Origin of the sequence: Bacillus sp. FSL W7-1346, assembly GCF_038593335.1 — a bacterium.
Lineage (GTDB): Bacteria > Bacillota > Bacilli > Bacillales > Bacillaceae > Bacillus > Bacillus altitudinis.
In genome coordinates this window covers 2997771-3055441 of the sequence record NZ_CP151988.1, presented here as the reverse complement: position 1 = coordinate 3055441, position 57671 = coordinate 2997771, and the positions used below count along the sequence as shown (strand labels likewise).

The following is a 57671-nucleotide window of genomic DNA, read 5'->3' as shown; positions in this document are numbered from 1 at the left end:
TAACAAAGAAGACGGTAAATATCATTTATCAGGCGAAGGTGTTGTGAAAACATCTGCTGAAATGGTTGACTGGTATGAAGATATGGTATCGAAATACCCAATCATCTCAATCGAAGACGGTCTTGATGAAAACGACTGGGAAGGTCACAAACTATTAACTGAGCGTCTTGGTAGCAAGGTTCAGCTAGTAGGAGACGACTTGTTCGTAACAAATACGAAGAAGCTTTCTGAAGGAATCAAAAACGGCGTTGGTAACTCAATCCTCATCAAAGTAAACCAAATCGGTACATTAACTGAAACATTTGATGCAATCGAAATGGCGAAACGTGCAGGCTATACAGCTGTTATCTCTCACCGTTCTGGTGAAACAGAAGACAGCACAATTGCAGACATTGCAGTTGCAACAAACGCTGGACAAATCAAAACAGGTGCTCCGTCTCGTACGGACCGTGTGGCGAAATACAACCAATTACTTCGCATCGAAGATCAATTGGCTGAAACAGCTCAATACCACGGCATTGCTACATTCTACAACTTGAATAAGTAATGTAAAGTAACGCGCTGCGTGCGCTCTTTTGAAAAGAGCGTATCGCAGCGCTTTTTTTATGTTGAAATAAAGACGCAAAGCTGGCTCAAGCGAATAGGCTCTGCTTCCTTTGTCATATCCTATTTTTGTAAAAAATCATCCTTCAGTCAGAGGCGAAACGATGAGCTTGACGATTTATAAGCATTAAATCATGAAAACTCTTCTAAAAATATGATCTGAATTGAACTTATGCTATTTGCAAGGGGGTGGTATCATTTTACATATATTAGGGGGTGATGAGATGCTGAATCCTTTTAGCCTTCGTTTTCCAGTAGGTGTGTACATGTATGTCCTTCACCTACTGGCGGCATATGATGAAAGGAAGCAACGAATTCTAACTTCTAAGAACGTACAGAAAAATGCATTTTGGATTTATGTCCTTGCCGCTATCTTAGGCATTGTGACAGCTGCCGCTTTGATTTGGGCATGCAAAACATTTGGAAAAGGCTCGAAATTTTTAGGAGAGTTCAAGTTTTTAGGCCTGTATATTAAAATCAAATGCGGCTTCTAACAAATGGTGAGAACAGATGCGGGGTCATCTGTTCTATCTGAAATAAATGGAGGGACATGATGCTGACATTACACTTAACAGAAAAAACGTATAGCCGCACCTTTTCTCTCCGCGATATTCAGTTAAATGTAGAGAAAGGACGTATGCTTCTGCTTTTGGGGCATAATGGGGCAGGAAAAACCACGATGATTCAGTCTATGTTTGGCCTGACACCATTTACGGGTGTTGTCTCTTTAGATGGTAAACAGCTGAATTTTCAATCCTCAGCACATATCTCCTTTTTGAAAGAACATGTTTCCTATATTCCTGATGATCATGCTTTGTTTGATTATTTAACGCCGAGAGAATATTTTCATTTACTCCAGCTTCCAGACAAACGAAATGGACCTCGAGAAGAGGCCTTCGTCGATCTGTTTGAGCTGAGACCTTATATGGATCAGCCAATTGCCCAGCTGTCTCATGGCAATCAAAAGAAAACCCAAATCATTTCACAGCTCCTTAGGTCTTGTGATTATTATGTATTCGACGAGCCTACAAATGGACTTGATCCAGATATGATGATCATCTTAAAAAAGGTGCTCATGAAGCTGAGAGATCAAGGCGCAGGCATTCTCATTTCTACCCATCATTTGGGCTTTGGTGAGACATTGTATGATCACCTCATGATCTTAAGAAACGGTGATATCAAGCTGGATATGTCACGTCAAGAAACAAACAAAACATTCCCTCATCAAGCACTTGAGGATATTTATAAAGAAGTGAATCAAGATTACTATATGCAGGTGGAGAGGTTGCTCAATGACTTGGACACGACACGTTCTTCATAAAATAGAATGGGGCATGCTCACAACGAAAATCAAGCAGCTCGGCAAAAAATATCCTTTGCAGCTTCTCGCCGCAGCCGTTTTTTTATTGCTGATCTACGCCATATACGTTGTCATGAGCCTGCGTTTTTTTATGCAAGTAGGGGAGAGCGAACCAGTTGCTTTATACCTTCAATTTGTGAAAATGACCCTGCTGCTTTTGGGAGCAGGTATTGTCTTTTCCCGTCATAAAATGAAGCGTCAAGAGTATCAGTTTTTCTTTTTGAATAGTGCGATGCAAAGTGTCTCATTTGTCCTTTGTGTGTATTTCTTTCCAGTGCTGTTTTGTTTCATCATGCTTGGTCTGCTTTTTTTACCCATCCTATTAGGACTGATCATTAGCGGCGTTACACTATCTTTGTATTGGATCATTGTGGTAGGGATCACTTGCTTTGGATTGGCGCTCTATACGCTTGTTTCTTGGATGCTGATACGCATTGGTGTGAGCCATTTTATATCAAAAACAAAAGAGCATTTACTGCTGCAAACGCTCGGATTTGTGACGCTTGGTGCTTTCGTGTTTCTCCTTTTTCAAAAAGCGGTTGAGATGATTCACGTATGGCCGTCTATCTATCTTGTATTTCTGGTGATCTTTCTATGTGCAGGGTGGTTTTGGCTGAAGGGCTTGGCGGCTTGTTATGTCAATCGGATGTTTTTGCAGCTAAAGGTAGAGGTGAAGTCGTTTTCTTACCAAAAAATCAGATCGGATTCTTCATTTTTCACACATCTGCGGCAGGAGCTTGTTTATTTTAGCCGATCAGCTGTGTTTAAAGAACAAGGTATTTTGTTCCTGTTTCTTGTCTGTTTCACGATAGGTCTCCCATTCATCTTTACTCCGGAAGAGATTGGCTGGCTGTTTGCTTTTATTGTGCAGTTTGCCTTAAAGGAGATCCTTATTATGCTTCCTCTGATGATTGGCAGGGAATATCATCTCCATCAGCGAGCCATTTTTATGTTAAATACATCAAAGGGTGCCTATTTATTATCAAGAATTTTATTTTATTACACAATGAATATATTGATTTATTTTGTCTATATCGGGCTTGCTTATTTCATGATTGGGGTTGAAAGTGAAGGGCACGGTTTGGCAAGTTTGTCCATTTTATTGATCACTGTCATGGCGGCATGTGTCGGGTTTGTCGTGAAGATTAGTGATTTTAATAAACTGTTTGTGATCGTGATGATGATTGCTGTGTTCAGTATGTTGGATATGCTTTTAGTCCAGTGGCTTTCAGCAAATATCCAGCTGCTCTCAACTGCCTATATGGCTTGTTCAGCCGCATTCTTCATCTTCATATATGCTGCCATGCTAAAGAGGCCGATTGTGCGATGATGACGCTTTTATTTTGCTTAATAGCCGTTGTGCTCATTCATGAACTCGGACATATCCTGATGGTGATGGTGTGCAACAAAATCGAAAAAAAACCCATCTTTGATTATGTGGTGATGATCGATTGGAAGCACGTGTCGATTGTCCATGAGAAATTTTCACGGCCGGGTTTTAATATGATGGTCGCACTTGCAGGTCCTGTGTTTCCAGTGATCTGCTCGGGTGTGCTTTTCTTCATATGGAGGCATCCATTGACGCATCCATTGCTGCTTTTTTCTTTATTAAATACAGTGATGCTGCATCCAGCTTGCCCAGACGGGAAAAATATCATCGCCAGTTTAAAAGAGATGAAAGGAGAGAACTAAATGGTTAAAGTATTTCATTCGTTTTCTAGCGGTTTAACGCTTGCGATGCTTTATGTGTTTGCTGTGTTTATGACGCCAGTATTTTTAATGCTGCTAGAGGTTCATCATGTTGAATCAAGTCCAACTCTATTTGGTATGCCATTTTATATCATGAAAATTGAACAGTATCAATTCAGCTCAGAGGCAACGCTCTTTGGGTGCGTGGTCTGTTTTTTAGCGGGTGCCGCTCTCTACTTCTTGATTCAATATGTGATTCATGCAGTGAAAAAGAGCAGAACATAAAAAAAGCAGGCTGAATGAAGTCAGTCTGCTTGAAGAACGAGTGACAACCGCACCATATCCATACATTGAATACCGTTCTCATAAATCGGTTCATCATAGTGCTTCAGAAAGAAATCGTGGTCGATAGACGCCATACGAAAACCGCATTTTTGATAAAGGGCGAGCTGCTGAATACTAGAGTTGCCTGTGCCGATTTCAATTGTATGAAAGCCAGCTGCCTTGGCTTCTGAAATAGCATGGCGGATCAGCTGCTTCCCAATTCCTCTACCTTGCCATGACTCCTTCACGGCGACATTCATGATTTCCACTGTCTGCTGAGACAGAGGCGTCAGAACATACACACCAATCATGTCCTGTTTATGAAAAGCAACATAACAAGAACCAGATTGTACATAGGCAAGGACTTTTTCAGTTGAAGGGTCAGCTAATAGTAAAAGATCCATAGGGACAGATTGATCATGAGACAATGGCCGAATCTGTATCAAATCATTTCATCCTCTCTATTCTTTGATATACCCTTGTTTAACACCCCAATCATATTGATCCTGCACCCATTGAGAAGGAGGATGATGGGTGACATTTGGGTCTTTCTTAACAGTTGTTTTCCTAGTCGTTTGTGCTGCCTGCTTATTCGCTTGAGCCGTTGCTTTCGCTGATGCCAGTTCTTTTTGAAGCTGATCTATTTTTAACTCAAGCGCTTTACGCTGTTTGGTTTCTTTTTGATGCGCCTTCTTTTCTTTCTTCAGCTTGTTTGTGACGGTGGACAATTCCTTTTTTTGACCATCCATTTCATCTTTCATATCCGTTCCTTCTGACTTTAATTGTGTCAGCTGCTCATCATTCTTTCTCATTTCTTGCTGGTGTTTTTTCTCTGCCGCGGTGAGCGACTGCTGCTGCCACACAATCCAGCCAGTTGCACCTAGGATGATCACAGACAGGACAATGATCGTGATGTTTTTTTTCATGTTCTATTCCCCTTTCGTTAAACCTCTATTATCATCGGTTAAAACAAACCAGGTTTTAACAGAACAAGGGAATATTCGCATCAGATTAGCAGACACTATGAAAAAAGGAGGGTGTCTGTTGATTTCCTTTATGATTCATGTCATTGTGTCATTATTTGCTGTCTCAAATCCCATTGGAAACGTGCCTCTTTTCATCACTTTAACAGAAGGCTACTCAGAAAAAGAACGCGCCCAGACGGCCAAAAAAGCGATTGTTGTGTCTTTTATGATTTTGATTGCCTTTCTTTTGGCAGGCAGGCTCATTTTCAAATTGTTTGGCATTGATATCCATGCACTCCGTATCGCCGGAGGTATTTTTATTTTTGGTATCGCTTACAATTTGCTGAATGCAAAAGAATCACATGTTCAAAACCCTCATTCGGATGAAAAGGCAGAGAGCAAAGAGAAGGCCGATGTTTCGGTGACCCCGCTCGCCATTCCGATCATTGCCGGACCTGGTACAATTGCGACTGTCATGAGCTTAACGCCAGGAAGCCACCAAGTAACGCTTCATCTGCTTGCGATTCTTATTGGCATTGTGGTTGTACTTGCCATGACCTATTATGCATTTCATTATTCAAGTTTCATTATGCGAAAAATGGGGAAAACAGAGATGAATGTCGTGACACGATTAATGGGATTGATTCTAGCTGTTGTGGCAGTAGAGATGATTGGCGCAGGGATCAAAGGGATGTTCCCAATGCTAATGTCATAAGTGTATATAAAAAAGCTGTTTTCTTCTACAAAATTGTAAAATAAAACAGCTTTTTTTAAGGTTTTGGCACATGTTGAAATACTTCTTCACTTTCAAAGAACTCAATTAACCGGCTAATCCAGTCATAATAATCGAGACTTTCCTTGATTTCTGAAAGAAGAAGATTGATTTTATCTACTGTTTCTTCTGGCAGGTCATCTTGTTCAAGCAGCTCCAGCAATTCCTTGCATGTCTTCTTATGTGCCTTGCGATTTTTGCTGACAACACGTGACCAATTGGCTGCAAACAATGAAATAAAGGTTTGATATTGATCTTGCTCAACGTCATATAAATCTTTGCGTATTCCTTTTTCATAAACCTTTTCAGCAATATTCAGATCAAGCATTTCTCGAACGACTTGACTCATTCTTGTTTTGCTCATGCCGGTCGCCTCTGAGAGCTCACCGAGCGTCATTGGTTTACGGTTCATATGAATGATACCAAGCACTCTACCCACTGTGGCAGAAAGACCAAAGGCATTCATGTTCTCGGCAGCTTTTTCAATATAATGATCCTGTGCTTTTTGAATGGCGCCTAACGCTTGCTTGTCCATTCCCCGCTTCATCCCTTCACGACTGACAATTTGTAACACAATATATCATATACCTGTTTGTTCATGAAAACAATAAATATTGAGTATTTGCTCGTAAGTTGGAGAAAAAAGGAGGGATCGGTACATATCAGGCCGTTAACTGAAAATTTTAAATAAATCTTATGCAATACAAACACATCGTAAACTTTTTATTTTATAAAGTTTGCACTATAATAAATAAGGTGTAAATTTTCTGAAAATATATATCCGACTAATTGGAGGTGTCTCATTTGCTGAAACTAGAGAATGTATCTAAGACGTATAAAGGCGGAAAAAAAGCTGTCAAAAATATTGATTTAGAAATAGCAAAAGGAGAATTTATTTGTTTTATTGGACCGAGTGGCTGTGGTAAAACGACAACCATGAAGATGATTAACCGACTGATTGAACCTTCCTCAGGAAACATATTGATCGAGGGAGAAAACATTATGAAAAAAGATCCAGTCCAATTAAGAAGAGAAATTGGTTATGTGATTCAGCAAATTGGACTTTTCCCTCATATGACCATCGCACAAAACATTTCCCTTGTGCCGAAGCTGCTGAAGTGGCCGGAAGAAAAACGAAAAGAACGAGCGCGTGAATTGCTCAAACTCGTCGATATGGGGCCGGAATACTTAGAGCGTTACCCGCATGAACTCAGTGGAGGACAGCAGCAGCGTATCGGCGTTCTTCGCGCACTCGCAGCAGAACCCCCTTTAATCCTGATGGATGAACCATTTGGAGCACTTGACCCGATCACAAGAGATTCATTGCAGGAAGAATTTAAGAAACTGCAAAAAACGTTAAATAAAACAATCGTATTCGTCACACATGACATGGATGAAGCGATCAAACTTGCAGACCGCATTGTCATTTTAAAAGATGGAGAGATTGTCCAAGTGGGCACACCAGATGACATTTTACGTAACCCTGTGAACGAATTCGTAGAAGAATTCATCGGGAAAGAACGTCTACTTCAGTCAAACCCGAATATGGAACGTGTGGAACAAATGATGAACACGTCTCCAGTCACAATTACCGTCGAAAAAACATTGACAGATGCCATCTTTATTATGAGAGAAAAGCGGGTTGATTCCCTGCTTGTCGTTGATGAAAATCATGTGCTGAAAGGCTATATCGATATTGAAACCATCGATGCAAACCGCAGAAAAGCAGCCTTCGTTGGCGATATTTTAAATACAGAATTTTATACAGTACAAGAAGGTGCGCTTCTTAGAGATACTGTCCGAAAGATCTTAATACGCGGCATTAAATATGTACCGGTTGTCGATGCAAAAGGGCACTTAAAAGGTATCGTCACACGTGCAAGTCTTGTAGATGTCGTATATGACTCTATTTGGGGAGAAGATACCCCGGAGGCTGTCACTGAAATGAACTAAGGGAGGTGTACACATGGATCAAATCATCGATTTTCTTGAGAAAAATGGTGGGGAACTCCTCACAAAAATGTGGGAGCATTTATACATTTCTTTAATTGCCGTTGTGTTAGGCATTATCGTGGCCGTTCCTTTAGGCGTCATTCTTACACGAATGAAAAGAGGCGCCGGTTTTGTCATCGGCGTCGTGAATATCTTTCAAACACTCCCTAGTTTAGCGATTCTTGCATTTTTTATTCCTATTTTGGGAGTTGGAAAAATACCTGCGATCGTTGCGCTATTTTTCTATTCCGTTTTGCCTATTTTAAGAAATACGTATGCCGGTGTTCAAGGTGTGAACAAAAACTTGCTTGAATCTGGTAAAGGGATTGGCATGACGACATGGGAACAAATTCGTCTTGTGGAACTGCCGCTTGCTGTTCCGGTCATTATGGCAGGGGTTAGAACCTCAACGATTTATTTAATTGGGTGGACAACACTTGCTGCTTTTATCGGTGGAGGCGGTCTTGGTGACTACATTTTAATTGGGCTTCAGCTTTACCAGCCGGAATACATTATTGCGGGTGCAATCCCTGTCACTATTTTAGCGGTCATCATTGACCTTATATTGATGAAGCTTGAGAAAAAAGTAACACCAGAAGGCTTAAAAGGATTGAAGGAAGTTTCATAAGGAGTTGGCTCATGTGAAGAATAGAAAAACAAAATGGATCAGTGCACTGCTTGCCGGATGCTTGCTATTCATAAGTGGCTGTTCACTTCCTGGACTAGCCGGCTCTTCAGGGAGCACGCTGCGAATCGGTGCACAAAACTTTACAGAATCAGAAATTATGGCCTATATGGTGGGAGACATCATTGAGCATTACACAGATAAAAAGACAACCATTGTGAAGAATTTAGGCTCAAATACCGTACAGCAAAAAGCAATGGAAAACGGGGATGTCGACATTTCGGCAACACGATATACAGGCACGGATTTAACAAGTACGCTAGGAATGGATGCAGAAAAAGATCCAAAGCGTGCAATGGAAATCGTCCAGAAAGAATTCAAAAAACGCTATGATTACAAATGGTTTGATTCCTATGGGTTTGATAATACGTATGCCTTTGCTGTGACGCAGAAGATGGCGAAGGAAAACAACCTAGAAACAGTCTCTGATTTAAAAAAGAATGCCAAAAATTATCGCTTCGGTGTGGATAATATTTGGCTGAAAAAGAAAGGTGACGGTTACGAAGGGTTTGTGAAAACATACGGAATTGAATTTGGAAGCACTTTTCCGATGCAGATCGGTCTAGTCTATGACGCATTGAAAAATGAAAAAATGGATATTGTGCTTGCCTATTCAACAGATGGCCGGATCAAAGCGTATAATCTCAAAATCTTAAAAGATGATAAACGATTCTTCCCACCATACGATGCATCACCAGTTGTCCCTGAGAAGGTATTAAAAGATAATCCAGGACTGGACAAGGTGATCAATAGGTTGATTGGAAAAATCGATACCGAACAAATGCAAGAGCTCAATTATCAAGTCGATGGAGAACTAAAAGAACCAGCGACTGTTGCGAGAGATTTTCTAAAGAAACACAATTACTTTGAGTAAGATTGGGAGGTGTCAGAGCTGATGGACACACTGCAGCAATTATGGGCGTATTATCAACAGAACGGTTCATATGTGTTAGAAGAATTTTACCGGCATTTCCTCATGTCAGCGTATGGGGTATTGTTTGCGGCAATTGTCGGAATACCAGTCGGCATCTTTGTGGCGCATTATCGCAAACTGAGCAATTGGGTGTTCGCAATAACCAATGTCATTCAAACCATTCCAGCGTTAGCGATGCTTTCTGTGTTGATGCTTGTATTAGGACTTGGCGCAAATACAGTCATCTTATCACTCTTTTTGTATTCGCTTCTGCCGATTATCCGTAACACGTACACAGGTATTGTCAGCATTGAGCATGCCTATTTAGAATCGGGGAAAGCGATGGGTATGACGAAATGGCAAGTGCTGAGAATGGTTGAATTACCGCTTGCTTTATCTGTCATTATGGCTGGTTTAAGAACCGCACTTGTGATCGCAATCGGTATTACAGCGATTGGGACATTTGTTGGTGCTGGAGGACTTGGTGATATCATCATCAGAGGATCAAACGCGACAAACGGAACAGCCATTATTTTAGCAGGTGCTATTCCAACTGCGCTCATGGCCATTATTGCCGACCTTGTCATGGGCTGGCTTGAACGCTATTTAAGCCCAACCAACAAGAAAAAAGAAAGCAAGGCGTTAGCTGAAAAAAACATGACATCCGCATAAATGCTTGAAAAGACAAAACCTCCTCTACATCTGTAGGGGAGGTTTTTTTATCATGATTAGGCGGCTCACATCAGGAGACATTTATGATTCAAGTGTGATCCATTCAGAGGACCACTTCGCAATTTCCTCAAAAACGGGTGCAAGTGAGCGCCCCATATCAGTTAATGAATACTCAATACGCACGGGTGTTTCAGCAAAAACCTCCCGTTTTACAATGCCTGCTGCTTCCAGCTCTTTTAATCTCTCAGATAAAACCCTTCCGCTTAAGTTGGTCAGAGCTGCTTCGATTTCACTAAAGCGCTGTGAACCTGAGAGAAGCTGAAAAACAATCAGTGCCACCCAGCGTTTACTTAATAACTCAACTGCTTTTTCAAACCGCGGGCACATATCAGATTGATTCATCTTTCTTCACTCCAATCTGAACCCATTATACCGTAATTCTGTCAAAAATCGGCGCAAAAAGCTTGTCAATGATCAAAACATTTTACGATGACGAACGGCTGTTTAGTAGAAATAACAAATAGCGGTTTAAATCCTCTATCTCATGTTTAGAAAGGGTGGACCATATGTCCCCATTAAATATTTCAAGATCATCAAGTTCATATTGCTCTGCTGCTTCTTTTATTTGGGTAAAAGCCGTTTCTTCTTCCTTTATGACATGGGCAGAAGATGCTTCTTCAATATACCCTGCAGCCTGCATCATGTCCTCATAAGGTACTTTTAATGCACCTGCTAGTTTTTTAATTGTAGGAGGTTTCGGAATGCCACGCTTCCCGTTTTCAATCCGAGAAATACCAGCAGCGCTGACCTCTGAATACATCGCTAATTGGTTCACCGATAGTTTCCTTTTCTCACGTAATGCTCTTAAATATGCACCGAAGTTCATCAACTCAAAACCTCACATGGTTAAAGATTAGTTATCTCTAGTGTACCTGATTTGTTGACTATTGGCAATAAGTGCACCATGAAAATATTGACATTAGTTAATGGTGGATGTATCTTAAGTTTATGCCCCGCTATTTGTTCGCCTTTTTTTGGTTAATGAGCGTGAGAAAGTATTGATTCAGCTGGATGATGTCTTGTGCGGTGAGTGTTTCCCATTGGTCTCCATCGAAAATAGGGAGATGTTCTACATCCTTTTGAAGCGCCGTTTGATAGATTTTTAATATGGACTCATATTTCGGTTTCATTTCATGCACTTTTTCCTGTTCAATATAACCGGCAAGCAGCATTAAATCCTCATAAGGCACCTTCAAAGCGCGTGCTAATTTTTTTATGGTTAAAGGCTTTGGCACACCACGCTTTCCATTCTCAATCCGAGAAATACCGGCAGCGCTTACGCCTGAATACATGGCGAGTTGATTGACAGACATCTTTCTATTCTCTCTTAAAATGCGTAATTGTTCACCAAAGTGATTCATGTCATCGAACCTCACATTTCAGTATATGACTTATTTTAGTATGATCATTGACCAAAGGAAATAGAAAGGGCGTAAAAGTGTTGACATAAGTTAATGAATCCAGGAGATATGAGAGTCCTACATGTTGTACATATTGATCCTATAGGGAGGTTGTAATGATGGTCGAAAAGATTCAGATCAGGCGGGCTTTTGTGATGCAGTATATGATTGAAAACGATATGTCTTTAAATCAGCTCGCAGATGAAATTGGCATTTCTCCTGCCACACTCAGCAGGGTATTGAATGGTCACCGGAAACCAGGGCAGCTTGTCATTGGCAAAATGATTCATTACTTTGATAAAAAATTTGAAGATTTATTTTACTATGAAGATGTTGACAAAAGTCAATGAATGAAATCATCTTATGATCATAAAGGAGGCGGCTTCATTGAAAAGAACTGGAATGGTAAGACACATTGATTCGCTTGGCAGAATTGTTCTGCCTTCAGAAATGCGGAAGGTGCTCAATATAAAAGAAGAGCAGCTGTTAGAAATTTTCATCGAAGATCAAACCATTATGCTGAAAAAATATGATGCAGATAAGAGCTGCTTATTAACTGGTCAAATAACGAAATACAACAAAAGCTATGGAAATGGTAACGTCGTGCTGAGTCCTGAAGGAGCTGAACGGCTGTTAGTAGAATTAAAACAGCTCTTAAAAGAAGAAGCAACTCGCTAAAAACGTTTTTTAACCTCAAAAATTGCATATAAAAAATGCTGCATACAATCCATTGGAGCGAAATTGAATCAAAATGACAAATAAAGTCGACAATATATAGGAAATCTTTATTTTGATGTTTCGTGACATGCACCTTGTTTTCATGTAAAATAAAGTTATGTGTACCAGTTTGTCTGGAGGTGTTTTCATGCACGCATTTGTTATCACATTACTCGTAATTGTCAGTATCGCACTTATCATCGTTGTATTATTACAATCAAGTAAAAGTGCAGGACTGTCAGGCGCTATTTCAGGTGGAGCCGAGCAGCTTTTCGGTAAGCAAAAAGCGAGAGGTCTTGACTTGATTCTTCACCGATTAACTGTCATTTTGTCAGTGCTTTTCTTCATCTTAACACTTGCATTGGCATATTTAGGCGTGTAGGCGCGAGTAACAGAAGGTCTGATCTTTTTTCAGACCTTTTTTTATTATCAGCACTCTTTTGTGTTTGTTTCATACATACAAGTGGAAAATATACACCATATCAGAAGGAAAGGAAGTCACATCATGAAAGTTGTTACACCAAAACCATTTACGTTTAAAGGTGGAGAAAAGGCGGTGCTTCTTCTTCACGGTTTTACTGGGAATACAGCCGATGTTCGTATGCTTGGGCGTTATTTGAATGAAAGAGGCTATACATGCCATGCACCTCAATACAAAGGACACGGTGTACCGCCAGAGGAGCTTGTTCATACAGGTCCTACAGATTGGTGGAAAGATGTAGAAGAAGGCTATCAATTTTTAAAAGACGAAGGTTATGAGGAAATTGCGGTCTGCGGACTATCCCTCGGAGGAGTTTTTTCATTAAAATTAGGTTACACTGTACCTGTAAAGGGAATTGTACCTATGTGTGCACCTATGTACATAAAAAGTGAAGAAGTCATGTACCAGGGTGTACTAGATTATGCCCGTAACTATAAAAAATTCGAGGGTAAGTCAGAGGATCAAATTGAGCAAGAGATGGAAGAGTTCAAGAAAACACCAATGGGTACACTCAAGGCTCTTCAAGAACTCATTGCAGATGTCAGAAACAATGTTGACATGATTTATTCACCTACTTTTGTTGTTCAGGCACGTCATGATCATATGATTAATACAGACAGTGCAAACATTATTTATAACGAAGTAGAGACAGATGAAAAACATTTAAAGTGGTATGAAGAATCGGGCCATGTCATCACGCTTGATAAAGAGCGGGAGAAGGTTCATCAGGATGTATATGCATTCTTAGAATCACTCGATTGGTCAATTTAAATATATAGGGGGTTAGAGTGTGCAAAAAGAAGAATTTATGGATGAATTACTTGCGTTTATGCAAGAAGAGGCTTACAAACCATTAACGGTACAAGAATTAGAAGTCATGATGGAAATTACCAATCCAGATGATTATAAAGAGCTCGTCAAAGCACTTGTGATATTAGAGGATCAGGGACTTATCGTCCGAACCCGCAGCGACCGCTATGGTGTACCGGAAAAAATGAACTTGGTCAAAGGAAAGCTGTCTGCGCATGCAAAAGGATTTGCATTTGTGACACCAGAAGAGTTTGGACAGGATGATATTTTCATTCCGCCAAATGAGCTAGGCACAGCAATGAATGGCGACACCGTCATGGTTCGTGTCAGCCACAAATCAAATGGCACCAAAAAAGAAGGAACGGTCATCCGCATTCTGGAGCGTAATACTCAGACGGTTGTCGGTACCTATACAGAAACGAAAAGTTTTGGTTTTGTCATTCCTGATGATAAAAAAATCACAAACGATATCTTCATTCCAAAATCCGCTAAAAACGGAGCGGTCGAAGGTCATAAAGTCGTTGTGACGCTGACAAGCTACCCTGAAGGAAGAATGAGTGCAGAGGGTGAAGTGACGGAAATCCTTGGTCACAAAAATGACCCTGGCATCGATATTTTGTCGATTATTCATAAACACGGTCTACCAGGTGAGTTTCCGGAAGAAGCGCTCCAGCAGGCAGCAGACACACCTGAAACGATCGATGAAAAAGACTTAGAAGGCAGACGTGATCTGCGCAATGAAACGATCGTGACGATTGACGGTGCAGATGCAAAGGACTTGGATGATGCGGTTACTGTGCAAAAGTTGGATGATGGTAAATACAAACTGGGTGTGCATATTGCGGATGTCTCTCATTATGTAACGGAAAACTCTCCGATTGATCAGGAAGCCTATGAGCGTGGAACGAGTGTGTATCTTGTCGACCGCGTCATTCCAATGATTCCTCATCGCCTGTCAAATGGCATTTGCTCGTTGAATCCGAAGGTAGATCGTCTTACACTCTCTTGTGAAATGATCATTGATCGAAGTGGGAAAGTCGTCAAACACGAAATTTTCCAAAGTGTGATCAAAACGACGGAAAGAATGACCTATTCCGATGTGAATAAGATTTTAGTTGATCAAGATGAAGAGCTTTTAGACAAATACGAGCCGTTAGTACCAATGTTCCAAGAGATGGAGAAGCTTGCAGAAATTCTGCGTGACAAGCGAATGGAGCGCGGAGCAGTCGACTTTGATTTCAAGGAAGCAAAAGTGCTTGTAGATGATGAAGGCGCAGCAAAAGACGTAGTCATTCGTGAACGTTCTGTTGCCGAAAAACTAATTGAAGAATTCATGCTGGTGGCAAACGAAACAGTTGCCGAGCATTTCCACTGGATGAATGTTCCGTTCATTTACCGAATTCACGAAGAACCAAATCCTGAGAAGCTTCAGCGCTTTTTAGAGTTCGTGACGACGTTTGGTTACATCGTCAAAGGGACGTCAACGAACATTCACCCGCGCGCACTTCAAAGTGTACTTGATGCCGTCCGTGATCAACCAGAAGAAGTCGTCATTCAAACTGTGATGCTTCGCTCTATGAAACAGGCGAAGTATGATCCAGAAAGCATTGGCCATTTTGGATTATCAACGGAATTCTATACACACTTCACATCGCCGATCCGCCGTTACCCGGATTTAATCGTGCATAGGCTGATCAGAACCTATTTAATAGAGAAAAAGACAGACGAAGCGACCCTTGAAAAGTGGGGCCAACTGCTGCCAGAAATCGCAGATCATGCATCTACAATGGAGCGCCGCTCTGTTGATGCTGAGCGCGAAACAGATGACCTGAAAAAGGCAGAGTTTATGCTTGATAAAATCGGTGAAGAGTTTGATGGTATGATTAGTTCTGTCACGAATTTCGGACTATTCGTTGAACTGCCGAATACGATAGAAGGCCTTGTCCATGTGAGCTACATGACAGACGATTACTATCGTTTTGATGAACAGCACTTTGCCATGATCGGTGAGCGGACAGGGAATGTCTACCGTATCGGTGACGAAATCACTGTCAAAGTGGTGAGTGTGAATAAAGATGAGCATTCCATTGATTTTGAAATCGTCGGGATGAAAGGCACTCGCCGTAAATCACCAAAAGACTTCAAGTTCAAAAAACGGACAGATCCACCAGCCAAAAAAGGACGCGGAGGTCAAAAGGCCTCTGGAGAAAAAGGCAAAGAGGATAAAGGCGGCGACTGGTTTACTGGTCGTAAAAAGAAGAAAAAGAAAAAACGCGTATTTGATAACGCACCGAAACAAAAGCGCAAAAAGAAAAAGTAACGTGACAAAAAGCAAATAGGGCATCACGCTCTATTTGCTTTTTGACCACGTGGCAGCAGCATTGTCGAAAGCTGGATTGTTTGATAAAATAATCCGTACGATTTGGACCGTGTCTGTGTCAAAAGGAGGGTGTACGCCAATGCCAAAGGGAGAGGGAAAGGTTGTTTCCCAAAACAAAAAAGCCAACCATGATTATTTTATAGAAGAAACATATGAAGCCGGCCTTGTATTACAAGGAACTGAAATCAAATCCATTCGAGCAGGAAAAGTGAATTTAAAAGATTCCTTTGCCAAAATCGAACGAGGAGAAGTGTTTCTTCACAATATGCACGTGAGCCCATACGAGCAGGGGAACCGTTATAACCATGATCCGCTCAGAACGAGAAAGCTGCTGCTCCACCGCAAACAAATCAGTAAATTGATTGGTGCGACAAAGGAAGAAGGCTACTCACTTGTTCCCATTAAACTCTATTTGAAAAATGGCTTTGCCAAAGTGCTAATTGGAGTCGGTAAAGGGAAGAAGAAATATGATAAACGTGAAGATCTGAAGAAAAAAGATGCGAAACGTGAAATCGAGCGAGCTTTCCGTGATCGTCAAAAGCAATTCTAGCCTGATGCAGATGGCTTGCTGAGAGCGGAAGCATTATGCTACAATATGTTATGCAGTAAACAATCATCGTCGTTTTTTTACAGAAACCACCAGTTGTTTCGAGCGATGAGATTGTTATAATAGTCATATACGGAAGCAGTTAAGCGAAAGAACGTTTCCATCCCGTATATCCCTTTTACAAGGGGACGTTACGGATTCGACAGGGATGGTTCGAGCTTAGGCTGCGAGCCGAGAGGCGATCTCGTTAACACGCACCTAAATGTAACTGGCAAAACTAAAAGTTTTAACCAAAACTTAGCACTAGCTGCCTAATAAGCGCAGCGAGCTCTTCCTGACATCGCCTATGTGTCTGTGAGGAGCCCAATGAAGTAGGCTACGCTTACGTTTTCGTCTGAGGACGTAAGAAGAGATCCATCAGACTAGCTCTCCAAGCGCCCGTCAGCAGGCATGAGGATGAGTGAACACGTAAATATGTTGACTACGCTCGTAGACGCTTAAGTAATCGATGTCTCTGGACGTGGGTTCGACTCCCACCGTCTCCATCAAAACTTTTAGAATGCAGTCGTATCAAGGGTTTGAAAGCCCTTGGTGTGGGTCTGGCATCATGAAAATCTAATTACTCAAAAAAAGACGCTATGAATAGCGTCTTTTTTTTATGTTTTTATTTAATAATAGTTGTATATTTAAAAAACATAGGATATCTTCCAATATAGTATTTTTATGTTATAAAAATTGAATTAATTTCTAAACAAACATCTTCATTTAGCCGATGATGAAATGTAGGGATATTTAACCATTACTATATTCTTACGAAAATTTATTTAATTAAATGAAAAAGATAGAACAAATTGTTCAATGTAAAAGCAGAAAATTGCGAACAAACTCGGTATTTGGAAAAATCTCAACAAAAATGTTGAAAGTAAACTAGGAGGATAAGTACTTATGAAGTCAGGAAATAAAAAATCGATATTGGCAGTAATTATGATGTCAGTCATGCTTTTAGCATTTAGTGCAGCATGCGGTGACACAAAAGCCTCAGAAAAAGAATACGCTGATTGGTACGAATCAAATCGAAGCGATCTTGAAGATGCTATGCTTACATACGCAAAGCGTATGATGGAGGCTGACCCTACCGACGACCAATGGGCTAAAAACGTTAAAAAATCACTAGATGATCTGCAAAAAGTTGTCGATGACGTAAAAGCGAAAAAGAACGCACCTGCTGCTTACAAAAAAGCACATGAGCATTTGGTCAAAGCAAGCGAAGGGTATCAATACTTAATTGATGAAACACCTAAAACGATTAAGACAATCGATGAAAATACGGTAGATGGACTCAATGTGATTGAGCACAGACTTGATAAAGCCCTTGAAGAAACGAAGAAAGCAGACGACGAAGTTGAAAAAGTAGCAAGCGATTCAAAAAACGATAAGAAATGAGGAAACAGACCTTGAAAACAAACAAAAAGTCGATCATTGCAACAATCCTTTTAGTATTCGTATTAGCGCTAACAGCAGCGTGTGGTAAAACAGAAACAACAAGTAGCAAGTCATTAAACAAAAAACAAGAAAGTGCATCATCAAAAGAAACAAATGCTGAATTGGAAGCATATCTCGTATGGTATGACGATCATATGAATGCACTCGAAGATGAAGCTGCCACATATAACGATCTTATGAGTAACTCAGCTGTTGGAAATAAAAAATGGGAAGCAAACGTTGAAAAATCCCTCAAACGCGCTCAAAAGCTTATTGACGAAGGTGATGACAAAGACGACGTTCCACATAGCTTCAAAAAGGCACATAAGCATGTACTTCGCGCCGGTACTGATTACCAATATATTATTGACAACACACCTACCATGATTGCTGATTATGATATTGACCTTATGGAAGACGTCTCAGTCAGCCATGACAACGTGACCGTTGAGATCGAGAATGCAGATAGAGAGCTTGATAAGGTTGTTTATGCGAAACATCTAAGCGGCAGCGAAAAATAAAAAAGAGGATTGTCAATGAGTAAAGCAGTCAACTAAATAGCTATTGATGCAGAACACAGCGGTTATGCTGCTGTGTTTTTTTTAGTGAAGATACCTTTAATCTAGAATCTATTGAGAAAGCGCTGTAAATCGATTTGTCCTAATAGATGAAACTTATGAAAACGATTAGACATTGATATTTCTCCTATCACAATATGCTTCTCCAAGTGAAGCATAAAAAATAGTGAAAAGGATAAGGCCTCATAAACAGAAAACATTCGAAACTTTCCAAAAAACCGCCAACCAATTCAAAATCACATCTTCCCATTTGAGACGTCCTCATATATAGTAAGATTAGACTAGTTCTAAATAACTGAAATTGGGGCGTTTACATGGATTCGATTGTTCTACATTTTATTGTGATCATGAGTGTTTCTGGCATTCTGTCCGTAATATTATCAATCATTGCTCATGCAAATCGCCATCGGTATATTGGCTGTCAATTGTTTATGTATATGTCTGGAGCAACTGCGATTTATATTTTTGGACATACATTTGAATTATTGGCGCGCACCCCTCAAGAAATTACATTCTGGGTTAGTTTTCAATACATAGGTCTTCCGTTCATTGCACCGTTCAGCCTGATGATTGTGCTGCAGTTTACTGGTTTCCATCAATATGTAACAAAGCGCCGCGTGCTTCTCTTCTTGCTGATTCCAATTTTAACCACCATTCTGGTGTTCACCAACTCTTTTCATTCACTCTTTTACCGAAGCATCACGATGAATACAGTAGATGGGTTTTTATTAGCTGATTTTACCATTGGCTATTGGTATATCATTCATGGGGTCTATACATTTGGTTGTTCCATGCTCGCTATTTTTATGCTGCTTTGGTTTTTACGTGTGAAGAAAGATTATTTGAAACAGGTTCTGATCTTGCTCGTTGGAATATTATTACCGATCACGACTTCTTTTATCTATTTATTAGGTGTCACGCCTTTTCACATTGACCCAGTACCAGTGGTGATGTTTTTAACCAACGCACTCTACTTATGGGCGATTATGTCTTTTCATCTCTTTAAGCTCTCTCCCATTGCGATGGAGCGTGTGTTTGAACATATGTCAGAAGGTGTTCTTCTATTGGATCGATACCGAACACTGATTGATTATAACCCTGCGGCTGCATTGATCATTCCTGTGCTCGCTAAAAAGGGAATCGGCTATAAAATCGATGATATATTCTCAGGGATCATCAAAGAGCCGGCGTTTATCCAGTGGCTGCGTTCTCCGCAGGATCATTCACAGTATGATTTAATGTGGGAAAAAGAGCAGCCCTTCTATTATCATCTCACTGCTTCTTCTCTTTTTAATAGAAGAGGCGAAGTCGAAGGCAGGCAAATTGTGATCAGCGATGTTACGGAGCAGCGACTATTGCAGGAAGAGCTGGAGCGCCGAGCATATATTGATGGTTTGACGAATATCTTCAATCGGTCTTCCTTTATTGAACGAACGCAGATGTTATTGGAAGAGGATGCGCAGGATACTGCGATATTGCTATTTGATATTGATTTCTTTAAACAAATCAATGATACGCATGGACATCATATTGGAGACGAGGCGTTGCGTCATGTTGTGTCCATTTGTCAGCAGCATTTGAAGATGGATGATTTATTTGGGCGATATGGTGGAGAAGAGTTCGCCATTTGTCTCCCGCATCATTCATTTGAAGAGGCATGTCATATTGCGGAACAAATGAGACATTCATTTGAAGTGAGTTTCTTTCAGACAGATGAGAAAAAAGTAAGAGTGACAGCAAGCTTTGGCGTCGCCCATACAGCGAATGATCCCTCTATATTAGAAACGCTTCTATTTGAGGCAGATCAAGCCTTGTATATGTCAAAACGCCAAGGACGTAATCGGATTTATGCATCAACTGGTTCGGACTATATGCTGTACCAAAAGCAGGATCTTCCGCCTGCTTCTCATTGACTGTTGTCCTTCATTTAGATATGATAAACATAACATTTGAACGGTTTCCTAAAGGGGAGTAGCTTTTACGGTTTGGTCGTCATTACAGAAGCATCCGTTGTTTCTCGGCCATTCCGGCATGAACATGTTAGCCAGACCTTTGCCTATCACACTTGAGGCAAAGGTCTGGCTTTTTTTAAGGTCTTTTTGCATCTGTGTGGTTGGGAGCTGGACAAATGAGGGGTTTCAACATAGCAGATGAAAGGATGATGGATCTTGAAACAACATGTGATGGCGTTTCTATTTACCGGTACGTTTTTGTTAAGTGGATGTTCAGGACTGCTAGACCAAGTGAACGATACAACGACATATGTCACAGAAGCAAATGAGTATGTGATGGATATTCAGCAATTCACAGAGGATTTTCCACAGCTTGCGGAAGAAGCTGTACAAGATGCTGCCAAAAGAGCAGATTTGACGCAGCAGCTTGAATCATTGAAAGCAGACATTCAAGAATTTAATGAACTCACAGCACCATCGATAGCAAAAGACCTGCACGCACAAATCATGGAGAAAAATAAAGTACTGTCAGAGGAGATTCAAATCTATTTACAGCAATTGAAAATGGACAACTTCGATGCTGCAGCTATTTTAGAGGATCAGCAAGGCCTCATGAAGCAGCTTCAGCAATCGGTCAGCCTTTTGCAAGATATTGAACAACTAACAAACTAGGATAAGCAAACGGTGATCACAGCATATCTTTGCCTTTTCAGGTGAAGATATGCTTTAATTGAATGTAACACAAGTATGATAGAAAAAAGGTGATCAGATGACAGAACATGAAGAAAGACATATCGCTTCGCCTAGAGCTGAGAAGGAAAAAGATCAATTAATCAATCGCTTAAAACGAGTGGAAGGCCAAGTGCGAGGGATTCAGCAAATGATTGAAAACGATCGCTACTGCATAGATGTCGTGAATCAAATTTCTGCTGTCAATGCAGCTTTAAAAAAAGTGAGTCTTCAATTAATGGAAAAGCATACACACCACTGCGTAGCGGATGCCATTAAGAGCGGTAATGGGGATGAAGCGATTGAGGAGTTAATGAATGTCTTCACGAAGCTGACAAAATCGTAGCAAAAAGCGGATCATTTATGTTTACAATGATACCCTACTAGGGTATAGTAAAAATAGAAAATGATTGATGGAGGCGATGAGAAGTGGAACAAGCAACACTACAAGTGCAAGGCATGTCTTGCGGACATTGTGTGAAAGCAGTCGAAGGAAATGTAGGAGAATTAGCAGGTGTTGAATCTGTGAAAGTCCATTTAGATAAGGGTCAGGTGGAGGTTTCCTTTCACCCAGATCAAATCACGTTACACCAGATCTCTGATGTCATTGAAGAACAGGGATATGATGTCGTATAAAATGAGCATACGTGCTGCATAAGACAGCACGTATTTTTTTAAAAATAACAATACCCCCATGGAGTATGTGGAGAGGTGAGATAAATGAAAAAAGAAATTGATTTTCAAATTACGGGAATGACTTGCGCCGCCTGTGCAGGCCGCATTGAAAAGGGCTTGAACAGGTTGGAAGGTGTGGACGACGCCAGTGTGAACTTTGCGCTTGAAACATCCCACATTGTGTATGAAACAGAACAACTTACAGCAGAGGATCTAAAACAAAAAATTCAATCTCTTGGCTATGATGTGGTGATGGAGCAAGCTGAATTTGATATAGAGGGAATGACATGTGCGGCTTGTGCAAACCGAATTGAGAAAAAAGTCAACCGAATGGACGGTATTGATCAAGGATCAGTGAACTTTGCGCTTGAGTCACTTCAGGTGACATATCATCCAGGGAAAATATCTCCAAGTGACATAAAAGAGGCTGTGAAATCCATTGGATATTCATTAACCGAACCAGCCGAAGAGCATGCGGAGGAAGGAAAAAAAGACCATCGCCAAGTAGCGATTGAGAAACAAACGGCACGCTTTTTGTTCTCGATGATTTTGTCATTGCCTCTTCTTTGGGCAATGGTCAGTCATTTTTCTTTCACATCGTTTATTTGGTTGCCAGAAGCGTTTATGAATCCATGGGTTCAGCTCGCATTAGCAGCGCCCGTCCAGTTCATTGTCGGCTGGCCTTTTTATGTAGGTGCTTATAAAGCGTTGAAAAATAAAAGTGCCAATATGGATGTCCTTGTGGCACTAGGGACATCGGCTGCTTTTTTCTATAGTTTATATGAAAGTATTCAGTCAGCGGTGCATGGCACACATGAGGCGGCCCTTTATTATGAAACGAGTGCTGTGCTGATTACGTTGATTGTGCTCGGAAAGTTAATGGAAGCAAGAGCGAAAGGGAGATCATCAGAAGCGATTCAAAAACTGATGGGCTTACAAGCGAAAGAAGCTGTGATAGAGCGAGATGGGAAAGAAATGACCGTTCCTATTTCTGAAGTGAAAGTGAATGATCTTGTGTTCGTCAAGCCGGGTGAAAAAGTCCCGGTAGACGGAGAAATCATCGAAGGAACAACAGCGATCGACGAATCGATGATTACAGGAGAAAGTCTGCCAGTTGATAAAACCACAGGAGATACAGTCATCGGGGCAACCATCAATAAAAATGGATTTGTGAAAGTGAAAGCAACAAAAGTAGGAAAAGAAACGGCTCTTTCACAAATCATTCGAGTCGTCGAACAAGCGCAAGGCTCAAAAGCACCAATTCAAAGAATGGCAGATCAAATTTCAGGGATATTTGTCCCCATTGTTGTAGGATTGGCTGTACTCACTTTTCTGATTTGGTTTTTCTTTGTTGACCCAGGGAATGTGACATCTGCACTTGAAACCTTTATAGCGGTCATCGTCATCGCATGTCCTTGTGCGCTTGGTCTTGCTACACCGACCTCTATTATGGCAGGCAGCGGCCGGGCAGCTGAATCAGGGATTTTGTTTAAAGGCGGAGAGCATTTAGAGATAACCCAATCACTAGATACAGTAGTGCTAGATAAAACAGGGACTGTGACAAAAGGGGAGCCGAGTCTTACAGATGTGATTGCGTCTGCCAATTGGACAGAAGATACGCTGCTTCAGTTAGCAGGATCGGCAGAACAGCAGTCAGAGCATCCACTTGCTAGAGCGATTACAGAAGGCATGAAGAACCGGGGTCTCCAAACGGTCGAGGTAGAAGCTTTTCAAGCAGATCCTGGTCATGGAATTGAAGCAAGAGCTGCAGGACATGAGCTTTTGATTGGCACACGGAAACTCCTAAAGAAACATCATATCAGCTGCGAAGCACTAGAAGCAGTTGTGACTGAGCTCGAAGAACAAGGAAAAACGGCGATGCTCATTGCCATTGATGGCGAGCCAGCAGGTATTGTCGCCGTTGCTGATACAATCAAATCGTCTTCTTCTCAAGCGGTCGCTCGTCTCAAAGAGCAAGGGATTCACGTCGTGATGATGACAGGAGATAACAAACGCACAGCAGAAGCGATTGCGAGTGAGGCAGGCATAGATCATGTCATCGCTGAAGTTCTTCCAGAGGAAAAAGCGGCTCATATTGTAGCGCTTCAGAAACAAGGAAAAAAAGTGGCGATGGTTGGAGACGGCATTAATGATGCCCCTGCCCTTGCAACAGCAAATATCGGGATGGCTGTCGGAACAGGTACAGATGTTGCCATGGAAGCGGCAGATATTACGCTCATGACTGGAGATCTCCATGCCATTGCAGATGCACTTGAATTTAGCAGAAAAACGATGAGAAACATTAAACAGAATCTATTTTGGGCACTTGCTTACAATTGTATTGGCATACCAGTCGCCGCATTCGGGTTCCTGGCACCATGGCTTGCAGGAGCGGCAATGGCCTTTAGTTCTGTATCGGTTGTGCTGAACGCACTAAGATTACAGCGATTGAAACCTGTCAGAGAGGGTGTGGCAGAATGAAGCTGAATGTCAAATGGGTGTGGACGTTGAGTGCTGTGATTTATGTAGCCTTTGTACTGATAGGCTATGCTATTTATGTCGAACTTTCTCCTCTTCAAGAGCCGCCAGCTGATCATATGCAACATGAGACTTCATCAGAAGCGAAGTCCTCGCATTCTTTGTCAGTCCTGCCCTTCGGTGCTCGTCCTTTCTAGACTTCAATGGATTTCTATCACACTGAAAAGAAGACAAAGGGCTAAAATAAAGTTCATTTTAGCCCTTTGTCAATAATCTGAGACTTCGCCAAAAGCGAAGTCTTTTTTTAACAATTTTGTGGAAAAACCCACCTTTTAAAAGATTTTTCATAAAAAATTCACTTCTTTTTGTTCCTTTTTGTCGTTTTTTGTAGGTTCATCGTTAAGATGCGATTAGGCAACAAAGAAAGCGTTATCAAAAAAAGGGGGTCCACGTATGAAAAAGTTAGGGTTAGCTTCTCAAATACTCATCGCACTTGTTTTGGGTGTTGTCGTAGGAGCACTATTTTATCAAAATGAAACCGTTATTAATGTGTTAACGCCGATTGGCGATATATTCATCCACTTAATTAAAATGATCGTTCTTCCAATTGTTATTGCTGCATTGATTGTAGCCGTTGCAGGTGTAGGCGATATGAAAACCATCGGAAGACTCGGTGGGAAAACGATTCTTTACTTCGAAATTGTGACAACGATTGCATTAGCAGTTGGACTGCTTGCAGCAAACGTTTTCCATCCTGGTACAGGAATTGATATGAGTAACATGGAGAAAGGCGATATCTCTAAATATGAAGAGACATCTAAGTCTTCTGCCGAAAAAGCTAGTTTCTCTGAAACGATTGTGCATCTTGTGCCAACAAACGTGTTCCAATCCATTGCAGAAGGTGATCTATTACCAACAATCTTCTTTACAGTGTTATTCGGATTAGGAATTGCAGCAGTTGGAGACAAAGGAAAACCAGTGTTAGGATTCTTTGAGGGGATACTCGAAGCAATGTTCTGGGTGACCAATAAAGTGATGAAGTTTGCACCATTTGGTGTATTCGCGCTCATCAGTGTGACGGTGATCAAATTCGGGGTCGGAGCGCTTCTCCCGCTAGGTAAACTGGTACTTGTCGTTTACGGCACAATGGCATTCTTCGTGATTGTCGTACTTGGCATTATCGCAAAATTAGCTGGAACAAGCGTCTTTACACTATTTAGAGTGTTAAAAGAAGAAATCATTCTTGCATTCTCAACAGCAAGTTCAGAAGCTGTATTGCCTAGATTAATGGACAAAATGGAGAAGTTCGGATGCCCGAAAGCGATCACGTCGTTCGTTATCCCAACAGGCTATACCTTTAACTTAGATGGAAGTGCCATCTATCAATCCATTGCCGCCATATTTGTTGCACAAATGTACGGCATGCCTCTTTCCATCTATGAGCAAATTACGTTACTATTAATCTTAATGCTCACATCAAAAGGAATGGCTGGTGTACCAGGTGCATCGATCGTTGTTGTCATCACAACACTTGGAGCAATGGGACTTCCACTTGAAGGACTTGCCTTCATCGTTGGGATCGACCGTATCCTTGACATGGTTCGTACAACTGTTAACGTATTTGGTAACTCACTTGCAGCCATTGTCATGTCTAAGTGGGAAAAAGTGTTTGATCAAGAGAAATCGAAGAAGTATATTGAGGAATTAAAACAACAAACAAAAGCAGCGTAAAAGGAGATCTTTTCAAATGACGAAGCTACAGGACAAGCAAGTTCGTATCGAACGAGACTTTCTAGGTGAAAAGGAAGTAGACACTCAAGCGTATTATGGAATTCAAACATTACGTGCAGTAGAGAACTTTCCAATTACTGGCTACCATGTTCATGAGGAACTCATCAAAGCACTAGGGATTGTCAAAAAGGCAGCCGCACTTGCAAATATGGATACAAAGCGACTATATGCTGGTCTTGGAGAAAAAATTGTTCAAGCCGCAGATGAAGTGATTGAAGGAAAATGGAATAATCAATTTATTGTCGATCCAATTCAAGGCGGGGCTGGCACTTCAATGAATATGAATGCCAATGAAGTCATTGCAAACAGAGCGCTTGAACTACTAGGAAAGGAAAAAGGCGCTTATACTGAGCTAAGTCCAAACACGCATGTGAACATGTCGCAGTCAACAAACGACGTTTTCCCAACAGCGATTCATATTTCAACATTGAATATGATTGAAAAACTACTTTATACGATGGAAAACATGCATCAAGTCATGACAGAAAAAGCGCAAGAATTCGATCATGTCATCAAAATGGGACGTACGCATCTTCAGGACGCTGTTCCAATCAGACTTGGTCAAGAGTTTAGTGCATATGCAAAGGTTCTTGCTCGTGATATTAAACGAATCAAGCAGTCTAGACAGCATTTATATGAAGTCAATATGGGCGCAACTGCAGTTGGAACAGGACTGAATGCTGATCCTAAATATATTCGCCAGGTCGTTGGTTATCTAGCTGACATTAGCGGATTGCCGTTAGTTGGAGCAGAAGATTTGGTCGATGCTACGCAAAATACAGATGCTTATACAGAAGTATCAGCTGCACTGAAAGTATGTATGATGAATATGTCCAAAATGGCAAACGATATTCGTTTGATGGCTTCAGGTCCTAGAGCAGGCTTTGGTGAGCTGCACTTGCCGCCGAGACAGCCAGGTTCATCTATCATGCCAGGGAAAGTCAACCCAGTGATGCCTGAGGTCATGAACCAAGTGGCATTCCAAGTCATTGGAAATGACCACACGATCTGCCTTGCATCAGAGGCTGGTCAGCTTGAACTGAACGTCATGGAGCCAGTTTTAATATTCAACTTACTACAGTCTCTCAGCATGATGAAAAATGTATTTGAATCCTTTGTCGATAACTGCTTGCGTGACCTAAAAGCAGATGAATCTAGATTAAAAGAATATGTAGAAAAGAGTGCTGGTGTCATGACGGCGGTCAATCCGCATATTGGTTATGAAGCTGCTGCACGAATTGCGAGAGAAGCGATACTTACAGGCGTATCTGTACGTGAGCTTTGTCTGCAAAATGATGTGTTATCAGAGGAAGAGCTTGATATCATCTTAAATCCTTTTGAAATGACGAAACCAGGTATTGCTGGCGCATCACTTTTAGAAAAGGATCGTTTAGAAGATTAAGCGGCATCATGAGAAGCGCACACCGACAAATGTCCGGTGTGCGTTTTTTCATGGACTGTTTGTTTTTCTGAAGCGCACATAGTATACTATCGTCAATTATTAGGGATGTGACTGCGTTTGAATCTACTGAAAAAATGGTTGAATACAGAGCCTTATTTAATTATCATGCTCATTGTTCTGACTCCGATTGGGGGAGAGCTGAAATTTTATCCATTTGAGGATAGCTTTCGGGTCAGCTTTGGAACCGTTGTCTTTTTCTTTATCCTGCTTCAAATGAAAAAATTCCCGGCATGGGCAAGCGGCATCATTGCGGGGGGATCAGTGTTTGCATTCCGGGTGCTTCTTGATACCGCTGTGTCAGGCCACTTAGCGCTGGAAGAGGCCGTTTCTTTAAGATTTCCTTCCCTGCTGTATTACGTCGTCTATGGTACGCTTTTTTATGTATTACAGGTCAGACGTTTTCGTGATAAGCCTTGGCTCATTGGGGCGACAGGGATTATCATGGAACTATGTGCAAGTGTAGTCGAAATGATTGCACTCAGGGGAGCCATTGATGAAATTTTAACAGTGAGAACGCTGTTTCAACTATTTGTATTGGCGATTTTCAGAAGCTTTTTCGTATTGGCTTGTTATACGATGATTCGATTATACGAAGAACAGGCGAGAGAGCGCCAAATGAAGAAGGAAAAGGAACACCTGTTGATGCTGCTGTCGAATCTTTATACGGAATCTACATATTTTTATAAAACCCTTGCACATGCTGAGCACATTACAGCTACTTCCTATCAATTGTATCAATCACTGCATCATGCAAAGGATACGGAATCATTAGATTTAAAAAAACTCGGAAAAACAGCTTTGCAAATTGCAGGTGAGGTACACGAAATCAAAAAGGATAATCAGCGAATTTTTTCTGCCTTATCAAAACTGATTCATGAGGAAAACTTTCAGGAGTATGCAAGTCCTGCTCATATCGCTGGACTTGTGATTCGTATCCATGAAAATTATACGGAATCTCTTAAAAAACACATCGTTTTTCATTATGATGAAGAAGGACAACACCCTGCTTATCATGTGTATACCATTCTATCTTTATTAAATAACATTGTATCCAATGCCGTTGAAGCGATTCCAGTAAATGGAGAGGTATCACTATCCATTTTGCGGAAAGAAAATGATGTGATTTTTCAAATCAGTGACAACGGGCCAGGCATTAAAGAGCGTAACCATCATGTGATCTTTAAACCGGGCTTCACTTTAAAATACGACCAAGCCGGGAACCCATCAAGCGGTATCGGTCTTTCCTATGTGAAAGACACAGCCGAGAAGCTTGGCGGAAGTGTTGAAATGAAGAGTATCCCAAATCAACAAACGATGTTCACTTTAACGATACCAATTGATCAAGTCAGCAGAAAAGAGGGGAATGGGAGATGAGATTTTTTATTGTTGATGATGATGAAGCCGTTCGTTCTTCACTGGCACAGCTCATTGAAGATGAAGAGCTTGGCATTGTGGCAGGGGAAGCAGAGGATGGTGCTGAATTAACAGCGAGCTATTTAAATGATTTGCACATTGATATCTTGTGTATTGATCTTCTGATGCCGGAAAGGGACGGGCTTGAGACGATTCGAGCGATCAAGGATGAATTTCATGGGAAATATTTAATGCTGTCACAGGTAGAAACAAAGGAACTCATCGGCCAGGCATATACGCTCGGTGTCGAGTATTATGTGACAAAGCCGATCAATCGGGTAGAGGTCTTAAGTGTGCTCCACCTCATGATTGAACGTCTGCATTTAGAGCACTCAATTGAAAATATTCAGCATTCGCTCAAATCGGTCATGCAGTTCCAGCAGCGCGGACAGACCACGAAAACGAAGCAGCGTGGGAAAAGTCTTGCAGAGGCAGGTCAGTTTTTGCTGGCGGAGCTTGGGATTGTCGGCGAAAAAGGGTCTAAGGATTTACTAGATATGATTCTTTTCACAGATCAGTATTTAGCGTTACATGCCGATCAGCACGACTCTTTTCCTTCATTAAAAGTAATTTTCACTGGCATCACAGAGGATAAATTAAACGAACCTTTTACATCAGCAGACATCGCAAGAGAAGCAAAAGCAGCGGAACAGCGGGTAAGACGTGCGATCAACCAATCATTGAAACACATCGCCTCGCTCGGGTTAACCGATTTTTCTCACCCAACCTTTGAAAACTATGCATCAAAATTTTTCGATTTTACCATTGTGCGTAAGAAAATGAGTGAACTCACAAAAGAGACAAGTGGAAGAGAAGAGCACACACGTATCAATGTGAAGAAATTTGTACAGGTGCTCTATTACGAGGCGAAACGTATTTTCATGGAAGATTAAAAAAGACATGCTTTCTATAAGGAGGGCATGTCTCAGCGTGTAGACAAACCCTCGCATTCGGTGTCAGTCCTGCGCTTCGGTGCTCACGAATGTCAAATTCGTTCCACGCCAATGCTCGTCCTTCCTAGGGCTGCAAAGGTTTTCTATCACGCTGAAAAGAAGACAAAGGGCTAAAATAAAGTTCATTTTAGCCCTTTGTCAACAATCTGAAGACATGCTTTCTATAAGGAGGGCATGTCTTTTTTTGTGATGGATTGAAGATGCATCTGTAGCACGGAGCGCATGAGCTGAGGCGGTAAACGATGGGGCTGTACGATTCCATTCAATGCAAGCCCATTGATGACCGCATAAAGCCGCTCAGTTTCTAATAAAAGATCGATATGATCTAGCAGTAGCTCATCCTCGTTCAATTTCATTAAGCAAAATTGAACGGTTTGAAAAAGCTCGTCATACATCTTTGCATTGAGCGGCTGTAAATCTGATTCAGTCAGTGCCTTGACTGTAAAAGCCTGCCACACCTCCATTTCAAATATTCGTTCTTCGTCTAGTGGAAGAACCTGCTCCAATAATGTGAATACATTTTCCTCTGTTGAACCGTTTAATGGAAGCTTAGCAATTCGCTCCTTCACTCTTTCCTGAATTAAATTCATGGAGAATAGAAATAATTCTTGCTGTGTGGAAAAATAATGACGCATAGAGCCGGCTGAAATGCCAGCTTCAACGGCTATTTTTCGTACAGAAGCGCTTTCCAATCCCTCTTGTTTAATCACTCTCATAGCAGCTTGAGCGACCTTTTGTTTTTGTTTATGGTGATCGACGATTTTTGGCATACCTTGATTTTAGCACAGCTATTGTTTTTTTAACACAGTTGTGTTATTTTTTATTTAATACAATCGTGTTAAAAAGGATGTGGGGAAATTGGTCGGTTTATTGATTGTGGCATGTGAAATTGGTTTTTGGCTGTTTATTCTTATGGGCTTAACACTGCGTTATGTATTTAAACAGAAAAAATGGGGTGCTTTCTTTCTTGTCTGTACGCCGGTTTTAGATCTCATCCTTCTTGCGGCTACTTATATAGATTTAAAGCAAGGGGCTGTGGCGAGCGTCATTCACGGGCTTGCGGCTGTCTATATTGGTGTGAGTCTGGCCTTTGGACATCAAATGGTGAAATGGGCAGATGCCCGGTTTGCTTATCGTTTTGCAGGTGGTCCTAAGCCAAAGGGGAAACCAAAGTACGGGAAGGAGCGGTCTTTGTATGAAATGGTGGGCTGGACGCGTCATTTCATCTCTTATGTCATCGGAGCGGGGCTGTTATATGGATTGACCTATCTCATCCAAGCACCAGAACGAACGGAATCTCTGATGCAGCTTGTCAGTGTGTGGGGGATGGTCTTAGCCATTGATTTCGTCATTAGCATCAGCTACGTCATTTGGCCGAAAAAACACCCAGAAAATATAGCAGGTTGAAAAAAAAGACAGGCGGACTCATTCCACCTGTCTTTTTGCTATGAGGACAGTCCTTTATAAATGGTGTCAATATTCCATTTCATCATCTTATAGTAGCTGTCCCCATCTTCACCTTCTTTGCCAATAGAATCCGTAAATACTTTTCCCTTAATCGGAACTCCTGTTTCCTCAGATAGGCTTTCAAGGCTGCGCTTATCTACACTTGTTTCAAGAAAAAGGGCAGGAACTTGATGGTCTTTGACAAAATGAATGATGCGCTTCATTTGTCCAGGTGTTCCTTCACTTTCTGTGTTGATCTCCCAAATGTAGCCGGCTTTCAGTCCATACGCATCCGCAAAATATTTGAATGCCCCTTCGCTTGTGACAAGGAGTTTTTTGTCTTTTGGCAGTTGATCAAACTTTTCTTTTGCTTCATCGTGAAGCGTTTGAAGCTTTTTGATATAGGTTTCAGCATTTTTCTCGTAATCCTCTTTATGCTCAGGATCTGCTTGAATGAGCGCATCTCTGGCATTTTGCGCATAAAGAATCCCATTCTCGACATTCAGCCATGCGTGTGGGTCCTGCTGGCTTTCAAGCCCTTTTGAAGACAAATGCTTCACTTTGACGCCTTTACTCAGCTCGGCTACAGGTGCATCAGCTCCGTCCTTGCCGCTCGATTCAAGCAGTTTTTGAAACCAGCCATTCCCTGTTTCAAGGTTCAAGCCATTAGATAGAACAAGGTCTGCATCCGTCGTATACTGAACATCCTTTGGTAGTGGGTCAAATTCATGTGGGTCTGTACCAATGGGAACAATGCTGTGAATAGAGACATGCTGTCCGCCTACTTCCTTCACAATGTCATAAAGAATGGAGTAGGTCGTGACAACTTTTAATGTACCGTCATCTTTTCCGGAACTCTTTTGCTGAGTAGAACAGCCTGCGATGACCAAAAGGGCAATACATACTGCGGTCAAACGGATTGCTAATACCTTCTTCATATATGTCCTCCTTTTACATAGACGCTTCCTTTTTTAACTGTGTTCGTTTTCGCTTCGATTTTAAGGATCTCCACAATATCCCTTGTTTCGGTGAAAAGATAAAGGCACTGCCGAATAATATGGTCGCGACCAGCACAATGGAAGCACCAGACGACAAGTTATACGTAAAGCTGAGCCCAAGTCCTACGACGGCTGAAACTGCTCCAAAAAAAGCAGATAAATAAATCATGATCCATAGCCGGTCTGTCAGTAAATAAGCGGTGGCAGCTGGTGTAATAAGCATTGCAACAACAAGAATAATACCTACAGTTTGCAGAGACGCCACGGTCACTAGGGTCAATAAGGTCATGAGGAAATAATGGATCATGCGATTCGGTAAACCGTAAACCGAAGAAATCACTGGATCAAATGAACTAATGAGCAGTTCTTTGTAGAAAACAATGACAGCCAGCAAAATGAAAATGCCGATGCCAAGCGTGATCCACATATCAGATGAACGAACGGCTAGTACGTTTCCAAACAAGATATGATATAAATCGCTGGAACTTTTTAAAAATGTAATCAAAATGATCCCAATGGAAAAAAAAGCAGTGAATACGATCCCGATGGCAGAATCATTTTTAATACGGCTGTTTTGACTGACATATCCGATGCCGATGGCTGTCAGTACACCAGTTAGAACCGCACCAAAGAAAAAGTTAATGCCGAGCATATAAGAGATGGCGACACCTGGAAGTACAGCGTGTGAAATCGCATCTCCCATCAAAGCCATTCCCCGTAAAATGATAAAGCAGCCAATGACGCCGCAGATGATCCCTACCATAACGGATGTAAATAACGCTTTTTGTAAAAACGCATATTCAAAAAGTCCGGTTAAGAATTCCATTACGCGTCTCCTCCTGCTGATTTTAAAAATGGCAGTTGTGTTTCGTATGCTTGGAGCATGACCTCAGGACGAAGAATATCATGTACAGGCCCTGCTTTGACCAGCTTTTTATTTAGAAGAACGAGATGGCTGAAGTAATCATCGGCTTTACTTAAGTCATGGTGGACGACCAGAATGGTTTTTCCTTCATCTCGTAATTCCTTCAAAATGCCGATCATCGTTTCTTCACTTGCCATATCAATTCCGACAAATGGTTCATCTAAACAAAAGAGCTGTGCGTTTTGAGCGAGTGCTCGTGCAAGGAAGACACGCTGCTGCTGACCGCCAGATAATTCCCCAATCTGTCTTTTGGCAAAGTCCTGCATCCCGACCTTTTCTAAGCAATGGTACGCATAGGCACGGTCTTCTTTTTTCGGTCGTTTGATCAATCCGAGCTTTGGGTATGTGCCAAGCAGTACGGTATCCAGCACATGGATAGGAAACGTCCAGTCTAGATCATTTCTTTGCGGTACATAGGCGATCTGTTTTCTCACTTGTTTAAAGGGTTGTTCAAAAAAACGAATATCCCCTTGATCCTTTTCAATTAAATCTAAACATGCTTTCAATAAAGTCGATTTACCAGCACCATTTGGACCAATGATTCCAGTCATCGTTCCTTCCTGTATGGAAAGAGAGACGTTTTCTAGTGCATCCTGTCCGTGGTATGAGACATACAGGCGGTCGATTGCTAAAGCGTTTGACATCTCTTGCGGCCCCTTTCGATCATCAATTGCGTTTCCTAAAAATATATGCATACATTTAATAATTTTGACTAAAGGATGAAATGATTCTCTAACGCTAATTTGTTTCCTTAAGGAAACTTTTATCTTATTCTAATCGTATGTCCTTCTTTTGTAAAGAGAAATGCTGAATATTCCCATCAAGCGATCGTTTTTATGTTATGCAACGAAGAGGGGACATGAGCATGGATTATTGAAAATTCACGTGACATCCTTGAATACGAAAAATCTCAAACATTTGCTTATAAATGATTGACAGTTTGTAAGAACTCCTCATATAATAAGGGTAATTCAATATATGAATATGTGCTCATATATAATATCTACAGCAGCTGATAGGTTTGATTGAATCAGGGAAGGCTACTTATATAGAAAAAGGTGAGAACATGAAAAAGATGAAGGATGAATACGTATTAAGCGGTCTCGATTGTGGAAACTGTGCACGTAAAATTGAAACAGGTGTCAGCAAACTCGAAGGGGTTGAAGCCTGCTCAATTAATTTTGCGACGGGTACATTAACTGTGACACATGCTGATGTACAAGAAACGATGTCAAAGCGTATTGAAAAAACCGTTCAGTCCATTGAACCTCATGTGAGTGTATCACCAAAAGAAGAAGGACATCACCACGATCACGATCATGGAACAAAGAATTTAAAAACGATTGTACTGAAATTAATTGGTGGTGCAGTCATTGGAACGGCGGCTTATTTTATACCTGATAATGGCTTACTGAAGTTCATCATGTTTTTCGCCGCGTATTTACTAGTTGGTGGAGATGTTGTCTTGAAAGCGCTGAAAAATATTGTGCGCGGTCAATTATTTGATGAGAACTTCTTAATGACAATAGCTACAGTTGGTGCTTTTGTGATTCAGCAGTATCCTGAGGCACTGGCAGTCATGCTGTTTTACCAAATTGGAGAACTGTTCCAAGGGGCAGCTGTGAACCGCTCTAGAAAATCAATTAGCGAATTAATGAATATCCGTCCAGAATACGCAAACCTCAAAGTGGGGCAAGAAACAAAAAAGGTAAAGCCGGAAGAAGTCAAAGCGGGTGACCGTATTGTTGTCAAACCAGGTGAAAAAATTCCTTTGGATGGACGCGTGATAGACGGTTATTCTCTTGTGGATACCTCTGCACTAACTGGGGAGTCTGTTCCAAGAGATGTGGAAGCAGGAAAAGAAGTGCTTGCTGGATTTGTGAACCAAAACGGCATTCTTGAAATTGAAGTGCAAAAAGAGCTCAGTGAGTCAGCGGTTACGAAGATTTTAGATTTAGTCGAAAATGCAAGCAGCCGTAAAGCGCAGACAGAAAACTTTATCACAAAGTTCGCTAAATATTATACACCTGCTGTGGTCGTGCTAGCTTTATTGCTTGCCTTTGTACCACCGCTTCTCATCCCATCAGCTCAATTGTCTGATTGGGTGTACCGGGCACTTGTCTTCCTTGTCATTTCGTGTCCATGTGCTCTCGTTGTATCCATTCCATTAGGTTTCTTTGGCGGGATTGGTGCCGCATCAAAACGAGGCATTTTAGTGAAAGGCAGTAACTACTTGGAAGCCTTAAACTCTGTGCGCTATGCGGTGTTTGATAAAACAGGTACTTTGACAAAAGGAAACTTTACAGTCACTCATATCGAAGCAGCGAATGAGAAATGGTCAGAAGAGGAATTGCTTTCTTTTGCGGCACTGGCAGAAGCACATTCTTCGCATCCGATTGCAGAATCGATTAAAGCGGCTTACGGAGCGTCTCTTGATGAGAGCCAGATCGAATCTTACGAGGATATTGCGGGTCATGGGATCAAAGCGACAATTCGCGGAGCCCATGTATTGGCAGGTAACCATCGCCTGATGGAACGAGAAGGCATTTCTTTTGAAAAAGAAAAACGAAGCGGAACGGTTGTGTATTTAGCAATAGACGGTGAGTTTGCGGGATCTATCTTGATTGCAGATGAAGTAAAAGACGATGCAGTTGAAGCGATATCTTCTCTAAAAGCTGCGGGCATTCAAACCGTGATGCTTACAGGGGATGCTGCGCAAGTAGGAAATGCAGTCGCACAACAGATCGGCATTGACGAAGTTCACACTGAATTATTGCCACAGGATAAAGTCGCCAAAATCGAAGACATGTATGAGAAAAAAGCATCTCAAGACAAATTATTGTTTGTTGGTGACGGCATAAACGATACGCCGGTTTTGGCAAGAGCGGATATAGGTATTGCCATGGGTGGACTTGGTTCGGATGCAGCAGTTGAAGCGGCTGATATTGTGATTATGACAGATCAGCCATCAAAGGTAGCGGAAGCTATTGCTGTCGCTAAAAGAACGAGAGCCATCGTATGGCAGAATATTGCGTTTGCTCTTGGGGTGAAGGCCGTCTTTCTCATACTGGGTGCATTCGGTATTGCAACAATGTGGGAAGCCGTCTTCTCGGATGTTGGTGTCACTGTACTGGCTGTTTTAAATGCGATGAGGGTCATGAAATAAAATTGTAAGGAAAAATTCATGAATAGCGTCTTTCATAATAGACCCCCTCTTGTTAAAATAGAAGAAGTTGGATAATGGCATTTTCCTGAGCTGTTATCCTTTTTCTTTGTGAAGGAATGAATGAAAAAGATAAGGTAGGTGCTTTTGTGAGTAAAAAGAATAATCAATCTTCATCCATCAAGTTTGCAGTTATATTAACCATCATTGCAGCTCTTCTCATCGGTATTTTCGTTGTGATCGGTAACAACAACAGCCAAGAAGCACAAACAGTCGACAGTAAGCCGTCTATTAAAGGACAGCCTGTCATGGGAGATCAAAAGGCAAAAGTGCAAGTTGTCGAGTTTGGGGACTACAAATGTCCATCATGTAAATCATTTGAGACAGACATTTTCCCAAAATTGAAAGCAGACTACATAGATAATGGCGATGTATCCTTCTCATTTATTAACTTACCACTGCCTGTTCATGGGGACGGTGCGGTATTAGCAGCACTGGCTTCTGAAGAAGTGTGGAAAGAAGATCCGAAAAACTTCTGGGCATTTCATGAAGCGGTCTACAACGCACAGCCAGATAGTGAAGCAGAATGGGTAACGCCAGCAAAGCTCACCGAATTGGCGAAGAAGACAACGAAAATTGATACGGACAAGCTGAAAGATAACCTATCAAAGAAAACATATCAGCCACAGCTGAACACAGATGATCAGCTGGTGAATCAATATAAAGTAAATGCAACACCAACTATTTTCATTAACAATAAACAAGTCCAAAACTTTTATGACTATGATGAAATCAAAGAATTAATTGATCAAGAGCTGAAAGGGAAAAAATCATGAAGAATAAACTGATTTACTTATACAGCGCTTGGATCGTCTCGATTGTGGCGACGATGAGCAGCCTGTATTTAAGTGAAGTAAAGAAGTTTATTCCATGTGATATGTGCTGGTTTCAGCGCATTTTCATGTATCCGCTTGTGCTTTTACTTGGAATTGCTACATTCCGTGGCGATGTCAAAGTGAAGTACTACGTTCTCCCTTTGGCCGGGATTGGTGCTTGCTTTTCCATCTATCATTATATGGAACAAAAGATTCCAGGCTTTGCATCGATTCGTCCTTGTCTAAGCGGTATTCCTTGTTCCGTTGATTATCTGAACTGGTTTGGTTTTATCACCATTCCACTCTTAGCTCTTATTGCATTTATTCTGATCATCATTAGTATGCTACTTTTAAATGCAAAAGAAGATTGAGGAGATAGCCTGCTTTTAAGCAGGCTGCAGCGTGTAGACAAACCCTCGCATTCGGTGTCAGTCCTGCGTGCTGGTGCTCACGAATGTCAAATTCGCTCCGCGCCAGTACTCGTCCTTCCTAGACTGCAAAGGTTTTCTATCACGCTGAAAAGAAGACAAAGGGATAAAATCAAGTTCATTTTAGCCCTTTGTCAACAATCTGAGCCTGCTTTTAAGCAGGCTATTTTTTATTTTTGCAAAAAGATAAAATTTAAAGAAAATTTGTATTGCTTTTCATTTGTGTCAGATATACATTAAGGGGAGAGTGTTAGATGATCAGACAATGGTAAGGAGATAAGCGGAAAATGGCATGGGAAGTCTTAAGTATTATAGGCATTGTGGCATTCGCCATTAGTGGTGCGATTGTCGCAATGGAGGAAGAGTACGATATTCTTGGTGTGTACATTTTAGGGATTGTCACAGCATTTGGCGGTGGAGCGATTCGGAATCTATTAATTGGTCTTCCGGTGTCTGCTTTATGGTCGCAGGGCAAAATGTTTACCATTGCCCTTGTATCCATTACGATCGTGTTTCTATTTCCAAAGCTTTTGCTCAAGCACTGGAGCACGTGGGGGAATTTCTCGGATGCGATCGGTTTAGCAGCGTTTGCGATTCAAGGTGCATTATTTGCTGTACAAAGAGAGCTCCCGCTCAGTGCGGTCATTGTGGCAGCCATTTTGACTGGAAGCGGCGGCGGCATTGTGCGTGATTTATTAGCAGGACGAAAGCCACTTGTGCTAAAAGCAGAGATTTACGCAGTATGGGCAGCCCTTGGCGGCTTACTCGTCGGACTCGGCTTAGCGCAAGGAGAGCTTGCTTTATATCTGTTGTTTGTCATCCTCGTTATATGCAGGGTTTGTTCCTACTTATTCAAATGGCGGCTTCCCGCTAGGTCTTATTTTTTAAATAAAGGGTAAAACGAAAAGAGGGCGATGGGTCGCTCTTTTTTTTATGTGTTATTCGAGCTTGATGTCAGCAGGTCAAGCTGTTTTCGTGTAAAATAAAAGTAGGTTCTTTATTCATCATTGGAACAATACATGAGATGAAAATGTTGTCATTTGACTGAATATGTAGATTCAGTCTTTTTTTGCCTAGATGGATTGTTATGTGTTGGTTTCGCTTTTTGCGGGATACTAAAGAAACGCTCATGACCGAACGGATGGATCAGAAAGAAATGAACACATCTTTGCATGTAAGCAAAACATGACGGAAAAAATGAAATGGGAGGGACATGTACTAGTGGAGATATTTTTGGCAGTGCTCGTACTACTAGCACTCATTGCATCATCTAATATTATCAATCGTTTTCTGCCCTTTATTCCAGTTCCATTAATCCAAGTGGGTTTAGGGATATTGGTCGCAGCTTTTCCTTCAGGTTTACATATTTCTTTAAATCCTGAGCTATTCTTCGTTTTATTCATTGCACCGCTGTTATTTAATGATGGGAAGCGTACCCCAAGGGACGAGCTGTGGAAATTAAGAGCACCCATTCTTCTATTAGCTTTAGGGCTCGTATTTGCGACAGTTATTGTCGCAGGATATACCATCCATTGGATGATTCCAAGCATACCACTTCCAGCTGCATTTGCGCTTGCAGCGATTTTATCACCGACAGATGTGGTTGCTGTAAGTGCACTTTCCAGCCGTGTGAATATGCCAAAGGGGATCATGAGACTGCTGGAAGGCGAAGGGCTGATGAACGATGCGTCAGGACTTGTTGCCTTTAAATTTGCTATTGCTGCAACGGTTACAGGGGCATTTTCCATTGCAGAGGCATCCTTTAGCTTTGTTCTGATTGCTGCTGGCGGATTATTGACCGGATTTATTCTGTCGTTTTTTATCATTCGTTTCCGCTATTTTCTCCGCCGTTTAGGCATGGACGATGTCACAATGCACATCATCCTGCAAATCCTCACGCCGTTTGTGATTTATTTAGCAGCGGAAGAAATTGGCGTATCCGGCATTTTAGCCGTTGTTGCCGGTGGTGTGACACATGCCATCGAGCAAGACCGAATGGAAGCGAATTTAGCAAAACTGCAAATTGCTTCTTCAAACACGTGGAATATTATTTTATTTATTTTAAATGGCCTTGTTTTCGTTTTACTTGGGTTACAAATTCCTGATGTATCGACCGTCATTTTCCAAGATGAAGCCTTTAATAATATGCAGGTCATCAGTTACATTTTAATCATTACATTCTGTCTAATGATTCTCAGATTTCTATGGGTATGGCTGTTCTGGGCAGGAAACTGGAGTGTATCGAAAAAGAAGAACGCGAAAAAACCGAAGCTGCGTGCTTCCATGCTGATGACATTCTCTGGTGTTCGTGGTGCTGTTACATTAGCAGGTGCTTTCTCCATCCCATTTACGCTTGCAGACGGATCACCATTTCCTGAGCGTCATTTAATTATTTTCCTCGCAGCAGGCGTCATTTTATGTACACTCATTTTAGCGAGTGTGCTGCTGCCTATTTTATCGGAGAAAAAAGATAAGCAAGTGGATGTGGACTTAGATACAAAGATTCAGCACGCGAAACGGAAGCTGCTGAGAAGTGCCATTAAAACTCTAAAAGAAGGAATGAATGAAGACAATCGAGAAGTCTCCCTTGCACTCATCAATGATTACCGAATGAAGCTGAGAAATATTCAGCGGGAACCGTACCAGTTTGGTATGAGAAAACAAGAGAGAAAAATCAGACTGCACGGCATTAAAGCAGAACAGATGAAACTTCAGCAGTTGATCGAGGAAGAGAAAATCGACAAAGAAGAAGCGTATGAGCTGCAAGAGAGATTTCATGAGTTGGAAATGCTCTATTCCAACTCCTTTAAAATTCGTTTCTCAAAAGTGAAGTTTCTGCGCTTACTACAATGGCTTCAACTATGGCGTCCGAATCAGCGTATTTCAAGCGGCATATTAGAAAACGAGGAATCGTATAAACAAATCCGTAAGAAAACGGCTGAAGCTGCGGTGGATTCTATTAAGCACCATATGACCGAAGACAATCAACAAACGTGTCATCAAGTCATTGGGTTTTACAATCAAGTGATATTCCGCTGTGAACATGGTCCTTCTTTCTTTCAGCAAAAGGATCGTACGTTTGACCGGAAGAAGAAAGAGCTTAACTTCCAAGCCGTACAGACGATTCGTAATGAAATCCAAACCTTATATGAAAATGGCGAAATCAATCGTGATATTGCCCATCATTTAAGGGAGTATATCAACGACATGGAAGCAGTCTTACTGACCAATACATGATGTTGTCATCTTCTCGCCTATGTTTTATGATGAAAAAAAGAGACGAGCAGGGGGAGAGGCAGGATGACATATTACGGAGCGATTGAAGCTGGGGGAACAAAGTTCTGCTGTGCCATTGGTAATGAGCATGGGGATATCATAGAGGAATTAACCATTCCAACAGAGCACCCGGAAAAAACCATCCAATCACTTATTCCATTTTTTCAGCAACATGAAATTGCAGCATTAGGGGTCGGTTCCTTTGGACCGATTTGTGTCCAGAAAGACGATCCTTCTTACGGTTACATCATGAATACGCCGAAAGTTGAATGGAAGCATTACCCGTTGATACCTGAGCTGGAGAAACAATTAGGCGTACCGGTGTCCTTTACGACAGATGTCAATGCCGCAGCATTAGGTGAACTGACAAAAGGGGCCGCCAAAGGGCTAAGCAGCTGTCTGTATATCACGGTCGGTACGGGGATTGGTGCCGGGGCTGTTGTGAAAAATGAACTTCTCCACGGTCACTCACATCCAGAAATGGGGCACATCCTGGTCAGGCAGCATGAATCAGATCAGTTTGCAGGTGTCTGCCCAGCGCATGGTACTTGCTTAGAAGGACTGGCGGCAGGTCCAGCTATTGAGGCAAGGTGGGGAAAGCCGGCTAAAGAGCTTACCGAAGAAGAAGAAGTTTGGTCTCTTGAAGCAGATTATTTAGCACAGGCATTAATGCAATACACGCTGATATTAAGCCCAGAACGCATTATAATGGGTGGAGGCGTCATGAAGCAAAAACAGCTATTTCCGCTCATTCGAGAGAAGCTGGCTGCGTATGTCAATGATTATGTCGACATGCCGCCGCTTGATACATACATTGTCTCTCCTGGACTTGAGGACAAGGCAGGTATGACAGGTGCTTTGCTGCTAGCGATTGAAGCGAAGAGAAACGCCTGATAATAGAGTTTTCAAACGCAACATGAGATAATGAAAAAGATGGAATCTATGAAAAGGTGGTTGTTAACATGGTCAAAAGCTTGAATGATACCGTAACACTAAATAACGGAGTAGAAATGCCATGGTTTGGTTTAGGTGTATTCAAAGTGGAGGACGGCAACCAAGTGGTTGATGCCGTCAAAGCAGCCATACGAAACGGTTATCGCAGCATTGATACGGCTGCCGTTTATAAAAACGAGACAGGCGTAGGGAAAGCCATTAAAGAATCTGGCGTCAAAAGAGAAGAATTGTTCATTACGTCAAAAGTATGGAACACAGATCAAGGATATGACAAAGCACTCGCTGCATGCGACGCAAGCTTAAACCGGCTCGGTCTTGATTACTTAGACCTCTATTTGATTCATTGGCCTGGACCAAATGCAGATACATTTAAAGAGACATGGCGTGCGCTTGAGAAGCTTTATAAAGATGGAAAAGTAAGAGCGATTGGTGTCAGCAACTTCTACGTGCAGCATTTAGAAGAGCTGTTAAAAGATGCGGAGGTTGTTCCAGCGGTGAACCAAGTGGAGTTTCATCCAAAACTGACACTTGTCGAATTACGACAATATGCGAAAGAAAAAGGCATTCAAATTGAAGCATGGTCTCCGCTGATGCAAGGAAAGCTTTTGGATCATGACGTATTAAAGGAAATTGCAGCACAATACAACAAATCTGTGGCTCAAGTGATCTTGCGTTGGGATCTGCAAAGCGGCGTTGTCACTATTCCAAAATCAATCAATGAAGAACGAATTAAACAAAATGCCGACATTTTTGACTTCGAGCTTTCACAAGAAGACATGGAAAAAATCAATGCACTTAATAATAACGAACGTGTCGGGTCTAATCCAGAAACGATGACGGTTGGGTTTGAATAAATAAAATTATCCCCTCAGCGTGTAGACAAACCCTCGCATATTTTGTCAGTGAGTACTGGTGCTTCCTAGACTAGCAAAGGTTTTCTATCACGCTGAAAAGAAGACAAAGGGCTAAAATCAAGTTCATTTTAGCCCTTTGTCAACAATCTGAATCCCTTTCTCTTTTTGAGAAGGGGATTTTTTAATTCCTGCTTCGGCGAACAGCCAACAGCATCAGGAAAGACAGGATCACAATACAAATGGTCCAAGCCCACGCAAGTTCCATTCGTCCAGAATCAATCGCCACATAGATGGCTGTTGGGAGGGTTTGCGTTTTCCCAGGAATGTTGCCGGCGAACATTAAAGTCGCTCCAAATTCTCCTAAGGCCCTTGCAAAACTTAGAACCGCACCAGAGAGAAGAGATGGCAGTGCGAGTGGGACGGTAATATAGGCAAAGACCTGGAAAGAATGCGCACCATCAACTTTTGCAGCACCTTCAATGTCTGACTCAATCGTAGAAAAACCAGCTTTCGCTGATTGATACATGAGCGGGAATGCGACAACCGTCGATGCAATGACCGCTGCCCAATAAGTGAAGATGACAGGCTGATGGAAGATCCATTCAATGGCTTGTCCAATCACACTGTGCTTCCCGAACACGACGAGCAGCAGAAATCCTACGACCGTTGGCGGCAGGACAAGTGGCATCATGAGGAGCGTTTCCACGATCATTTTCCCTTTGAAAGATGTACGGGCCATCCAAAAACCAATGGACGTTCCTAAAACGACAGCCAATAATCCGCTGAAAGCAGTCACTTGTACGGACAGCCAGATAGGTGAAAGAAAATCTTCGGTCAGCATCGGCATTATTTCACTTGAAAGCCGTACTTTTTAAAAATCGCTGCGGCTGGATCTGATTGGAGATATTGAAAAAATGCTTTCGCCTCTTTCATGTGATCGGTCTGTTTGACAATGCCAACAGGATAAATGATGGGGGAATGCATGTCTTGATTTGCCTCATCTACTATCTTTACTTTGCGAGAAACGAGCGCGTCCGTCTTATACACGACACCAGCTTCCACATTTCCTGTTTCGACATAGTTTAATACTTGACGAACATCCTTGCCATAGACAGCATTCTGTTTCACTTGGTCCCATATATTCAGTTTTGTGAAAATCTCTTTTGCATATGTACCAGCAGGAACAGATTCAGGTGTGCCAAGCGCTATCTTTCCTTTTATGTGATCAACATCGCGAAAGGTTTTGATAGAAGAGGAACTTTCTTTTGGCACGATGAGGACAAGCTCATTTTGTATGGCATCCTTTGTATGATCCTGATCGATGTCGCCAGATTGAACAAGATCATCAAAAGGCTCTTCAGCTGCTGAGAAGAAGAGATCCGCTTTTGCTCCTTGAGCGATTTGCTGCTTCAATGCGCCGGATGACCCGAAATTATTCGTGAGTGTCACGTTTGGATGATCATCTTCATAGGCAGATTCAATCTCTTTCAAAGCATCCTGCAGGCTTGCCGCCGCTGAAATCACAAGTTCTGTCTTTTTGCTTTGATCTGGTGACGTCGACTCCGTTTGACACCCAGTCAGGAGCAAACAGATGGTGACGAAGGTTAAGAATAAATATTTCATGATCACACCTCTTTATCATTCAACATCATGTGTATCCTTTATTATAATCAAACTTATTTGACCATTCATAGGTTTTCAGGAAAAGAGAAAAGAAAAAGCCGCCAGAGGGCAGCTTTTAGTGCTGATAAAAACGTAGTAAGTTCCCGTTGATCACTTTATCTGATAGAGACAGCTCTTTATTGGCTTTTTCTATATAAGGCTGGCATACTTCATCTTCTTCAACAGGTTGTTTTGTTTTTTGATCATAGCACGTGTTCTTTGTATAAAGATAATCATCTGTAATAAAGTTTCCATTTCTCAGCACAGCGAACGGTGTACGCTCATTGGAGAAAAGGTCATTTCCAAATTGAATGGCATCTTTTGATTCAATGCCGAGTAAATGAAGAAGTGTCGGTTTGACATCCATTTGACCGGCTGTTTCAGAAATGGTTTGAGGGGCCTCATCTGTCACCCCAGGAATGTAAATCAAAAAAGGGACCCGCTGCAGTTTAACTGCATCAAACGGTGTGATTTCATCCTGCTTCAGCAGCTCTGCCATTGCCTCATGATGTGCTTCTGAAATGCCATAGTGGTCTCCCATCAGGACAAACATTGTATTTTCATATAGTCCTTCTTCTTTCATTCGTTCAAAGAACCTTTTGATGGCTTCATCTTGATAGCGGACGGTGGTCACATAGCGGTTTAAAATGGTGCTAGTCGAATCGTATTCATCAATGAACTGATCCTTTGGATCAATTTCAAATGGGAAGTGATTGGTTAAGGTAATAAACGTGCTGTAATAAGGCGTTTTCAGCTTTTTTAAATAATCGATGGATTGGTCAAAAAAGTCGATATCCTTTAAGCCCCAGCCAGTCGAATTCTGTTCATTGACATCAAATGAATCGACATCATAAAAGCGGTCAATCCCAAGAGATTCATACATCACATCACGATTCCAGAACGTTTTATTATTCGCATGAAATTGGACGGATTGATAATTCTCTTTTTTCAATTGCTTGTACAGTGTGTCATATTCGTTGTCACTCGCTGTGAAAAAGACAGCGCCACTGCTAGATGGATAGAGGGAGTTTGCGACGATAAACTCTGAGTCCGACGTTTTGCCTTGCTCTGTCTGCTGATAAAATTCATCGAAATAGAAGCTTTTTTTGGTAAGTTGATTTAAAAATGGTGTGATGTATTGTCCATTCACCTTTTGATTCATGACAAATTGCTGCGTTGATTCAAGTGAAATGAACACGACATTTTTGCCTTTAGCAAGTCCAAAGTAGTCTTCATTTGGTGCACTGTAATCAGCTTTTGTGTAGTTTGCCACTGTTGAAAGTGTATCTTCGTCAGCAAAGGCTTTTTGACCAATACGTGCTGTTTGAGCGGCACCGTCATACAAATGGAATTGAAACAGCCCAAGGTTGCGTACAATGACTTCTCGATCATACGAGCTTGTCAAAAATCGAGGGTGGTCCATCAAAGCTGAGCTGACATGGAACAATAGCAAGCTGCAGCAAACCACATAGTATGTTTTGATCGTCTTAAAAGACGCTTTTGGTGATAGCGGTTTCCGTTTTAAGAGCCATGCCAGCACCACAAAATCAATCAGCATGAGTATAAATAGCGGATGAAACAATTCAGTCATACTGCTGCCCATATCTCCCATGTTCTTTGCTTGAAATAAGACAGGAATGGTAATGAAATCAATATAAAAACCGTAAAAGATCGTATTCGATATCAAAATGGCTGTCAAAATAAAATTTGTGGTCAATAAAAAGACCTTTTGTTTCGTTTCATTTAAGAAAAGAGCAATCCCAAACAAAGGGAGCAAAAAGCTAAGTGGATTGATCAAAAGCAGCCATTCGTGAAACAGATTGGCCGTTCGTATATGAAATCCGAATTGATAAATGATGTATGTTTTCATCCACATAAAGAGGATGGAGTACACTAAAAACCAGTGATTTTTGAAAAACGCTTTCATTTATGTAACTCCTCACCATTCTGTATTCAGCTGCAAGGCAAAAACACTTATCTTAAAACTACTAAAAAAATGAGGAATGATCAATTCATATCCTGCTTTTTTGCAAAACTCTTTTTTCTTTTTCTAAAACGGCAATGGGATGGATATTCCGCAAATGACAGCCATGTAATAGCAGGTGACAATGGTCAGAGCAGTTAGTACGACTTGTTCTCCTGTGCTGCCTGTTTTTACATAAAAAGGGAGACGTACTTTCATGGTTGCAGGGAACAAAAATTTAATACCGTTCACTGTGCCTGCATCAAGGATGAGGTGGCTTGCCATCCCAACTAGTAACCCGGTACTGAGGCTGTCATTTGGAATGTATGTTGTCGCAATAAAATAAATGATCAGCAGAAATAATAAACTATGTGTAAAGGTGCGGTGCCCGAACACACTACTGATCAGTGTGGAAAGGAGCGGGAATTTCCTGCCGATTTTGCTTTTCGTATGACATAGATCTGGGATGAGGGCACCTACTGATCCTGCAGCAGCCATCGTCACTGGTTCGAATCCGTAATAATAGGCGACGGCTGTGGAGGCGGCAATTCCGCCCATAATATGTGTTTTTCCTGTCATGATGCGTACTCCTGTTCTGTTTTTTGTTCAAGTACTCACTATATCAAGGGTGAATCCATTCAGCAAGGCTTATTTCTAAAGAAAAATGGGATAAAATAGTTGGCTGTTTGGAAAAACATTCTATAATAAGAAGGAAGTCATGTTGACACTAACGATAAGGATGCGATTCGGATGAGTAATGCAGACATTTTAAAAGAAATTGTTCTTGTACATTATGAAGTCAGCCGTAAATTAAACCGCAAGTTACTTGAGTTAGAAAAAGACATCACGCCTCCACAGATATATGCTCTTTCTATATTGATACAAGGAAAAGTATCACATGCTGAAGAGCTTAAACAAAGACTCTCGCTCAACCCAGGTGCCGCTTCCATTGCCCTCAATAAATTATGTGAGCAAGGCTACATTCAGAGAGAAAGGGACAAGGACGATCATTCCCTTGTCCGGCTAGAAGCTACGGAAAAAGGGCTGGCTATTTACGAAAAGCATACACGTCTTTTTGGAAAGGTGATTCAGCATATGATGTCAGACTTCACAGAGGAAGACTTAAAGACCTTTCTAACGTATTTGCAAAAAATGAGACAGACCTTTCACGATGAATGAACCGCTCCTCTTTGTATAATGCTGAGCGCTGTAGCACAAATTAAACAGGCAAAGGCATTTTAAGAAAAGGGGGGAAATAGCGATGTCATTTTTCCAAAAGGATAAAAAGGCGAAAAGCGAGAAAGACCATCAGCAGGTAGATCAGCTGTTAGAAGAAGCAAGTAAAGAACTAGCAGGCGATCCGCTTCAGGAAGCTGTCCAAAAGAAGAAAAACAACCATCAATAAGCTGACAGAAAGGCGGAGAATCATTTCTCTGCCTTTTTTCTATGTTTTTCCCTTTGACAGATATGAGAATGTTTGATAACCTTCGTGTAGTAAAAATGAATAGAAATCCTCACGCTATGTCTCAGTGAGGTAGAGGTTGCGCGGATGATGAGTCACTCATGGGAGAGATGGAATCGTTGATCATGAGAAAAAAGGCATCAGCGCCGAAGTGTAGAGAGAGCTCCAACTTTCTTTATGCTGGGTCTGCATTGAACAAATGCAGGACTGCCACGTCTTTGAAGCGTGGAGGGCTATCCGGAGATCAAGGTGTATGTTTTGAAAAGCATGGACTTTTGTTCAGGCTTTTTTTTATGTTCTGATTGCCTAAGAAAAGGGTATGCTGGTAAGAAAGTGACCCAACATGAACATAAAGAATGCAAGTCATTGCTTCACAAATATATCAATGAAGATACTGCCGGGTCTGGTCCAAAGTGAATATAACGGAGGTACGAAAATGGAACAGACAAAAAAATGGGGTTTTTGGTTATTGACGGCTTTTGTCGTCGGAAATATGGTAGGTTCAGGCATCTTTATGCTGCCTAGTACACTTGCCCAGCATGCAAGTCCTTTAGGTGTGACGATGGCATGGCTTGTCACAGGTGGCGGCGTACTGATGATTGCCTTTGTGTTTGGACATTTGTCCATTCATAAACCGCAGCTAACAGCTGGACCACAAAGCTATGCAAGAGCGCTTTTTAAAGATCCGAAAAAAGGAAAAGCAGCCGGTTTTACAATGGTTTGGGGATATTGGGTGGCAAGCTGGATTAGTAATGTCGCCATTATCACAAGCCTAGCTGGTTATTTAACAACCTTTTTCCCAATTTTAACCGTGAAAACGGAGATCTTTACTTTTGGAAAAGAAGCGATCACACTTGGTCAGCTCTCAACGTTTATCGTATGTACAATCCTTCTATGGGGGACTCATACGATTTTAATTACAAGCTTAAGCGCAGCAAGTAAGCTGAACTTTATTACGACCTTTTCAAAGGTGCTTGGATTCGTCCTTTTTATTGTCGCAGGCTTATTTGCATTCCAAACCGCATTATTTGAACATTATTACTTCCCTGTTGAAGCAGCAAGTGGTGAAGGAGTGCTCGGACTTGGAGGCCAAATTCATCATGCGGCCATTTCCACACTATGGGCATTTATCGGCATCGAATCTGCTGTCATTTTATCAGGAAGAGCTTCCTCGCAGCGTGATGTCAAACGTGCGACGATTACAGGACTTTTAATTGCACTGTCTATTTATATGATTATTACCTTGATTACAATGGGCGTTCTGCCGCATGATCAATTGCAAGGTTCTGATAAACCATTCGTAGACGTGCTTCAGCTCATTATCGGACCGGCTGGCGGCATTGTCATGGCACTTCTTGCGATCGTTTGTTTATTTGGTTCGATGCTTGGCTGGATTTTGCTTGGTTCTGAAGTCCCTTATCAAGCAGCAAAAGCTGGCGATTTTCCAGCAGTGTTTGCAAAAACAAACAAAAAAGGCAGTCCTGTTATTGCTTTGACTGTCACAAATATCATGTCACAGCTGTTTATTTTCTCAGTCATGTCACGTACGATTAATGAAGCCTTTACTTTCTTAACAACATCAGCGACACTTGCGTATCTCATTCCGTATATCGTGTCGTCGATCTACAGCTTTAAGGTCATCATGCAAGGTGACACATATGAGCTCCAAAAAGGAAACCGGACAAGAGACGGGATCATTGCGCTTGTGGCCATGGGGTATTCCGCTTGGGTCATTATTTCAGGCACAGCTGATTTCAAAACATTTGGTCTTGGTATTGGATTGTTCTTAGTGGGCATTTTACTCTACCCATTCATGTCCAAAAAATTTGCCAAAGGTACAGTTTAAAAAATACGTTTCTCCAATGCTGGAGAAACGTATTTTTTTATGAGTCAGATGTTAATCGATCCACAATAAATTCGAGCTGACCTTCTAGTGACACAGGGTCATTAAAGAAGTAACCGACTGTATCTGTTTCAAATACGCGTTTGTTTTGGACAGCAGGAAGTGATGCCCAGATGCTGCTTTTATACACTTGATCGCCATTACTTTTTGATCCACTCCATGGGCTTGTGAAAATATAATCACCTGCAAATTCTGGAAGCTTTTCAAGAGAAATGTTTGCATAACCGACACCACTGTCGATGGCTTCTTTTTGGACGGCCTTCGGAGCTTTTAATTTCAGCTCGTCATAAATGATTTCACCACCGCGTGCAAAAGTGTTACCGAAAATGTAAATGCCCTTATCGAATGGTGATACGATCGAAACGGTTTTGTTTCCTACAGCTTTTGTTACTTTTGGTTTCACTTCAGCAATTTTGGCATCCCATTTTGTGATCCAATCCGTTGCTTTTTTTGATGTGCCTGTCATTTTACCGAATTCTTTTAGCTGGTCTTTAAACGAATATTGATTGTATTGAATGGCAACTGTAGGTGCAATTTTTTTGTATTGATCAAATTTCTCATCTTCTCCCCAAGCAATGATCATATCTGGCTTCAAAGAGGCTACTTTCTCAACAGAGGGAGATTTTCCGAGATTTTTCACTCCATCTGTTTTCCCTTTATAGAAAGGGTTTTTAAAGATGGGCGCAGTGGCAGCAATTGGGGTTTTGCCGAGTGTGACGAGATCCCCGTAATAGCTTTCCGCCAGAAGCACAATTCGTTGTGGGTTTTGAGGCAGTTTCACTTCACCCTTTACATCTTGATAGGTGATCGTGGCATTTTTTTTGGCTCCCGATTCTTTATTGGAAGTGCTGCCGCAAGCAGCAGTAAAAATCATAAGGGTCATGAAGGAAATCAAAAGAAGTCCAGTTCGTTTTTTCACAAAAGTTCGCTCCTATTCAATTGTTTATGATAATGATTCTCATTCGCGATTATATCTTAACATGATAGAAGAAAAAATGCATCGGCTATTTTATGACCAAAATGAAAATGGTGAAATTCTCCCGGTTTTTTGATGAAAATAAAGAAATTTATCAGAACAAGGATTTCAAAACGTGAAGAAAGTGATATACTAGACTCCGAGATTGATAATCATTATCACTAATAACGAATAGATATGAACGGAAAGGAAGAGACTGGTTTTGGGCTCACAATCGAATAAACAGCTGTCAGCTAAAGATGATGCGATAGATATTGTGACAAAGCCTTTTGGTACAGCAGCTGTTGTCATCATAGGAATCATTGCTTTAGCATTCGGTCTTTTTTTATCAGTATCGTTAGGAGCGGCAAACATTCATTTACACACGGTATGGGAAGCCGTCTTTCATTTTGACTCACAACAAACCTCACATCAAATCATTAGGGAACTGAGGCTGCCGCGTACAGTTGGTGCCGCACTTGTCGGTGCCTTTTTAGCAGTATCGGGTGCCATCATGCAAGGCATGACAAGAAATGCGCTTGCGTCTCCTGAAATCATGGGTGTGACAAATGGCTCTGCATTTGCGATTGCCATTGCGTTTGCTTTTTTCCCAGGCCAATCTTCTTTTACATTAATTCTTTGGTCATTTTTGGGTGCAGCACTTGGCGCCTCTATTGTATTTGGGGTTGGAACCCTTTCAAAAGGGGGGCTTACTCCTGTGAAGCTCGCATTAGCCGGTACGGCTGTTGGCGCACTTTTAAGCTCAATTTCCTCAGCGATTGCCATTCGATTTGACGTCGCGCAAGATATGAGTTTTTGGTACGCAGGCGGTGTGGCTGGGGTGAATTGGAGCAATATTAAGATCATCATTCCTGTTGCGGCTGTAGGACTGATCATCGCAATGATTCTTGCCCGCTCCATCACGGTTTTAAGCTTGGGCGATGAATTAGCAAAAGGGCTTGGACAATATACACGAACAGTCAAGGTACTTGGCATATTGGTCGTGATCCTTTTAACAGGTGCAGCCGTGTCAGTTGCAGGTTCTATTGGCTTTATCGGGCTTGTGATTCCTCATGTTACGCGTTTCTTGGTCGGCGTTGACTATCGCTGGATTATTCCTTGCTCAGCTATTTTAGGGGCTATTTTGCTCATTTATGCAGACATTGCGGCAAGGCTTGTCAATGCGCCGTTTGAAACGCCAGTTGGTGCCATTACAGCCATTATAGGCGTTCCTTTCTTCTTATATTTAGCGAGACGTGAAAGGAGCGGAATTTAAATGGAAATGGTGCAGCAGGCAAAGAAAAAGAAATACAAACGAACGATGGTCATGATCTTTTTAGCCATCGTGGCTGTGTTCCTGATTAGTTTAAATACCGGAGAGATAAGGATTTCTCCGATGGATACATTCAAAACATTTTTTGGACTCGGAAGTGAAATGGATGAGCTTGTATTATTCGAGTTCAGACTACCAAGGATGGTCATCGCTTTACTTGTTGGCGCTTCTATCGCTGTATCAGGTGCCATTTGGCAAGGTGTTTCTCAAAATGGTTTAGCTGATCCCGGCATTCTAGGTGTAAATGCGGGTGCAGGTTTTGCGGTTGTTTTATTTATCTTTGCCTTTCAGGGCTCGATGTCGAACTTAGGTGATTTTACGATATTTGTACTGCCGCTTTTCGCTTTCGCAGGGGCAGCCTTTGCTGCATTTCTCATTTATGTGCTAGCGTGGAAAAAGGGCATTACGCCTGTTCGATTGATTTTAACTGGTATTGGGATCAATGCTGCATTTTCGGCAGCGATTGTGGTCATTCAATTAAAGATGAGCCCAAATGATTTTAACCAAGCCATTGTGTGGCTGTCAGGAAGTATTTGGGGCTCAAGCTGGACATATGTCTTATCAGTCGTGCCGTGGATGCTGATTTTTCTTGTATTAGCGATGGTGAGGGCACGCTACTTAAATATCATGAATTTGGGTGATCAGATATCTTATGGCTTAGGGATTTCAGTTCATAAAGAAAGAAGTTTTCTCATGCTGATTGCAGTTGCATTAGCCGGTGCAAGTGTCGCTGTTGCAGGGAGTATATCGTTCCTAGGATTAGCGGCACCACACCTCGCAAGAAAGCTAGTTGGTCCGAAACATCAAGGAATGATCCCGGCGTCCGCTATGATTGGTGCACTGCTGTTATTACTTGCAGATACACTTGGGCGTGTCATACTTGCTCCATCAGAGGTGCCCGTTGGACTTGTCGTTTCTGCTTTAGGCGCACCTTACTTCATTTACTTATTGATGAAAACGAACTAATGAGGAAGGAGAGTATAACAGATGAATTCACTAGAAACAGAAAAGCTTTGTATTGGCTATCATGACCGTTTGATTGTAGACGATTTAAATATCAGCATCCCAAAAGGCAAGGTGACCACATTAATTGGGCCGAATGGGTGCGGGAAGTCAACGATTTTAAAAACAATGTCTCGTATTATGAAGTCCCATCAAGGTGCTGTTTATTTAAATGGCCAGGCTATCCATCAAACACCAACAAAAGAAATTTCAAAACAAATGGCTATCTTACCGCAGACGCCTGAAGCCCCAAGTGGTCTGACCGTTTATGAGCTTGTGTCATATGGACGTTTCCCGCATCAAAATGGATTTGGCCGTTTATCTAATGAGGACAAACGAATCATCAGATGGGCACTTGAGGAGACGGGAATGATTGCATTTCATGACCGGCCAATTGAAGCACTCTCCGGTGGACAGCGTCAGCGGGTATGGATTGCGATGGCACTCGCTCAGGAAACAGAGCTGCTTTTATTAGACGAACCAACGACGTATTTAGATCTTGCTCATCAGCTGGAGATCCTTCAGCTATTAGAACGCTTAAACAGAGAACAGGGCAGAACGGTGCTGATGGTAATTCATGACCTCAATCATGCTGCACGCTTTTCGCATTACATGATTGCCCTCAATCAAGGGAAAGTCATTAAAGAGGGTACGCCTCATGAGGTCATGACAAAAGAGGTACTCAGTCAGGTGTTCCACATCGATGCAGAAATTGTGCTTGATCCGAGAACGAATAAGCCGATCTGTTTAACATATGACTTAATGAATCATGAAAGAAAGCTTGAAGCTGTGAACGGATAATAGATGGACAAAAAACTCGGTATGTATGACCGAGTTTTTTTGCATCTTCTGGTATTACCTTGTTATGCCATTTTCTCCAGTTGATCTTTTTTCGCTTTTATGCAGAAAAGAGGTACTTTTTTACTTTGGACAATGGTAATATACGGTTAGAGATCATAGCTAGAAAGGAAAGAGATGCGTGGAAACAGCAAAAATATTGATTGCAGATGACGAAGAAGCAATTGTAAAAATGGTTGAACGCGTATTAAAAAAAGAAGGGTTTCAACATATTTATAAAGCCTATCATGCAGATGAAGCATTAGATATTGTCAAAAACGAGGACATCCACCTCTTACTTCTAGATGTGATGATGCCCGGTAAGTCAGGCTTTGATGTTCTGCCTGACATCAGGAAAATGACGAAGGCACCGATTTTCTATTTAACAGCAAGAACGTCTGATGTAGACAAATTGACTGGATTTGCACAAGGTGCAGACGATTACATCACAAAGCCATTTAATCCGTTAGAGCTAGTAGCTAGAATAAAGGCGCACTTAAACCGAACTTATGTCTCCTTACAGGAGGAGCAGGAAGAAGCGCACAGTCAATATGAATATGCTCATTTCTCGTACCATCCTCATGCAGCCGAGTTGAAAGTAAGGGGAAAGGTGACGGCTTGCTCAGCTCAGCTTTTGTCCTTGCTGAAGTATTTTTGTGACCATCCGAATGTAGTACTTTCAAAAGATCAAATCTATGAGAAAGTATGGGGTGTTCCGTCATATGGTGACAACAACACCGTCATGGTTCATATCCGAAAGCTGAGAGAAAAAATAGAGTTAGATCCAAGTCAGCCTGAATATATTGTGACGATCCGTGGTATGGGCTATAAGTTCATTCCCCAACCTGTGAAGGTTCTTCAATAGTTTATGAATTTACGAACAAAACTTTTCTTTCACTTTGTCGGACAAATGTTTATTGTCATCGTCATTCTAACGATCGGGCAAACATTCTCTGAAAATCTTTATTTTCAAAAGCGCTATGAGAATATGACTGAAACTGGTTTAACGAAGGCAGATGGAGATACACTCATGAGCTGGCTTTATTTTAACGAGGATGGAAAAATGGAAGCCGATGATCAGCTCAAACAAGCAGTGGAAAAACGTGATGGCTGGCTACAAGTGATTGATTCCAAAAAACGCAACGTCTATAGCTATCAACTCCCTAAAAACATTCCAACATCCTATCAAAAGGATGAAATGATCAAAATCTTTGAAAAAAGACAATTTAAAGATTACAAGATGTACTTCTGGCCAATTGAGATTGATCAAGAAAGCTTTATCGTCTTATATGGATTTAAAACGAACAGCACAAAGGTAGCCAATTATCTCAAGCAGCATGAAAAAAACCTGGCTGCATTGTCTCAATATTCAGTTGAAACAAAAGAATTTTTGAAAAGAATGAATGGATCGGTGCATCTGTTTAATGAAGAAGGAAAATACTTAAAAGGTATCCGAGCCAAAAATAATTTGAAAAATAACGTAACGGATGTTGAACTGCTCAAGTATCAATCAAAGCCTTGGGAGTTTAGAAGTGACCTGTCGTATATCAAAGTGAATAAGGATTTGTATATGATTGTTTCGGTGCCAAACAAAGTATACAGCCCAGACGAGCTTTATGATAAAGAGACAGAGGCTTTAAACCAATATACAACGCTTTTGATTGCAGGTCTTGCGCTTACGATTATTATCGTTATGACATTATGGTACTCGTATCGCTATGGGCTACCGATCTATCACATTATCCGCTGGCTGATTTTCTTATCAAGAAATAAATTGCAGGAGCCAACAAATAGAAAAGGTATTCCAGTAAGTAAAAATAAAAAGGGCCGTATTAAGCGGGAGTACCGGCTGTTTGAGGATATCCTCAAAACAATGGATCAGCTCACCAATACGTTAAAAGAGAATGAAGCAAACCGAAGAAAAATTCAAACCACAAGGGAAGAATGGATCGCAGGGCTGTCTCATGATCTAAAAACGCCTCTTAGCACGATTTACGGCTATGGATTAATGCTAGAATCAGATCAATACCAATGGTCCAAGGAAGAAGTCATGGAAATGGGACAAGTCATTCGTGAGAAATCAGAATACATGTCGACCTTGATTGAGGATTTAAACCTCACGTATCGATTGAAAAATGGTGCATTGCCTATTAATCGAAAACCTGTTGAGCTTGGTGAATTTTTAGCCTCCATTATGGACGAGTTTTCAAGAAGCACGCTTTCAGAAGATTATTTGTCATCCTTTGAAGATCAAACAGAGGGTGTCATGTTTGAGATCGATAAAGCCTGGTTTAGACGAGTCATTGAGAACCTGCTGGCGAACGCAGTGAAGCATAACCAGAAAGGTACTCTTATTCAAGCTATTCTATCTGAAACAAATGATGAAGTTCGGATCGAAATGAAAGATAACGGACGCGGAATGGCGCAAGAAACGGTGGATCATTTATTTAATCGTTACTATAGAGGGACAAATACGAATGATCCAACAAATGGAACAGGACTAGGACTGGCGATTGCAAAAGAGCTTGTCTTACTGCACGATGGCGATATTCAAGTAGAAAGTGAATTAGGTCAAGGAACAACTATTGCGATTATCCTAAAGAAAACACCATCTGTAAAATAGCCAAAAAACGATTTTCTTTTCTAAAGGAGATCGTTTTTTCTTGTTTTAGGATTGAAATCAATTTTGTAAACGATTACAATAAAATTGTTAACGTGAACAAATTGATTTTCATCATTATAAGAGATGGGGGAGTTTGATGAAAGCCTTTTTAGATGAGCAGTTTTTATTAAACAGTCAAACGGCGGAAAAGCTATACCATGAGTTTGCAAAGAACCTTCCGATTATTGATTACCATTGTCATTTAAGTCCAAAAGAAATCTATGAAAATAAAACGTTCCAAAATATAACTGAAGCATGGCTTTACGGAGATCATTACAAATGGCGTGCCATGAGAGCAAATGGGATACCTGAAACACATATCACAGGAGATGCCTCAGATGATGAGAAATTTTTAGCATGGGCGAAAACCGTTCCGATGACGATTGGAAATCCTCTCTATCACTGGACCCACCTAGAGCTAAGACGGTATTTTGATGTCGAAGAACTTTTGAATGAAGAAAGCGCAGACATCATCTGGAAAAAAGTAAATGAAAAGTTGCAAGGAGACGGATTTGGTGCGAGAGATTTCATTGTGAAATCAAATGTTGAAACGGTTGTGACGACAGACGATCCGGTTGATTCGTTGATTTATCACCAACAACTGCGGGAAGAAGGCTTTTCTGTGCAAGTACTGCCAGGGTTTCGGCCAGATAAGGCATTAGATATATCAAATGACTTATTTATCGAGTATGTTCATCAGCTAGCGGAGGTTTCATCTATCAAGATCGAATCCTATCAAGACTTTATAAAAGCACTTCATATGCGAATCGATTTCTTTCATGAACAGGGCTGTTTGATTTCAGATCATGCCATCAATGAAATGACGTACGAAGACACGACGGAAGAAGAAGCTACGATCATTTTTCATAAAAGAATGTCTGGACATCCATTGACGGAAAAGGAGAAGGTTCAATTTAAAACACACACATTCATTGAACTAGGTCAGGCATATGCTCAGCGGGGATGGGCGATGCAGCTTCATATCAATGCGCTCAGAAACAACAACTCGAAAATGTTTGAGCGGCTTGGACCAGATACCGGATATGATGCAATGAATGATGAAGACATTGCAAAACCTCTTTGCCGCGTA

Annotated in this window: 61 protein-coding genes, 1 other RNA gene and 1 riboswitch (2 of these 63 cut by a window edge); of the genes, 47 read left to right on the top strand and 15 right to left on the bottom strand. The window is 41.4% G+C overall.

Features of this window, described 5'->3' with window-relative positions:
• From eno to NST09_RS15860, 6 genes are all read left to right on the top strand, one after another.
• Window positions 1-547: the 3' portion of a phosphopyruvate hydratase gene (eno, locus tag NST09_RS15885; protein WP_003212752.1), read on the top strand. The gene continues 746 nt to the left of window position 1, outside the view; the window shows 547 of its 1293 coding nt (coding positions 747-1293); its start codon lies off the left edge, out of view; it ends in the stop codon at window positions 545-547.
• Between the two features lie 280 nt (window positions 548-827).
• Window positions 828-1097, top strand: coding sequence for a hypothetical protein (locus tag NST09_RS15880; protein ID WP_008347702.1), 270 nt, complete (start codon window positions 828-830; stop codon window positions 1095-1097).
• 59 nt (window positions 1098-1156) lie between these two features.
• Window positions 1157-1924 (top strand): ABC transporter ATP-binding protein, encoded by a 768-nt coding sequence (locus tag NST09_RS15875; RefSeq protein WP_017359215.1) that lies wholly within the window; start codon window positions 1157-1159, stop codon window positions 1922-1924.
• Window positions 1896-3293, top strand: a complete 1398-nt coding sequence (locus NST09_RS15870; protein ID WP_212356909.1) for a hypothetical protein — start codon at window positions 1896-1898, stop codon at window positions 3291-3293. The genes NST09_RS15875 and NST09_RS15870 overlap by 29 nt, the downstream gene beginning before the upstream one ends.
• On the top strand, window positions 3290-3655 hold the full coding sequence (locus tag NST09_RS15865; RefSeq protein ID WP_342493104.1) for a hypothetical protein: 366 nt from the start codon (window positions 3290-3292) through the stop codon (window positions 3653-3655). Before NST09_RS15870 ends, NST09_RS15865 begins: the two co-directional genes overlap by 4 nt.
• On the top strand, window positions 3656-3937 hold the full coding sequence (locus NST09_RS15860; RefSeq protein ID WP_008347692.1) for a hypothetical protein: 282 nt from the start codon (window positions 3656-3658) through the stop codon (window positions 3935-3937).
• 20 nt (window positions 3938-3957) lie between these two features.
• Here NST09_RS15860 and NST09_RS15855 read toward each other — a convergent pair whose 3' ends face one another.
• Window positions 3958-4422, bottom strand: a complete 465-nt coding sequence (locus NST09_RS15855; protein WP_017359218.1) for a GNAT family N-acetyltransferase — start codon at window positions 4420-4422, stop codon at window positions 3958-3960.
• Between the two features lie 15 nt (window positions 4423-4437).
• Window positions 4438-4902 (bottom strand): hypothetical protein, encoded by a 465-nt coding sequence (locus tag NST09_RS15850; RefSeq protein WP_035389416.1) that lies wholly within the window; start codon window positions 4900-4902, stop codon window positions 4438-4440.
• 118 nt (window positions 4903-5020) lie between these two features.
• On the opposite strand from NST09_RS15850, the gene NST09_RS15845 reads away from it, so the two are divergent.
• Window positions 5021-5656: an NAAT family transporter gene (locus tag NST09_RS15845; protein WP_035389414.1), complete on the top strand. Its 636-nt coding sequence runs from the start codon at window positions 5021-5023 to the stop codon at window positions 5654-5656.
• Window positions 5657-5711: 55 nt separating this feature from the next.
• Here the strand turns inward: NST09_RS15845 and NST09_RS15840 are convergent, their stop codons facing one another.
• Window positions 5712-6248, bottom strand: a complete 537-nt coding sequence (locus NST09_RS15840; protein WP_017359221.1) for a GbsR/MarR family transcriptional regulator — start codon at window positions 6246-6248, stop codon at window positions 5712-5714.
• A 269-nt stretch (window positions 6249-6517) separates the two neighbouring features.
• On the opposite strand from NST09_RS15840, the gene NST09_RS15835 reads away from it, so the two are divergent.
• Genes NST09_RS15835 through NST09_RS15820 form a run of 4 tightly spaced genes read left to right on the top strand, consistent with a single transcriptional unit; the run spans window position 6518 to window position 9975 of the window.
• Entirely contained in the window at window positions 6518-7666 is a 1149-nt protein-coding gene (locus tag NST09_RS15835) for a betaine/proline/choline family ABC transporter ATP-binding protein (protein WP_017359222.1), read from the top strand.
• Between the two features lie 13 nt (window positions 7667-7679).
• The gene (locus NST09_RS15830; RefSeq protein WP_007500193.1) at window positions 7680-8333 is read left to right on the top strand and encodes an ABC transporter permease; all 654 of its coding nucleotides are present in this window, start codon (window positions 7680-7682) and stop codon (window positions 8331-8333) included.
• 13 nt (window positions 8334-8346) lie between these two features.
• Complete coding sequence (locus NST09_RS15825) at window positions 8347-9264, top strand: osmoprotectant ABC transporter substrate-binding protein (protein WP_041507780.1); 918 nt, start codon at window positions 8347-8349, stop codon at window positions 9262-9264.
• A gap of 21 nt (window positions 9265-9285) precedes the next feature.
• Window positions 9286-9975, top strand: a complete 690-nt coding sequence (locus NST09_RS15820; RefSeq protein ID WP_008347676.1) for an ABC transporter permease — start codon at window positions 9286-9288, stop codon at window positions 9973-9975.
• A gap of 81 nt (window positions 9976-10056) precedes the next feature.
• On the opposite strand, the gene NST09_RS15815 is transcribed toward NST09_RS15820, so the two are convergent.
• The 3 genes from NST09_RS15815 to NST09_RS15805 all read right to left on the bottom strand — a co-directional run bounded on the left by NST09_RS15815 (window position 10057) and on the right by NST09_RS15805 (window position 11396).
• Complete coding sequence (locus tag NST09_RS15815; protein WP_007500199.1) at window positions 10057-10377, bottom strand: helix-turn-helix domain-containing protein; 321 nt, start codon at window positions 10375-10377, stop codon at window positions 10057-10059.
• An 82-nt stretch (window positions 10378-10459) separates the two neighbouring features.
• Entirely contained in the window at window positions 10460-10861 is a 402-nt protein-coding gene (locus tag NST09_RS15810; RefSeq protein WP_046344486.1) for a transcriptional regulator, read from the bottom strand.
• Window positions 10862-10991: 130 nt separating this feature from the next.
• A complete protein-coding gene (locus NST09_RS15805; RefSeq protein WP_035701414.1) occupies window positions 10992-11396 on the bottom strand; it encodes a helix-turn-helix transcriptional regulator in 405 nt (134 codons plus the stop codon).
• 155 nt (window positions 11397-11551) lie between these two features.
• On the opposite strand from NST09_RS15805, the gene NST09_RS15800 reads away from it, so the two are divergent.
• The 19 genes from NST09_RS15800 (at window position 11552) to NST09_RS15710 (ending at window position 29823) form a co-directional block, all read left to right on the top strand.
• Entirely contained in the window at window positions 11552-11785 is a 234-nt protein-coding gene (locus NST09_RS15800) for a helix-turn-helix transcriptional regulator (protein ID WP_008347669.1), read from the top strand.
• 37 nt (window positions 11786-11822) lie between these two features.
• Entirely contained in the window at window positions 11823-12113 is a 291-nt protein-coding gene (locus NST09_RS15795) for an AbrB/MazE/SpoVT family DNA-binding domain-containing protein (RefSeq protein WP_008347666.1), read from the top strand.
• A gap of 187 nt (window positions 12114-12300) precedes the next feature.
• Complete coding sequence (gene secG / locus NST09_RS15790) at window positions 12301-12534, top strand: preprotein translocase subunit SecG (RefSeq protein ID WP_003212746.1); 234 nt, start codon at window positions 12301-12303, stop codon at window positions 12532-12534.
• A 123-nt stretch (window positions 12535-12657) separates the two neighbouring features.
• Window positions 12658-13404 (top strand): carboxylesterase, encoded by a 747-nt coding sequence (locus tag NST09_RS15785; protein ID WP_008347663.1) that lies wholly within the window; start codon window positions 12658-12660, stop codon window positions 13402-13404.
• A gap of 19 nt (window positions 13405-13423) precedes the next feature.
• Window positions 13424-15763 carry a ribonuclease R gene (gene rnr, locus NST09_RS15780; RefSeq protein ID WP_008347660.1) on the top strand — a complete coding sequence of 780 codons (2340 nt, stop codon included), beginning with the start codon at window positions 13424-13426 and terminating at the stop codon, window positions 15761-15763.
• A 139-nt stretch (window positions 15764-15902) separates the two neighbouring features.
• Window positions 15903-16373 (top strand): SsrA-binding protein SmpB, encoded by a 471-nt coding sequence (smpB, locus tag NST09_RS15775; RefSeq protein WP_008347658.1) that lies wholly within the window; start codon window positions 15903-15905, stop codon window positions 16371-16373.
• Window positions 16374-16554: 181 nt separating this feature from the next.
• Window positions 16555-16918, top strand: a transfer-messenger RNA (tmRNA) gene (gene ssrA, locus NST09_RS15770).
• Between the two features lie 397 nt (window positions 16919-17315).
• On the top strand, window positions 17316-17813 hold the full coding sequence (locus tag NST09_RS15765) for a hypothetical protein (RefSeq protein WP_342493103.1): 498 nt from the start codon (window positions 17316-17318) through the stop codon (window positions 17811-17813).
• 11 nt (window positions 17814-17824) lie between these two features.
• Window positions 17825-18373 (top strand): hypothetical protein, encoded by a 549-nt coding sequence (locus NST09_RS15760; protein ID WP_008347654.1) that lies wholly within the window; start codon window positions 17825-17827, stop codon window positions 18371-18373.
• 371 nt (window positions 18374-18744) lie between these two features.
• Window positions 18745-20343, top strand: a complete 1599-nt coding sequence (locus NST09_RS15755) for a histidine kinase N-terminal 7TM domain-containing protein (RefSeq protein ID WP_125589641.1) — start codon at window positions 18745-18747, stop codon at window positions 20341-20343.
• Between the two features lie 255 nt (window positions 20344-20598).
• Window positions 20599-21054 (top strand): DUF6376 family protein, encoded by a 456-nt coding sequence (locus NST09_RS15750; RefSeq protein WP_342493102.1) that lies wholly within the window; start codon window positions 20599-20601, stop codon window positions 21052-21054.
• A gap of 97 nt (window positions 21055-21151) precedes the next feature.
• Window positions 21152-21457 (top strand): metal-sensing transcriptional repressor, encoded by a 306-nt coding sequence (locus NST09_RS15745; RefSeq protein WP_008358331.1) that lies wholly within the window; start codon window positions 21152-21154, stop codon window positions 21455-21457.
• 83 nt (window positions 21458-21540) lie between these two features.
• Window positions 21541-21747 (top strand): copper chaperone CopZ, encoded by a 207-nt coding sequence (gene copZ, locus NST09_RS15740; protein ID WP_017368060.1) that lies wholly within the window; start codon window positions 21541-21543, stop codon window positions 21745-21747.
• A gap of 84 nt (window positions 21748-21831) precedes the next feature.
• On the top strand, window positions 21832-24267 hold the full coding sequence (locus NST09_RS15735) for a heavy metal translocating P-type ATPase (protein WP_342493101.1): 2436 nt from the start codon (window positions 21832-21834) through the stop codon (window positions 24265-24267).
• A complete protein-coding gene (locus NST09_RS15730; RefSeq protein ID WP_008347641.1) occupies window positions 24264-24461 on the top strand; it encodes a hypothetical protein in 198 nt (65 codons plus the stop codon). The genes NST09_RS15735 and NST09_RS15730 overlap by 4 nt, the downstream gene beginning before the upstream one ends.
• 256 nt (window positions 24462-24717) lie before the next feature.
• On the top strand, window positions 24718-25995 hold the full coding sequence (locus NST09_RS15725; RefSeq protein ID WP_007500222.1) for a cation:dicarboxylase symporter family transporter: 1278 nt from the start codon (window positions 24718-24720) through the stop codon (window positions 25993-25995).
• 16 nt (window positions 25996-26011) lie between these two features.
• Window positions 26012-27457, top strand: a complete 1446-nt coding sequence (gene aspA, locus NST09_RS15720) for an aspartate ammonia-lyase (RefSeq protein ID WP_007500224.1) — start codon at window positions 26012-26014, stop codon at window positions 27455-27457.
• 117 nt (window positions 27458-27574) lie between these two features.
• Window positions 27575-28891, top strand: a complete 1317-nt coding sequence (locus NST09_RS15715; protein WP_048001827.1) for a sensor histidine kinase — start codon at window positions 27575-27577, stop codon at window positions 28889-28891.
• The gene (locus NST09_RS15710; RefSeq protein WP_008347634.1) at window positions 28888-29823 is read left to right on the top strand and encodes a response regulator; all 936 of its coding nucleotides are present in this window, start codon (window positions 28888-28890) and stop codon (window positions 29821-29823) included. Before NST09_RS15715 ends, NST09_RS15710 begins: the two co-directional genes overlap by 4 nt.
• A 221-nt stretch (window positions 29824-30044) precedes the next feature.
• Here NST09_RS15710 and NST09_RS15705 read toward each other — a convergent pair whose 3' ends face one another.
• Window positions 30045-30653 carry a TetR/AcrR family transcriptional regulator gene (locus NST09_RS15705; protein ID WP_342493100.1) on the bottom strand — a complete coding sequence of 203 codons (609 nt, stop codon included), beginning with the start codon at window positions 30651-30653 and terminating at the stop codon, window positions 30045-30047.
• 88 nt (window positions 30654-30741) lie between these two features.
• On the opposite strand from NST09_RS15705, the gene NST09_RS15700 reads away from it, so the two are divergent.
• Window positions 30742-31290, top strand: coding sequence for a hypothetical protein (locus NST09_RS15700; RefSeq protein WP_017359239.1), 549 nt, complete (start codon window positions 30742-30744; stop codon window positions 31288-31290).
• Between the two features lie 38 nt (window positions 31291-31328).
• On the opposite strand, the gene NST09_RS15695 is transcribed toward NST09_RS15700, so the two are convergent.
• Genes NST09_RS15695 through NST09_RS15685 form a run of 3 tightly spaced genes read right to left on the bottom strand, consistent with a single transcriptional unit; the run spans window position 31329 to window position 33896 of the window.
• Entirely contained in the window at window positions 31329-32267 is a 939-nt protein-coding gene (locus tag NST09_RS15695) for a metal ABC transporter substrate-binding protein (protein WP_342493099.1), read from the bottom strand.
• Between the two features lie 13 nt (window positions 32268-32280).
• Window positions 32281-33153: a metal ABC transporter permease gene (locus NST09_RS15690; protein WP_007500236.1), complete on the bottom strand. Its 873-nt coding sequence runs from the start codon at window positions 33151-33153 to the stop codon at window positions 32281-32283.
• Window positions 33153-33896 (bottom strand): metal ABC transporter ATP-binding protein, encoded by a 744-nt coding sequence (locus tag NST09_RS15685; RefSeq protein ID WP_342493098.1) that lies wholly within the window; start codon window positions 33894-33896, stop codon window positions 33153-33155. Before NST09_RS15685 ends, NST09_RS15690 begins: the two co-directional genes overlap by 1 nt.
• A 422-nt stretch (window positions 33897-34318) precedes the next feature.
• Between NST09_RS15685 and NST09_RS15680 the strand changes: the two genes are divergently transcribed.
• The 7 genes from NST09_RS15680 to NST09_RS15650 all read left to right on the top strand — a co-directional run bounded on the left by NST09_RS15680 (window position 34319) and on the right by NST09_RS15650 (window position 42802).
• Entirely contained in the window at window positions 34319-36418 is a 2100-nt protein-coding gene (locus tag NST09_RS15680) for a heavy metal translocating P-type ATPase (protein WP_342493097.1), read from the top strand.
• Window positions 36419-36534: 116 nt separating this feature from the next.
• A complete protein-coding gene (locus NST09_RS15675; protein ID WP_008347618.1) occupies window positions 36535-37251 on the top strand; it encodes a DsbA family protein in 717 nt (238 codons plus the stop codon).
• Complete coding sequence (locus NST09_RS15670; RefSeq protein WP_007500241.1) at window positions 37248-37661, top strand: disulfide oxidoreductase; 414 nt, start codon at window positions 37248-37250, stop codon at window positions 37659-37661. Before NST09_RS15675 ends, NST09_RS15670 begins: the two co-directional genes overlap by 4 nt.
• 344 nt (window positions 37662-38005) lie before the next feature.
• Entirely contained in the window at window positions 38006-38617 is a 612-nt protein-coding gene (locus NST09_RS15665; RefSeq protein WP_007500242.1) for a trimeric intracellular cation channel family protein, read from the top strand.
• 322 nt (window positions 38618-38939) lie between these two features.
• On the top strand, window positions 38940-40955 hold the full coding sequence (locus tag NST09_RS15660) for a Na+/H+ antiporter (RefSeq protein WP_017359242.1): 2016 nt from the start codon (window positions 38940-38942) through the stop codon (window positions 40953-40955).
• Window positions 40956-41018: 63 nt separating this feature from the next.
• Entirely contained in the window at window positions 41019-41888 is an 870-nt protein-coding gene (locus tag NST09_RS15655; protein WP_035389396.1) for an ROK family protein, read from the top strand.
• Window positions 41889-41956: 68 nt separating this feature from the next.
• Window positions 41957-42802 carry an aldo/keto reductase gene (locus NST09_RS15650; protein WP_024719811.1) on the top strand — a complete coding sequence of 282 codons (846 nt, stop codon included), beginning with the start codon at window positions 41957-41959 and terminating at the stop codon, window positions 42800-42802.
• 181 nt (window positions 42803-42983) lie between these two features.
• Here the strand turns inward: NST09_RS15650 and modB are convergent, their stop codons facing one another.
• The 4 genes from modB to NST09_RS15630 form a co-directional block, all read right to left on the bottom strand.
• Complete coding sequence (gene modB, locus NST09_RS15645) at window positions 42984-43649, bottom strand: molybdate ABC transporter permease subunit (RefSeq protein ID WP_342493096.1); 666 nt, start codon at window positions 43647-43649, stop codon at window positions 42984-42986.
• Window positions 43649-44425: a molybdate ABC transporter substrate-binding protein gene (gene modA / locus NST09_RS15640; RefSeq protein WP_008347120.1), complete on the bottom strand. Its 777-nt coding sequence runs from the start codon at window positions 44423-44425 to the stop codon at window positions 43649-43651. Before modA ends, modB begins: the two co-directional genes overlap by 1 nt.
• Window positions 44426-44540: 115 nt before the next feature.
• Window positions 44541-46391, bottom strand: coding sequence for an LTA synthase family protein (locus tag NST09_RS15635; RefSeq protein ID WP_342493095.1), 1851 nt, complete (start codon window positions 46389-46391; stop codon window positions 44541-44543).
• Between the two features lie 123 nt (window positions 46392-46514).
• Window positions 46515-47006: a metal-dependent hydrolase gene (locus tag NST09_RS15630; RefSeq protein ID WP_058213610.1), complete on the bottom strand. Its 492-nt coding sequence runs from the start codon at window positions 47004-47006 to the stop codon at window positions 46515-46517.
• Window positions 47007-47177: 171 nt separating this feature from the next.
• Here NST09_RS15630 and NST09_RS15625 point away from each other — a divergent pair, with 171 nt between their 5' ends.
• From NST09_RS15625 to NST09_RS15615, 3 genes are all read left to right on the top strand, one after another.
• The gene (locus NST09_RS15625; protein WP_007500254.1) at window positions 47178-47606 is read left to right on the top strand and encodes a MarR family transcriptional regulator; all 429 of its coding nucleotides are present in this window, start codon (window positions 47178-47180) and stop codon (window positions 47604-47606) included.
• 82 nt (window positions 47607-47688) lie between these two features.
• Complete coding sequence (sspJ, locus tag NST09_RS15620; protein ID WP_008347117.1) at window positions 47689-47832, top strand: small acid-soluble spore protein SspJ; 144 nt, start codon at window positions 47689-47691, stop codon at window positions 47830-47832.
• Between the two features lie 122 nt (window positions 47833-47954).
• Window positions 47955-48133, top strand: a riboswitch (Lysine riboswitch).
• A gap of 192 nt (window positions 48134-48325) precedes the next feature.
• The gene (locus NST09_RS15615) at window positions 48326-49735 is read left to right on the top strand and encodes an amino acid permease (protein ID WP_060781409.1); all 1410 of its coding nucleotides are present in this window, start codon (window positions 48326-48328) and stop codon (window positions 49733-49735) included.
• Window positions 49736-49772: 37 nt separating this feature from the next.
• Here the strand turns inward: NST09_RS15615 and NST09_RS15610 are convergent, their stop codons facing one another.
• A complete protein-coding gene (locus NST09_RS15610; protein ID WP_342493094.1) occupies window positions 49773-50711 on the bottom strand; it encodes an ABC transporter substrate-binding protein in 939 nt (312 codons plus the stop codon).
• Between the two features lie 259 nt (window positions 50712-50970).
• Between NST09_RS15610 and NST09_RS15605 the strand changes: the two genes are divergently transcribed.
• The 6 genes from NST09_RS15605 to uxaC form a co-directional block, all read left to right on the top strand.
• Window positions 50971-52023, top strand: a complete 1053-nt coding sequence (locus tag NST09_RS15605; RefSeq protein WP_008347113.1) for an iron ABC transporter permease — start codon at window positions 50971-50973, stop codon at window positions 52021-52023.
• The gene (locus tag NST09_RS15600) at window positions 52024-53046 is read left to right on the top strand and encodes an iron ABC transporter permease (RefSeq protein WP_007500263.1); all 1023 of its coding nucleotides are present in this window, start codon (window positions 52024-52026) and stop codon (window positions 53044-53046) included.
• Window positions 53047-53067: 21 nt separating this feature from the next.
• Window positions 53068-53883 (top strand): ABC transporter ATP-binding protein, encoded by an 816-nt coding sequence (locus NST09_RS15595; protein ID WP_007500265.1) that lies wholly within the window; start codon window positions 53068-53070, stop codon window positions 53881-53883.
• Between the two features lie 178 nt (window positions 53884-54061).
• Window positions 54062-54784, top strand: coding sequence for a response regulator transcription factor (locus tag NST09_RS15590; RefSeq protein ID WP_008347112.1), 723 nt, complete (start codon window positions 54062-54064; stop codon window positions 54782-54784).
• 3 nt (window positions 54785-54787) lie between these two features.
• The gene (locus tag NST09_RS15585; RefSeq protein ID WP_079919735.1) at window positions 54788-56542 is read left to right on the top strand and encodes a HAMP domain-containing sensor histidine kinase; all 1755 of its coding nucleotides are present in this window, start codon (window positions 54788-54790) and stop codon (window positions 56540-56542) included.
• Between the two features lie 136 nt (window positions 56543-56678).
• Window positions 56679-57671 carry the 5' portion of a glucuronate isomerase gene (gene uxaC / locus NST09_RS15580; RefSeq protein ID WP_342493093.1) on the top strand. The gene runs 444 nt beyond the window's last position, so the window shows 993 of its 1437 coding nt (coding positions 1-993); the start codon lies at window positions 56679-56681; the stop codon falls past the right edge of the window.

Coding starts and splice junctions, on each gene's coding strand:
- NST09_RS15625 (WP_007500254.1), top strand. CDS start 47,178: ATGAGTAATGCAGACATTTTAAAAGAAATTGTTCTTGTACATTATGAA.
- NST09_RS15635 (WP_342493095.1), bottom strand. CDS start 46,391: ATGAAAGCGTTTTTCAAAAATCACTGGTTTTTAGTGTACTCCATCCTC.
- aspA (WP_007500224.1), top strand. CDS start 26,012: ATGACGAAGCTACAGGACAAGCAAGTTCGTATCGAACGAGACTTTCTA.
- NST09_RS15725 (WP_007500222.1), top strand. CDS start 24,718: ATGAAAAAGTTAGGGTTAGCTTCTCAAATACTCATCGCACTTGTTTTG.
- NST09_RS15815 (WP_007500199.1), bottom strand. CDS start 10,377: ATGAATCAATCTGATATGTGCCCGCGGTTTGAAAAAGCAGTTGAGTTA.
- NST09_RS15755 (WP_125589641.1), top strand. CDS start 18,745: ATGGATTCGATTGTTCTACATTTTATTGTGATCATGAGTGTTTCTGGC.
- NST09_RS15710 (WP_008347634.1), top strand. CDS start 28,888: ATGAGATTTTTTATTGTTGATGATGATGAAGCCGTTCGTTCTTCACTG.
- NST09_RS15785 (WP_008347663.1), top strand. CDS start 12,658: ATGAAAGTTGTTACACCAAAACCATTTACGTTTAAAGGTGGAGAAAAG.
- NST09_RS15690 (WP_007500236.1), bottom strand. CDS start 33,153: ATGGAATTCTTAACCGGACTTTTTGAATATGCGTTTTTACAAAAAGCG.
- NST09_RS15800 (WP_008347669.1), top strand. CDS start 11,552: ATGATGGTCGAAAAGATTCAGATCAGGCGGGCTTTTGTGATGCAGTAT.
- NST09_RS15680 (WP_342493097.1), top strand. CDS start 34,319: ATGAAAAAGATGAAGGATGAATACGTATTAAGCGGTCTCGATTGTGGA.
- NST09_RS15880 (WP_008347702.1), top strand. CDS start 828: ATGCTGAATCCTTTTAGCCTTCGTTTTCCAGTAGGTGTGTACATGTAT.
- NST09_RS15655 (WP_035389396.1), top strand. CDS start 41,019: ATGACATATTACGGAGCGATTGAAGCTGGGGGAACAAAGTTCTGCTGT.
- NST09_RS15875 (WP_017359215.1), top strand. CDS start 1,157: ATGCTGACATTACACTTAACAGAAAAAACGTATAGCCGCACCTTTTCT.
- NST09_RS15850 (WP_035389416.1), bottom strand. CDS start 4,902: ATGAAAAAAAACATCACGATCATTGTCCTGTCTGTGATCATCCTAGGT.
- NST09_RS15860 (WP_008347692.1), top strand. CDS start 3,656: ATGGTTAAAGTATTTCATTCGTTTTCTAGCGGTTTAACGCTTGCGATG.
- NST09_RS15685 (WP_342493098.1), bottom strand. CDS start 33,896: ATGTCAAACGCTTTAGCAATCGACCGCCTGTATGTCTCATACCACGGA.
- NST09_RS15705 (WP_342493100.1), bottom strand. CDS start 30,653: ATGCCAAAAATCGTCGATCACCATAAACAAAAACAAAAGGTCGCTCAA.
- NST09_RS15630 (WP_058213610.1), bottom strand. CDS start 47,006: ATGACAGGAAAAACACATATTATGGGCGGAATTGCCGCCTCCACAGCC.
- sspJ (WP_008347117.1), top strand. CDS start 47,689: ATGTCATTTTTCCAAAAGGATAAAAAGGCGAAAAGCGAGAAAGACCAT.
- NST09_RS15615 (WP_060781409.1), top strand. CDS start 48,326: ATGGAACAGACAAAAAAATGGGGTTTTTGGTTATTGACGGCTTTTGTC.
- NST09_RS15650 (WP_024719811.1), top strand. CDS start 41,957: ATGGTCAAAAGCTTGAATGATACCGTAACACTAAATAACGGAGTAGAA.
- NST09_RS15735 (WP_342493101.1), top strand. CDS start 21,832: ATGAAAAAAGAAATTGATTTTCAAATTACGGGAATGACTTGCGCCGCC.
- NST09_RS15730 (WP_008347641.1), top strand. CDS start 24,264: ATGAAGCTGAATGTCAAATGGGTGTGGACGTTGAGTGCTGTGATTTAT.
- NST09_RS15830 (WP_007500193.1), top strand. CDS start 7,680: ATGGATCAAATCATCGATTTTCTTGAGAAAAATGGTGGGGAACTCCTC.
- NST09_RS15585 (WP_079919735.1), top strand. CDS start 54,788: ATGAATTTACGAACAAAACTTTTCTTTCACTTTGTCGGACAAATGTTT.
- modA (WP_008347120.1), bottom strand. CDS start 44,425: ATGAAATATTTATTCTTAACCTTCGTCACCATCTGTTTGCTCCTGACT.
- NST09_RS15675 (WP_008347618.1), top strand. CDS start 36,535: ATGAATGAAAAAGATAAGGTAGGTGCTTTTGTGAGTAAAAAGAATAAT.
- NST09_RS15665 (WP_007500242.1), top strand. CDS start 38,006: ATGGCATGGGAAGTCTTAAGTATTATAGGCATTGTGGCATTCGCCATT.
- NST09_RS15805 (WP_035701414.1), bottom strand. CDS start 11,396: ATGAATCACTTTGGTGAACAATTACGCATTTTAAGAGAGAATAGAAAG.
- NST09_RS15765 (WP_342493103.1), top strand. CDS start 17,316: ATGAAGTCAGGAAATAAAAAATCGATATTGGCAGTAATTATGATGTCA.
- NST09_RS15670 (WP_007500241.1), top strand. CDS start 37,248: ATGAAGAATAAACTGATTTACTTATACAGCGCTTGGATCGTCTCGATT.
- secG (WP_003212746.1), top strand. CDS start 12,301: ATGCACGCATTTGTTATCACATTACTCGTAATTGTCAGTATCGCACTT.
- NST09_RS15600 (WP_007500263.1), top strand. CDS start 52,024: ATGGAAATGGTGCAGCAGGCAAAGAAAAAGAAATACAAACGAACGATG.
- NST09_RS15745 (WP_008358331.1), top strand. CDS start 21,152: ATGACAGAACATGAAGAAAGACATATCGCTTCGCCTAGAGCTGAGAAG.
- NST09_RS15695 (WP_342493099.1), bottom strand. CDS start 32,267: ATGAAGAAGGTATTAGCAATCCGTTTGACCGCAGTATGTATTGCCCTT.
- smpB (WP_008347658.1), top strand. CDS start 15,903: ATGCCAAAGGGAGAGGGAAAGGTTGTTTCCCAAAACAAAAAAGCCAAC.
- NST09_RS15810 (WP_046344486.1), bottom strand. CDS start 10,861: ATGAACTTCGGTGCATATTTAAGAGCATTACGTGAGAAAAGGAAACTA.
- NST09_RS15820 (WP_008347676.1), top strand. CDS start 9,286: ATGGACACACTGCAGCAATTATGGGCGTATTATCAACAGAACGGTTCA.
- NST09_RS15865 (WP_342493104.1), top strand. CDS start 3,290: ATGATGACGCTTTTATTTTGCTTAATAGCCGTTGTGCTCATTCATGAA.
- NST09_RS15595 (WP_007500265.1), top strand. CDS start 53,068: ATGAATTCACTAGAAACAGAAAAGCTTTGTATTGGCTATCATGACCGT.
- modB (WP_342493096.1), bottom strand. CDS start 43,649: ATGCCGATGCTGACCGAAGATTTTCTTTCACCTATCTGGCTGTCCGTA.
- NST09_RS15870 (WP_212356909.1), top strand. CDS start 1,896: ATGACTTGGACACGACACGTTCTTCATAAAATAGAATGGGGCATGCTC.
- NST09_RS15840 (WP_017359221.1), bottom strand. CDS start 6,248: ATGGACAAGCAAGCGTTAGGCGCCATTCAAAAAGCACAGGATCATTAT.